We start from the raw sequence: 57671 nt of genomic DNA, 5'->3' as shown, positions 1-57671 counted from the left end.
AAGGCAAGCCGACTAAATTAATCGTCTGCATCAAACTATAATTCACCAGTATCTAATGCAAAATAGGTGGCTTATCACTTAGTTGATTTGATTGAATCTCTGGGTGGTTAAATTGGACTAAACGCAAAATCGAAGGTTCGATAGTCTCGCGCCAAAAATCAACTTCTTCATCAACCATTTTTTCGAGTTTTTCCCAGCCAGCTTCTGTGCCAAACATGCGTACTGGCGCAAGCACTTCGTTGTAAAAATCATGGTTACTTTCATCAAGACCCAGACCAGTAAGGCGCGCGCCTCGCATGAAGCCGACACACCACTCTTCGACTAAAAGTTGACTCTCTCCATTGTCTATTTCTTGTTCTAGGTAAACAGGATGCAGATCACCATGAATAATGGTGTTCATGGTCTCCATATAGACAATCAGTACTAGGCTAAGAAATTCGTCTTCTTCTTTTAAGGATGGCCATTTAGGCTGATCTTCCTCTGCCCCCCAAATAGCACTCAGCCAAAAATCAGGCGCAAACTCTTGAGCAGAGCAGCCTAGTGCGGTTAAAAAGCCATCTAATTCCGATACACAGAGAATAGAACGCTCGCTTCCAAACGTAGATAAATAGTGATCAAGCTGCTCGTAAAGAGCTTCTTCACTAATGACGTTAGGATCTTCATTGTCAGACATCAAATTGCATTCCACTTTATTACTGGTTTTCTAAGTGTAACCTGTCTTTAACAGATTTGCTGATGAAACCTCTAATTTTGATAAACAGAATACCGCAAGAAAAAAAGCCATTCTATTCAAAGTAAAAAAGTGTGTTCATCAACGATACGCGTTTAAAGATTAGCCTTCAATAATCGCTAGATTGCCATAAGTCTCTAGCCAATGCTTACGATCCCCAGCACGCTTTTTAGCAAGTAACTTATCCAATAATTCATCTGTACCGGATGGGTCTTCCATGGTCAACTGAATCAAACGTCGAGTATCTCGCGCCATGGTTGTTTCTCGTAGTTGCGATGGATTCATTTCACCCAATCCTTTGAATCGTTGAACGTTGGGCGTACCACGTTTCTTTTCCACTGCCATTTTATGCAAAATAATGTCTTTTTCTTCATCATCCAAGGCATAAGACACTTCCTTACCCAAATCAATACGATACAACGGCGGCATAGCAACAAACACATGCCCCGCCATAACCAGACTTGAAAAATGGCGAACAAACAAAGCACACAGCAAAGTGGCAATATGCAATCCATCGGAATCGGCATCAGCTAAGATGCACACTTTGCCATAGCGTAGGCCTGATAAATCGTCTTCACCTGGATCAACACCCAGTGCGACAGAAATATTGTAGATTTCTTGAGAACCAAGTACATGACTAGAATCGACTTCCCAAGCATTAAGGATTTTACCGCGCAACGGTAAAATTGCTTGAAAATCTTTATCACGAGCCTGCTTAGCAGAGCCACCAGCAGAATCCCCTTCCACTAAGAAAAGTTCACTTCGGGTGGAATCTTGACCGGAACAGTCAGCTAATTTACCCGGTAACGCAGGCCCTTGGGTGATTTTTTTACGAACTACCTTCTTGCTTGCTTTCAAGCGTTTCTGGGCGCTATTAATGACCAAGTCCGCAATTTTTTTACCCTCTTCAACGTGCGTATTTAGCCATAAGCTAAACGCATCTTTTGCCGTCGCTGAAATAAAGGGCACAATTTGACGAGATGATAAACGTTCTTTTGTTTGCCCAGAAAACTGAGGTTCTTGAATTTTTGCGGACAAAACATAACTACAGCGATCCCAAATATCCTCCGCCGTTAATTTCACGCCACGAGGTAACAAATTATGGAAATCACAAAATTCACGCATGGCTTCTAATAAGCCGGTACGTAAACCGTTAACATGCGTACCGCCTTGGGCAGTAGGAATCAAGTTTACATAACTTTCTGTGACTAACTCACCACCTTCTGGCAACCATTGAACCGACCAATCAACGCCTTGCGTCTTTTCAGTTAGGCCACCTAAGAAAGGTTCATCTGGAAGCAGTTCGAAACCTGCGTTCGCTTGAGCCAAGTAGTCTTTTAAACCGTCTTGGTAAAACCATTCTTCTCGTACTTCTTCCGTGCCACTTTGATCAATAAAAATGACATGTAAACCCGAACACAATACGGCTTTGGCTTTTAGTAAATGCTTGAGTCGAGAGACAGAATATTTAGGGCTATCAAAATATTTTCCGTCGGCCATGAATTTTACTTTTGTGCCGGTGTTTTTCTTACCAACCGTGCCAATTTCAGCCAATTCAGAGACTTTAAAGCCATCTGCGAAACCAATGTGATATTGCTTGCCATTACGTCTTACAAACACTTCTAACGAAGTTGATAAAGCATTAACAACCGATACACCAACACCGTGTAGGCCACCAGAAAATTGGTAACTATCACCAGAAAATTTACCACCGGCATGAAGCTTTGTAAGGATCAATTCAACCCCAGAAACACCTTCTTCGGGATGAATATCAACAGGCATACCGCGGCCATTATCTTCTACGCTCACGGCGCCATCTTTATAAAGAATCACTTCTATGCGATCAGCATGATCTGCTAACGCTTCATCCACTGAGTTATCAATGACTTCTTGTGCCAAGTGATTAGGTCGAGTGGTGTCCGTATACATTCCTGGACGTTTTTGAACTGGCTCTAGGCCGCTTAAAACTTCTATTGAGCCGGCGTTATATTCTTTAGCAGACATGCGTGTTTATTCTTCCAAATTGAAATTGCGATACCAAAGTAAAACACAGTATCGAACTAAGATGTAAATAAGATAGTGTAGAGTCTATCACTGGATATGAACCCTGTGAAATGATCAAGTTCTAAGCCAGCCAGATTAGGGGATGATTCCAGCGAAACGTAAAATATCATCGCCAAAACGTTCAAAACCAACAAAACGGTGATTCCCTTTTTCTTCATGGGTAAGTCGAATTGTTTTTGGAAACGCCTTTAGCGCCTCTCGGTAGTCTAATACGTCATCGCCTTCTTGGAGCATCAGCCAATACAGGTCTGGTGTCGGGCATTCCACTATCAATGCGGCTAATTCATCCATATGTGCGAGGGTTAATTCATACCGCTCATCAGTATAAGGATTGTGTTGCGGGCCGATATGATCAACCAATAAGCTTGAAGCTTGAACCGCAGGGTTCACCAAAATCGCTTTTATTTGAAATTTCTCGGCCAAATAACTGGCATAAAAGCCACCCAATGAACTCCCTATTAAAGTAATACTAGAGGCTCCTTCTGCTGATAAACGCGACGTTATAATATCTTCTAATAACGCAATTGCTTTAGCTGGTTGCCATGGTAATCGAGGAGATAGAAGCTCCCCACTCAGAGCATGCCTTTTCATCGCATCACTGAGAACTGAGGCTTTATGAGACTGTTCTGAACTATTAAAACCATGGATATACAGTAAGCTATTCAATGCAACGACCTCTAGTTCGAAGGGTTATGTTTTCGTTTATAACATTAGATTAGACCAGCGAAAGTCAGAGATTAATACGCTTTATTTACATAAAAAGTCTAGGCAAACTGGAAAAGTGGCGTCTCGTAAAGTCGATGTCCGTGCTTTAAACAGAGCTCTAATATATCCGACAATTGTTGATTCAATCGAAATTTTTCATCCCTATGGTACATATCATCATTAGGATAAGGGTAGCTGCCACTAAACTGCCGATGTCCATCGGTAATTTCGGCAATTTTCACATCATGATACAAACGAATATTCATCGACAGTTTGCTTTCAAAAAGGAGCTTGTTTTTACCTTCTGGGCCAAACTCTAAAGCCATCTCTGATGTGAAGCGACTTTCTTGACCAAGCACCAAACGTAATCTGCTTTCATGATCGCCGACACTGTGAATCGAAAAATCCCATACGCTTTCCTCTTCGTATCCACGCATCAGCTTAGCCACACGACGATAATTTAGCTCGCCGAGCAGCTGTAAGCTGGATAAATCAGGTACGTACTGTTTTGACATTTTTTGCATTACCTCGACCATTTTTGCGAAAAATATCCTTCTGTCAGTGTACTTTTCAACAATATTGCATTTGATTTCAATCGCATAAGAAAGATATTCATTGCCTTTATGGCACAATCATTTAGATACCTTTATCGTGTCAGTATAGGTTAAATCAAGTAGATCGCGGCTCTAAACTCTTTTTTTTACGGTAGAACGACCTCTGTCATTCCCAACGATGCACTAATTTAGCCTTGTTTAAGGCGAACCATTGCAGACCCATAATAGTGCTGGCGTTTTCTACATCATGATCAAGCAGTGCAACCGCTTCATCCGCACTCATAAGATGAAGCCGTATGTCTTCATTTTCTTCATCCAAACCGTGAGTACGGTTCACATCCACACGACTGGAATCAAATTCGCCTGCATACATACGCAGGTATTCTACTAATCCACCTGGAGAAGGAACAAACTTAAACATATATTCAAGCCGCTTTACCGTGACTCCCGCTTCTTCAAAAGATTCACGACGAGCAACGTCCTCATCGGCCTCCCCTTCTTCTACCATGCCAGCGACCAGCTCTATCAACCAAGGCGATTCACTTTTTGGTAAACTTGGGCGAAACTGCTCAATTAACAATATTTTATCTGCAACAGGATCAAATAATAAAACACAGACCGCATCACCACGCACCATCATTTCTCGTGTCATCGGCTGACTCCATTCGCCGTTAAATTTCTTGTGTCTTAGCGTCAGCTTATGCATTTCAAAAAAGCCTTTATAAACGCATTCATCTTGAATGACATCTACATCTTTCTGGCTATAAATTGGTTTAAAGCTCATTGTTCTTTCTCCTATTTATGAACGATTTAACCTCTCAGGTCACACTCAGCCACCTGGTACTCTGGATAAACGTAAAATCCAGATGACGCTATCAAATCAACAAGGTATGCTAATTTCCTTATTGAGGAGATAAGTTGATGGAAACCGTTCGCTGTGATTGGTGCCTAGGTTCACCAGAGTACATTCAATATCATGATAATGAATGGGGTAAAGCCGTCTATGATGACCAAAAATTATTTGAGTTTATTGTACTAGAAAGCGCCCAAGCAGGTCTAAGTTGGATAACTATTTTACGCAAGCGCGACGGCTATCGATCCGCCTTTCATAACTTCAACCCACAACAAGTCGCTAACATGACGACACAAGATGTGGATCGCCTGGTGCTAGACCCGACCATTGTTCGTCATCGTGCTAAAATCGAAGCCACCATTTCGAATGCCAAGGCGTTTTTAGAAATCATTAAAGAACATGGCTCTTTTAGTCAGTATTATTGGGCATTTAGCGGTAATAAAGTCATCGTAAATCAGGTACTTACAATGCAGGACATTCCTGCTATCACGCCTCTTTCAACACAGATAGCTAAGGACATGAAAAAACGTGGTTTTCGATTTTTCGGTCCCACAACCTGTTACGCCTTCATGCAAGCCACTGGCATGGTCAATGATCATCTAAAAAACTGCATCGCACGTTATTAACAAAACGACATTCCAGAGTCTTGATTTTATTAATGTTTTCCTTTGGCTTGCCGATAATATTTTAAACATTATGCTCGCTGCAAATAATACAAACACCATGTAGCAGACGACATTCACACTTGATTGGTTTGGTATTGATTCCATGTTTAACAACAAAAGTATTCTTATCACTGGCGGTACCGGCTCTTTTGGGCACCAGTACGTCAAAACACTGTTGGCGCTATACAATCCAAAGCGATTAATCATCTACTCGCGTGACGAGTTGAAACAATATGAAATGCAGCAAGTTTTCGATGCGCCTTGCATGCGTTATTTCATTGGGGATGTGCGTGATAAAGACCGTCTGACACAAGCCATGCGTGACGTAGATTATGTTATTCACGCAGCAGCACTCAAACAAGTACCGGCGGCTGAATACAATCCAATGGAATGCATTAAGACCAACATTCATGGTGCAGAAAATGTTATCGCCGCAGCCATTGCCAACGACGTCAATAAAGTCATTGCTCTTTCTACCGACAAAGCAGCCGCACCGATCAACCTCTACGGTGCAACCAAGCTGGCCTCAGATAAACTCTTTGTTGCGGCCAACAATATGGTCGGCCAAGGACGCACTCGCTTTTCAGTCGTTCGCTATGGCAATGTTGTCGGCTCTCGCGGTTCCGTCGTACCCTTTTTCCAAAAATTGGTTAACGAAGGGGCTGAGAGTATCCCTATAACTCATCCAGACATGACTCGATTCTGGATCACTTTGCCAATGGGCGTGGACTTTGTTTTAAACAATTTCACACGCATGCATGGCGGCGAAATTTTTATTCCCAAAATACCATCGGTACGCATTATGGACTTAGCGGCGGCGTATGCGCCCAAGGTACCAACCAAAGAAGTGGGCATTCGGCCTGGTGAAAAGCTGCATGAAGTCATGTGCCCTACTGACGATTCATTCCATACCTTTGAATTTACCGACCATTACGTAATTGCTCCCAGTATTAAGTTTTTCCAAAATGAAATTCGCTTTGATCGCAATAAAACAGGGGAACAAGGTGTATTAGTTACGCCAGGGTTCGAATACCAATCAGGCAGCAATCCTCACTTTTTAACCGTAGACGAGATCCGCACCTTCGATGAGTAATCCAGGTTTTATTCCCTATGGTCGACAATCCATCAGTGATGAAGACATTGCGGCCGTTGTTCATGTTCTAAAATCCGACTACCTTACCCAAGGCCCTGTAGTCAGTGCGTTTGAACAAGCCATTGCTGACAAAGTCTGTGCCCAATACGCTGTAGCGGCGAACAGCGCCACTTCAGCCCTGCATTTGGCTTGTCTCGCTTTAGGAGTAACCTCTGGAGATCGTGTTTGGACATCGCCAAATACCTTTATCGCTTCAGCCAATTGCGCCCGCTACTGTGGTGCAGATGTAGACTTTGTGGACATCGACCCTCAGACCTACAACCTTTGCCCAATACAACTCGCCGAGAAACTTAAACTGGCAAAAATCCAAAACACCTTGCCTAAGGTGGTTATTCCTGTTCATTTCGCGGGCCAATCTTGCGATATGCAAGCGATCCATACGCTCTCAAAGCAATATGGTTTTGCTATTCTCGAAGACGCGTCCCATGCTATTGGCGGAACCTATCAAGGCCAACCTATTGGCGATGGTCGCTTCAGTGATATTTGTGTGTTTAGCTTTCATCCCGTCAAAATAATTACGTCTGGTGAAGGAGGTATGGCCGTTACGAACACCCTTTCTCTTGCTAAACATATGCGAACTCATGCACAGCAAGGTATCACTAAATCATCCGAGGAACTCTCTCAAAATCCCGGCGACTGGTATTACGAGCAACAAACATTGGGCTTTAATTATCGTATGACAGAGCTCCAAGCCGCATTAGGGCTATCTCAACTGTCTCGCCTAGATGAATTTATTGAACGTCGCCATGATCAATTTCAGCATTATCAACAACTACTCAAAGATTACCCTATTACTTTGCCGTATCAGGCGGAAGGAAATTACTCATCTTTGCATTTGTTTCCAATACTGCTGCCCAACATCAGTAAAAATGCCAGGAAAATGGTCTTTGATATTTTACGACAAGCTGGCATCGGCACCCAAGTTCACTATATTCCAGTGCATACTCAACCTTATTATCAAGCTTTAGGTTTTAATGAAGGTGATTTCCCAATCGCCGAAAATTACTACGCCCGAACACTGAGTCTGCCCATTTTTGCAGAGCTCAGTAAAGAACAGCAAGAGCGAATCGCATTACTCTTGAAGCATGCATTAATTACCAGCCAAGTGATGCCGACATGAGTCAAAAAGCGGTTCCTTATCGCGTTGCTATTATTCCTGCTCGTGGCGGCTCTCAGCGTATTCCTCGTAAGAACATTCGCTTACTCAATGGCAAACCATTGATTGCTTATTCTATTGAAGCCGCCCAAGCGAGCCAGCTATTTGAACGTATTATTGTCTCGACGGATGATAAAGAAATTGCAGAAGTTGCACGCTACTATGGTGCTGAAACACCTTTTTTTCGCCCAGATGAGCTATCCGATGGTATTACTGGCACCACACCGGTAATGCAACACGCATTACGATTTTTAATCGAACAAAATCAGACACCAAGCGAAGCTTGTTTGATCTACGCTACCTGCCCACTTTTGCAGGCTAGTGACATTCAAAATGGTTTTCAGGCATTAGAAGACGCCAGTTTTTGTTTTTCTGCCACCACCTTTGATTTTCCTATTCAGCGTGCGTTGTGCTTGAACAGCAACGGTAAACTAGCCGAGCTATTTCCCGAACACATAAATAAACGCTCACAAGATTTAGTGGAAGCGATTCATGATGCTGGGCAATTTTATTGGGCAACAACAAAAGATTGGCTAGAAGATGGTCATATCTTTGGCGAAAAATCCAAACCCATTATGCTACCAAGACATCGAATTCAAGACCTGGATACAGAAGAAGATTGGCTGCGTTTAACTCAACTGATGACACTTTACTCTCAACAGACCAAATAGCGACGACAGAGACAAACTAGCCAACTAAGCCATTAGTAACTACATTGGCCACTCGATCAGCCCCGTTACTATCCACTAGCGACATAGCAACGCGCCTCGACTCTGTTAACCATGATAAATCAGACCATAGCTGTTGCGCCTGATATACCAATTTCTCGACCTGCTGTACACGCTGCGCACTAGACACATTATCCAACCTCACTGACTTACACCAACCCAGAGGGACATGCTGCTCTAAAGAACGCGTTTGATTGCCTGCCACTTGAGCAAAAATCGTTGGAACCCCCATCGATGCAAGCTCAAACAAGGTGCCTCCTGCCGCAGAGATCGCTAATTTGGCTTGGCCCATCAACGGCGTAACCTCTGCTAACCCTTGGCTTATATTGACCTTATGTTCCGCTGAAAACGCTTTCACCGCTTCTGCATTCGCAGCATTTTCACCTAACAAAACGTGTATTTTTTCTAGGGGGAATTCATGACGTTGTAAGCTTTTCAAAATCGGTAACGTCAGTGTTAAAGGGTCTGTTCCACCCAATGTAATAAGAAGCTTTTCTGGCTGATAGAGTGTTTGATCAAAAGTCGAAAATTCAGGCCTCAACAGTGCAAACCTAGGTCCTGTTAATGGCTCAAGTATAAGATTTGAGTATTCTTCATGTAGAGGATTTAAGACCCATCGAGCAGGGAAAACACCACGATCATTCATATCATCTAACACCAACAAGTTAGGCTGGTGTTGATACAACCTCTGAATGTCGCTTGCTTGATATTGATAATGATCTAGTACAACAAGATCGGCCTCAGCAGCCAAAGTAAGGAAGGCTTGCTCATCATCAATTTGCACATCATTCGACTCCGAAAAAGCACGACACGAACGATGAACAACAAATTGGCATTGCCAACCAAGAGCTTGAAATGCGGAAATAAGTGCCTGACAACGCACCCGATGCCCCATGCCAATTTGGACAGAAGCATCCGCACGTATCAGTGCCTTCATTCCATAAGATCCCAAAGTAATGGCTGACCTTTTTGTACATCGGATAAAAGAACTCTACCCAACACGTCAGGCCAATGCTTTGGCGCTAAGCCGAGCGACGGTCGAATAATTTTCAAATGCTGATCAGACAAAACCGTACCGGAAGGCAAGTCTTGCGTAATATAAATAGAACGGCGATATTTTTTAGCCATTTGCTCCGCATCTGACCCACCGTAAACCACGCTACCCAATGCCGCTTTCGCACTACGACATGCCTCAACCAAAGCCTTCATTTCACTAGGCTCCATAGAGAACGCCGCATCAACACCACCCGCATTACGATCAAGAACAAAGTGCTTTTCAATCACCGTTGCACCTAATGCCGTAGCAGCAACAGAAGCACCGATTCCCTGTGTATGATCAGACAAGCCAACCAAACAGCCCGTACGCTGTGCTAAATCCGCCATAGTCGCTAAGTTAGAGTCCTCTATTCTAGCGGGGTAAGTACTGGTGCATTTTAGTAAAGTAAGAGGGTTATTTCCGATGGCACGAATTGCCGTAATAGCCTCTTCTATCTCTTCAAAGCTGGCCATGCCAGTAGACATAATAATCGGTTTGCCCGTTTTGGCGACGGCTTGAATCAAGGGAATGTCTGTCATTTCAAACGAAGCGATTTTGTACAAAGGCACATTAAGTGTTTCTAGGAAATCCACTGCGCTCAGATCAAAAGGAGAGCTAAATGCCACTAAACCTAATGAGTTAGCATAATCAAATAAAGGCTTATGCCACTCCCAAGGTGTCGAAGCCTTAGCGTATAAATCATATAGGTTTGAGCCATGCCACAAGCTATCACTCTCAGAGACCATAAACTCATCACGACGAACATCTAACGTCATAGTATCTGGCGTATAAGTTTGCAACTTAATCGCGTCGACACCAGCTTCTGCAGCGGCTTCGATCATGGACTTTGCTAAATCAAGATTCTGATCATGATTGCCAGACAATTCAGCAATAATAAAAGGAGTGTTTTCAAACATGAGTAGAGTTAACCATTGTAAAAAGTAATAAGATGATCGTTTCCCTGATCAACAAAATCAGAAGCTTGCTGCACGAGACTCGGCATTTCTTCTAGAAACTCGCACCAAACAGAAAATATATTTTGTGCTCGACGTACCGCTTCTGCCTCATCGTCATACTCAAAAATAAATTTAATTATTAAAAAAGCGGAATAAGTAAATGAACCAATCAGTAAGTCTTGTAAATGTTGGTGTACGCTAGCCTTTAAGAACAAAATAGATCGATGATGAGACCACAGCAAATCACACACCGCTTTTCGTGTCGTGACATTTTCATCCCAACCTTGTTGCAATAATTGAGTGACCTTACGAAAATCATCCACTGAAAGGAGCATTTCTGGGGATTGATTTAAAATGCTATCAGGCGGTGTTGTAAAAAAAGCTTCATCCAATAAATCAATAACATGCTTATGATCAATTTTAGGGTCGCAAATCATCACATCGTCCGCTTTCAACGGCTCAACACCTTCAATTTTAGCGCCATCAGACAAATTATAGCTAGTAAAGCCACGACGTTTATTAAGCTGTCGAGTTAACGATTCTAATTGAACTCGTGAGGTTTCCATTATATTCGTGGCATAAATAACACCCCCGAAATTCCCCTCTCGCTCAATTAACGTAGCGTCTTTAAAGGTTTGAAAACCAGACTCTTTCCCATCTTTATAATAACCACTGTGGATAGAGTGATGGCTGCCTTTATCCTTAAAACCATTATCCACCCCCAGATAATAGACATGGTTAAAACCAAATAATTGAGTGTAAGACAAGGCTAAATTTGCAACGACTGGGTTACAAAAATTAAGCTGTACATACTCTTTAGTATCACCTTGAGCGCGAGCTTGATTCAGAATAAGTGAGGTAATGGCCTCGCCTGGCTTCATCCCCATGCCTGAACGCTTAAAGTACTGAAAGTACTCAGGATGCATCACATCAACAGACAATCCCCAAATTTGATCAAGGTATTCTTGATCTAAAAATAAGAACTTATCAACGGTTTGCTTCATACGCTCAATATCCACATGAATATCTGGCGTAATACCTAATTTACTTAACGTATTAATCGTTGAGCCACAGCTAATCAGTAAAACTTGATCTCGAACCTCTTTAACTAGCTCTATACCTTGGTCCAATGAGGGTCCGTTCCCTAAAATAAAAACCGGGATATCAGCTACCCATTTAGGCAAAGCATCACGACCTTTAAATTCAGCTAATCGTGTATTCGGCAAGGAACGTAGCCCTTGAGCAATACCAATTAGAGCATCATCAAAAAAACCCCATCCCATCACTTGGCGAGCATAATGTTTTTGAAAGTAGGAAATAGCTTGATCATTTTCTGGGCTACTGTAAGCCACATGCAAAAACGTTTCAGGGGCCATAAAATAACCATTTTCAGCCAACTGAAGAATGTATTTTTCAGTAAACTCTTCCGGCTCTACACCAAGAAAAAAGTGAATTGTACGGCCATCGCCATTGAAGTTTTCTAATATTGGCTGCCAATCAATGGCAAATAAAGAATAGTAAAAATAGTCTAAATCACACTCATACAAGTATAGGTGCTTTATTTCTCGTTTCGCCAAAAAGGCTTCAAGTTGATAGCCCAGTTCTATACCGAAAAAAATAGCAGAACCAACAAACGAAGATAATCCCTTTTGCTTCTCTAAACCTTGTTTTTGCTGTTCGATAACATCCATCATTTTGTTGCTATAAAATACATGACGGCTTGGATGACTATCGGTTTTATCAAGGGTCAGAAATGTTTTATTAGGCGATTGAAGTGAAGATAGTATTTTACGCTCAGATTGCGCTCTTGGCTCTTGAGAAAAAAGCGGGGAAGACACATCTTCTCGAAACAAATTTAAATCACCACACGCTTCCATGTAGATATGCTTTTTTTTCGGTCGATAGTTTATGAATTCTTCGTAAATATGAGGCATGACATTAGCAAACAACGTCATGTTCTTTAGATAGCGCTCAGTGAGAACCTGATCATGCTTTTTAATACGCTCTAAACCTTGTGAAAAAAGCGCAATGAACTCTTCAGTTTGTTCAATTGAAACCGGTGTATCCTCATTTAGCATGCTTTACGCCTTCATACTGGCTAACACCTTTACGTGTTTTTGTTGACTGGAAAAGTTGCTCTTGCATGGTTGCATGCACAGCTTGAACGAGATCAATGGCTTGTTGATGAAGGGTAATAAAACGTTTGATGTATAAATCGTTTTTCTCATCACCTGATAGCTCAATAGTACGAATTAATGCATCATTTTCCTCACAAAAGCGCAGCACTTCTTCTATCTCTTTGTCAGTAACACTTCTCTCTAGCTTATCTGCCAATGCATGTAGGCAAGCTATATCTAGCATTAAACAGTACCCATCCGAACTTGGTTTTTTTCTTCATAAGCTCGCTGTTTATCCGCATCAGAAATCTGATCCCAGGCCCCTTTAATTTGTAAAATAAGACCAATTACTTCATCAAGAAGAGAGACATTTTTAGTCACGCTCGCTTCATTGATTTGAACAGTCATATAGTCATAGAGAGATTCTAAATTATCAACAAGTTCTGGGTTTACCGAGCGATCTAAAGAATCTCGTAAGCTATTAATAATTTCAACGGCATTGGTTAATGCTGCCGCTTTTCCTTCCCAATCAGACCGTTCGATGCAACCTTTTCCAAGCGCTAATCGCTCTAATGCACCTTGCATTAATAGCTGAATGACTCGATGAGGATCTGCCGACGCCAAATCAGACTTTAAAGAGTCCTTTTTATAAGCATGAATCCCTTTTTTCTCGTACATACACAAACCTCATTTTTACGGCTTAAACGCTTATTTCATTTGACCTAACATAGTATTCAAATAGTTTCCTTGGGCTTTCATATTAGAAAGTTGAGAATCTAGATGAGAAAATTTATCACGTAAAGAGTCTTCATATTTTTTCATACGCCCTTCATAGGCTTGTAATGTTTCTTCCGTATTATCTTTTGACTTCTGAATGGAATCTTTGAGCGCACGGCTCATTCCCTCTCTGCCGGTATAGCTATTCAGTAATCTTTCCAAAGAAGAGGCTAGGCCACCAGATCCAGTAAATAATTTAGGCAACTCATCATAATTAGTACTAACTGCTTTATCGAGTTTCGCTTCATTCAAGCTTAACGTTCCATCACGGCCCATTTTCAGGCCTAGATCAAAGACAGTACTCAGTTTTCCCGTATCAGAATGGCTCAACATAAAGCTACTCGACATAGATGATTGCAAATTACGAACCATGCTATTGCCATTAAGAACAGAACCTTTAGCGGCACTCTTTCCTAAAACGCCAACGAGATCGTTATAAGAAGAGACAAAACTTTTAATCGTCTCTTTGACCGTTTTCTCGTCATAGCTAACTTCCACCTTAGTTGGCTTAGTGGTAAGCGCTAACGCATCAATAGACAAACCTGATACAGCTTTATCAAACGTATTACTGTTATTACTGATTTGGATACCATCGACAGTAATAATTGCATCTCGCGCATTATCATTAGGCGCCATCACCATACCCGCTGACAAACCTTCAGTAGATACGCTATCTAAGGATAAACCACTGCTATTTAGTGGTGCTTTTTCCACGGCATCTTTTTCATCTGCGGTTAACGTATCTGAGATTGGTAATTTAGCGAGAGGGTCTGGAGTATTCGAGATTTTTAAAGAGTTTCCATCCCCTTCTTTCGTTGAAGTAATGGTAAAAAACAAACTTCCTTTGCCATTATCAACCAAGTTTGCTGACACTCCAAAATTATTTTCGGAACTGTTAATTTGTTTTCTTAGTTGAGATAACGTTGTACCAGGAGACACATTAATCGTAAAAGAGTCATCTCCTGCACTCAATTTTAGCTTTCCACCGCGCGCAGTTATTACCTCGTCGCTTGAGCTAAATAATCCTGGTGCGGATAAAATACGACTACCTTTTGCGGTTTGATTCACTGCAATTTCATAGGAGCCATTTGAAGAGTTACGATCCGCAGTGACATCAAGAGATTTTTTATCATCAGGTTGATCGATCAAAGCATTGCGTCCAGAAAAGAGCTTGCTGTCGTTAAGTTTTTCCACAGAAGATTTAAAAGTGTCGATTGCTGATCCAACAGATCCTAAAGCAGATAGCTTAGAATCATAACCATGAATTTTATCTTGATACAGCTTAACTTTGCTATCTCGCTGAGCGCTCACCATTTTTTTTACGAGTGAATCTAAATCAATCCCAGATCCAACACCCAATGAGCCAACCGGCATAACTACTCTCCTGATATTTCAAATCATTACTTAAACCGACAAATCAAACCTTACTGTTTACCAAGGTACCCTTAAAATCACTTAACTGATTCATAATATCATCGATTCGGTCAGACATTTTTAAAAAATCTTCTGTCGGGATTTGGCGGACAACATCTCCGGTTGATTGATCGACAACCTTAACAATATTTTTCTTGCCATCTTCCGTTGTTTCAAACGACAAATGAACATTTAGTTGAGCCATTTTTTTATTCATTTCTTCAACATGGCTAGGTTCAATTTTGACAGACTCTTTTTGACCTTGAGAAGTATTACTATCCATCTTATTGGTATCGGATAAAGTTTGGATAACTTTAGATTCGGTTTGCTGACGAGTACGGAAGTTATCTGATGTTCGTTGTTCTTGCCTAATAGGCACATTATTAAAAGCTTGTTTAGAAATATCACTAGAACTAATTGACATACTTCAAGTCTCCTATAAACATACAAAGCTGAGGCATCACCTCAGCTTCGTATCTATGCCAAAACTATTTCAGTAAAGACAACGCTGTTTGAGGGCGCTGATTCGCTTGCGACAAAATAGACGAACTAGCTTGTTGCAAGATCTGTGCACTTGTTAATGAAGCCGTTTCTTTAGCGAAATCTGCATCTTTTACTCGTGAACGAGCGGCTGATACATTTTCCGTAATGTTGCTCAAGTTATTGATTGTTGAGCCAAAACGGTTTTGGATCGCACCCAATTCAGCACGCTTACTATCAACTGCTGAAATCATGCTATCCAGAACGCCGATCATGCTTTGAGCATTCGCCATTGAGGTAACAGATGCAGTAGATACGCTTACCTGAGAGGTTGCTTGGCTAGACAAACCAGACATTGTAAAACCACTGTTACCAGCGAAATCAATAGAACCTGTTGCGCCGGCTGTTTTCATGTTGAAGCTGATTGTTTGGTTCGCATCCGCTCCTACTTGGAATACACCATCGTAAGTACCATCCAACAAGTTACGACCACCGAAAGTAGTGTCTGACGCTACACGGTTAATCTCTTTAGACAGCTGACCTATCTCTTGCTGCATTGCTGTACGGTCTTTATCTGAGTTAGAACCGTTAGCAGATTGCAAAGACAAAGTACGCATACGCTGTAGCATATTCGTTGTTTCGTCCAATGCACCTTCCGCAGTTTGTGACAAAGAAATACCATCGTTCGCGTTACGAACAGATTGATTCAAGCCATTAACCTGAGAAGTCAAACGATCCGAGATTTGCAAACCTGCAGCATCATCGGCAGCACTGTTAATGCGCTGACCAGAAGACAAACGCTGGTAAGCCGTGTCTAACGTTTTTCCTGAGTTCATCAATTGACGCTGAGCGTTAAGTGATGAGGTATTCGTATTTACGTAAAGAGCCATATATAGCCTCCAAAGGTTTCAGCAATTCCTGCAAAAAAGCAGTACTCGTCCTTCATATCGACGAACATCTGAAAGTCTTTAGCATTTTATGGCAAATATTTACCTTAAGCTGGCAATAAACTGCCAGAAAAAGGGATGAAAATCACCTAAAACATTGAAAAGCATGAACTTTATTTTATTTTTTAATGTTTTATTATTGTGTAATCTCATGAATTTTAGGTATAAAAAAACCAGACGATAAATACCTCATCTGGTTTAAGGCTACCTCTAGGAGAGAGAAGTAGCTAAGTCTCAAAATAACATTCGAAACAAGCAAATAGAGCAACACAAAGCATGCCGCTCTAGTTAAATTTAATTAGTTACCCAACAGTGATAAAGCCGCTTGAGGACGTTTATTCGCTTGAGCAAGAATACTACTGCTTGCTTGCTGAAGAATTTGGGCACTGGTTAGTGATGCTGTTTCTTTTGCAAAGTCTGTATCTTTGACTCGAGAACGAGCCGCTGACACGTTTTCTGTTATATTACTCAAGTTATTAATTGTAGAGCTAAAACGGTTCTGCACCGCACCTAACTCAGCACGCTTAGAATCTACCGCTGCAATCATAGTATCCAACACTGAGATCATACTCTGAGCATTGTTTACACTTGAGACAGATGCGGTTGAAACAGACACTTGAGCTGTTGATGCATTTGCAGACAAACCCGACATAGTAAAACCGTTATTTGTCGAGAAATCGATAGAGTTGGCCTTACCACCAGACTCCATAGTAAAGCTAATTGTTTGATTGGCATCGGCACCCACTTGGAAGACACCTTGATAAGTACCATCCAGTAAATTACGGCCACCAAACGTAGTAGTATCCGCGACACGGTTTATCTCTTTAGATAACTGAGACATCTCTTGTTGAAGCGCTGAACGATCTTTATCTGAGTTAGATCCGTTTGCAGATTGAATAGATAAAGTACGCATACGCTGTAACATGTTGGTTGTTTCGTCCAACGCACCTTCTGCTGTTTGCGCGAGAGAAATACCATCGTTTGCATTTCGTACAGACTGGTTTAAGCCATTAACTTGTGATGTCAAACGATCACTGATTTGTAAACCTGCTGCGTCATCCGCCGCACTATTGATACGGTGACCAGATGATAAACGCTGATAAGCTGTGTCTAATGTTTTACCAGATTGCATCAACTGACGTTGAGCATTCAAAGAAGATACATTTGTGTTTACGTATAAAGCCATTTTTTCTCTCCTAAACAATAAAAATTTGGAAAACAACCATTTGATTTAATTAGTTATTTGGTTGCTTTGCCTCTATGATTAATTTATCGGCACAGCCTCTGACAGCTTTAATTTTTTTTGAAATTATTTTGATTTTTTACAACAACAAGAAAGGCAGCAAAGAAAAATAGAAGAAGAATGAAAAAACGATAAAGAAAAATTCTTTATTAAACAAGGTGATTGATAAACTGTAACCCAAACGCTTGGGCATCGACCTCTTTTTCAACAACAACACTCACACTCGCTTTAGAAACATCAATATCTGTAGATGCAATAAAAGCTTTGTTATTTAGACTGTATACTTGACGTATTAATGCAGGCTGAAAGTCGCCATTAAGCGTCAAAACGAAACCAACCCGCCCATTAGATAAAGCGACGCAGGAACCAACAGGAATCTTGCCAAGACTTTTCAAAAAAACGGCCAGTAAATTTTTATCAAACGCCAAACCTGCCTCCTTTATGAGCTGACGCCTCGCTTTAATAGGGCCCATGGATCCTTTATGCACCTGTTCAGAGGTCATTGCATCATAAGCATCTATAATAGCTGCAACCTTACCATAGGTCGAAATTTCATCACCCTGTTTACCTTTAGGATAACCAGCGCCATCCACTCGTTCATGGTGATCTAACAACATATGATAAATAACTTTAGGAATATCATTCGAACGCCTAATTATTTGCTCACCCAATTGGATATGCTTACGAAATAAATCAAATTCGCCGGATGTCATTTTTGATGTTTTATTAATAAGGGGGGTAGGCAGACGAAAGCGACCTAAATCAAATATCAAAGCACCTAGTGCAATCACTGCTATATAAGAATCAGATAATTTCATAGCTTTGGCAAAATGCAAACCAAGCACAGCCATTCCCATCGAATGCTGCTCTAAATAAGAAGAAGCGTCCTTAATATGCCGAATAGCCATCAAGGCGTGAGGATTTCTTGTATAGGATTCAACAAGGAGAGTACAGAATCTTGTTAATCCTACGATATCAAGCGCATCTCCTTGCTTAAAACGCACAACTTGCTCAAGCAGTAACAAATGCCCTTCTTCAAATAATCTAAGAGCGGTTAATACTTCATCATTAAATGAGACCGGCTCCTTATTTATATCTAATATAGGCTTATTCTTAGCCGCTCCTTTGGCAGAAATAGAGTGCGCAATAGATTGCCTCTCTACATTTTCAGATGACGAATTAGCGGGTGCTTTTTCTATATTTCCAAGCTCAAATTGTTCCATCTTCGCTTTATAAGACAAAATATAGTCTCGAGTATTGTCGTTTAACTCTTGTCTAAAATATTGAAATAAATTTTGCCCACTAATCGACTTTTCTCGCCACTCCTTGGAAGTAAGCCCTTTGTGCAATGCCTTTAAGCTGCGAACAGGCTTGCCAGCGGCAATAGAAAAACACAACAAAAGAAAACGCTCTTGAGCATCGTACAAACGTTCATGCCGAGTATTTAATAGTTGATCATCATTGAAATAAGGATCGAATGGAAGCATTTCACTTTCAAGGACGGTACGCACTTCATCAAGCGCTAGCTGACGTAAGGCGATACCAACAATACGTTCTTTTCTACCGTAATTACGAATAAGTTTTTTAGCACGTGGGTGATCAATAACGACGTCTTTTATCTTGAAGCTTTCGAGTATTTCATCTATATCAAAATACCCTGAGCTAATATTAACGCCAAAACATGATTCTATTTGAAATGATGACATTTCTGATCACCTTGAGAGTTCAGCATTAGATTTTATTAAACAAAGATAAATTACTAACCCGAGTAAAAAGTTTTTGCGAAGAAGTTAACGCCGTTTCTGCCATTGAAAGCTTAGTGGCCGCTGACCCCATATCCAATCCAGCCACTCTATCCTGGGCCATTACATTAGATAATTGATTTGCAGAACTAAATTCGCCTCGTTCAGACAAGGTATTTAATCGCGACCCAACCTCAGAACGCCCTTCACCGATAGATGTTTGAGTATTAACAATACTCACTTGAGCATTATGAAAGGCCGCTTCTTTTTCATCTGCTGTCGTCGATTTGTCACGCAACACAGAAATAGCATCTTTAAGTTGGTTTAATACGTTGTCTCTTTTAGGTGGGTTTAAAGACACACCTATTGTAGCGCCTGGCGCACCCTTAATAACAAATGACATGCCATCGACGATCAACGGCTGCCCTGGATCATAAGAACCTGAAGCAATCACCTTACCTGACGTGTCGATTAACGAATACTTTCCTGGAGGACCAGAATAAAATGGTATTTTAGAATCACCTTCTAAATTCTTTTCTATCGTTGCTTGCGGATCCGTTGTCCCCGTTAAAGGCGTGGTAGTTAGGACGAAATTATTAGCAACACCGTTTGTCGCGCTGTAATTTTTACTCAGAAAATCAGTAAAATCTCCCTCGTCATGCACTTTTGCACTTAAAGAAACATTCCCAGTCAACAAGGTCGCTTTAAAATTATTACGAGCCCAAACATCTTGAAAAAGATGTTTGCCGGTATCGTTTATTGGGATTTTTCTATTCTCTGAAATTTGAGAAAATTTCTGCCCTTCATTCCCCGTCCAATCGTAATGTCCATCAGGCTTTAACGTAAACGCAGGATTTTTAATATCTGTTCCCGCAAAAATATAACTACCATCAGCACTTTTTGAATTCATCAAATCAGCCATTGAATCCACCATTTTTGACACCTGTTCGGTGATGGCATTCAAATCTTCTTGCGTATTGGCCGTATTTTCTGCCTGGATAAACAACGTTCTAGTGTCATCCAACAATCCATTTAAGCTGTCTAAGGCGACTTCCTCATACTCAAGATGACTTTTGGCCATTTTCATATTGCCATCGTATTGCTTAAGCTGACTATTGCTATTCTCATACTGTAAAACCTGCCCAGTACCTACTGGATTATCGCTAGGCTTTACAATACTTGTCTGCTCAGAAATTTTGTTCTGAATATCAAGATAACGATCATTCGCTTTTGAAATCGCTCTACTAGACTGTCCATAAATTAAGTTATTTGTGACTCTCATAAACCTACCTCACAGCCCCTAACAATGTATCGAAGGTTGTTCTTGCTGCTGTAATAACTTGTGCTGCTGCAGAATAAGATTGCTGGTATTTCAATAAGTTCACCGCTTCCTCATCTAAACTCACACCCGATATTTCATCACGTCTTGCAACACTCTGATTCATGACAACTTCGCTAGATTTTTTATTCGTGTCCAGAGTCGCTGTCTTACTACCAACAGAGGTAACTAGGTCAGAAAAAGACTCCGCTAGAGTAGATTTACCACCCACTAAAGAGCGATTTTGCAAATCAGCCAACTGCAAACCATTAAAGTTGTCAGCAGACCCAAGATCTCCCATACTCATACTAAATTCATCACCTGCTTTAGGAGCAGATGCAATAGAGACATCAAAACCTGCTTCTTTTGCTAGGCCAGCCTTCCCTAACAGATCTTTGAAATCTTGCGCACCATTAACCGAAGAAAGCACGTTACCTTGACCATCACGCACTTCGTAAGCATCATCGGATGTAAAATAAATACTATGAGGAGCAATCGGATAGAGTTCACCGTTTCCTGAAAAAGCAGAGCTATTTGGGTCCGTATTTGTAACCGATGTAACACTCAATGTGGCATTCGATAAATTACTTGGGTTCGTTTTAACGCCCACCGGAGCACTCAACGCAATACCATCACCATTTTTAGCTGCAAGTTTTAAACTGCCAGCAGCGCCATCCGTTGGTGAGAAGCGATAAACATCCTGTAACTTATAATCGCTTAAATCCCCCAACCGAACACTCATGCCAAGGCCGTCGAGCTGAAAATAACCATTTTTATCTGGTTGAGCAGTACTGGTATCTAAAATAGCAGACTTACTAGTCAGCTTTCCGTTCAAGTCAAATACCTTTACCATAAAATGGTTATCATCCGTTTTAGATAACTCATAATCCCCTAAAGAGAGATCTGCAGACTCACCGCTTGTGACGCGGACAGCAATGCTACTGGCCTTACCGACATTTTCAGAACCTGCATGAACCTTAATTTCACCAAGCTGAAATAAATCTTTACCAAAACTGCCATTAGCATCCAAACCCAATGAATTTTGTTTATTCATTGCATCAGCAATCGAAATAGCGCTCTGCCCTAAAGTCCGATCACTTTTTTTCGCAAACTCTGACTGATAATCAACCAAGCCACCAATAGATCCACCTAAATGTTCGGTTTTAACGCCGACAGTGTACTTTCCAAAATCAATAAAAAGTTTTTTCTGATTTGGGTCATTCGGATCTGGAATTGTTTTTAGCACAGTCGATGTTTTGTCCATAACAAGCGGCTGACCATTCGCTAAATGAACCGTCATGACACCGTTATCTGCATACTGAACTTTAACATTCACATAACTTGAAATTTTCTTTGCTAAGACTTCTTGCTGATCTCGTAACTCACTCGCTGGTGAGTTTGAGCCGGCTTCTTCCTGAAGGATGTCATCATTCATACTAGCAACTTGAGAAGTCAAATTATTCAACTCACCAAGCGACGTTTCCATCTTCTTATCTGCAATGGTTTTTTGATCACCCACTAATTTTGCCAACGTATGATAATGACTAGTAAGGCTTTTTAGGCTTGAGTGAGCCAGCTCTCTCAATGATGAGGATGTAGGGTCATTGTTGACATCTTGCAATGCTTTAAAGGTTTTATTTAGATAGCTATTTAGAGAGACACTACTCTCACCTAACAAGCCATCAGAAACAGACATCATTGAATGATAAGTATCGTAATAAGAGTGATCTGAAGTGTCCGTTCTCACTTGATCGTTAACAAATTTGTCTACGATACGTGATGTGTCTTTAACGCGAACAGCGCCAGTTGGAGAGCTAACCGTCGTAGTTCTTTGACGACTATAACCTTCAGTATCCACATTGGCTGTGTTTTGACCAGTCGTGTTGATACGAGCATTACTGCTTTGCAACCCTGACAAACCAATTGAATATAAACCTGAGCCCATTGCTCACACCTCTAAATCATGAAAAAGCATTTTACTTAGAAGACTATCGGCAATTAATGCAAATACTTTACCAAGCCGAAGAACCAAAGCAGACAAGAACTATAAAGACTTAAACCATTTGCTAGAAAGAATATGATTAATTTTATCCGAATAGTCTGGATCCGTCGCATAGCCTCCCTTTTGCAGCAAAGAAGCAAACATTGATGGGTCATCTCCTGAATTCAAGGCATCCTTGTAGCGTTCACTAGAATGTAGAAAGTCAGCATAATCGTTAAAACTTTGTGAAAATGAATCATAGGCACGAAAAGCCGCTTTTTCACGCTTAGCAATCCCACCTCGATACTCTAATGTATTAACAACAGCACGATCACCTTGCCAGCGACTATCCGCTTTAATACCAAATAAATTAAAGCTCGCCGAACCATCTTCTTTAGCAATGGGATATTTTCCCCACCCCGTCTCTAATGCCGCTTGAGCCAAAATAGCTTTAGGATTAACGCCTAATTTCTCAGCGGCCTCTTTTGCGTGCGGCCATAATGCTTTTACAAAAGATGCTGGCGAGTCAAAAGCCACAGAAAGAGCGGATGGTTTAGCCACACTCTCAGATGCAGACATATCACCTGCTAAATTATTTTTAGCAGAATTAACCGCCGCTTTTTCAGCCACTTCTTTTTGTACCGCTTGCACAAACTCAGTAGACGCTTTATGCGCTAATGCCTGAACTCTGACCAAATCTTGATGAGAAACTTTCTGCAGTAAATCAGCATCACTAGACTCTTTCGAAGAGTGACTTCCTTTTCCCTGATATTCTCTCATCAGCGCATTAGCAATCCCAAAACTCCCCGATTTCGAGAGAGACTGAGACATCTGAGTATCCATCATGCCTTGATATTGCTTAGTCTGAGAACTGGAGAAAAGCCCACCACCAATAGACTCACTGCTTGTTCTCATGTTTTTAAGCAACATATTGATAAAAATGGCTTCAAATTTTTGAGCCACTTCTTTTAACGCAGCATCAGGATCTTTCTGTGCTTTTGTTTTCAAAGCCGAAAGCGCAGAAAAGTTACCAAAAAAATCTTGAGAAGAAACAGTGTTCATAAAGTCACCTATATCACGACAAAATCAGCATTGATCGCGCCGGCTTCTTTAAGCCCTTCTAAAATAGCCATAACATCACCAGGCGCCGCGCCTACTTGATTTACAGCTCGAACAATATCATTGAGCGAAGTACCTGGATCAAAAACAAACATATGTCCGCTATTTTTATCCACCTGAACACCGTTATTTCTTGGTGACAGAATTGTCTTACCGCCGGTTAAAGTGCCATCTTGCCCAGCGATAGGAGGGGCTGCTGTTATAGTGACCGTAAGGCTGCCATGAGTAATGGCAGCAGGCGAGACTTTTACATGCTGACCAATAACTATCGTACCAGTTCGAGAATTAATCACTACACGAGCCCTTTCTTCGCCTACTTTAACGTCAAGATTCTCTAGAATAGACAAAAAGGTGACTCGCTGACTTGAGTCTCGCGGCGCAGTAACACGAATTGACGTAGCATCTAATGTTTTTGCAACACCTGGACCGAGCAAGCCATTAATCTTATCCGTTACCTGTCTTGCCGTTGTAAAGTCAGGGCGATTTAAATTAAAAGTGAGTGTGTCACCATTATCAAAGCTATTAGGTACCGAGCGCTCAACACTGGCACCATTAGGAATAAGCCCTACTGTTGGTATACTCAATGAATTACGGGAACCATCAACGCCACCGGTCCCTAATCCACCGACAATAAGATTACCTTGGGCAACCGCATACACCTGACCATCAGCACCTTTGAGTGTGGAGAGCAGTAATGTACCGCCTCGCAAGGAAGCAGCATTGCCAATAGAAGAGGCCGTAATGTCAATTTTTTGGCCAGGCTTTGAGAACGGAGGCAAAGTCGCTGTTAACGAAACTGCGGCAACATTTTTAGATGTCGCGGTCACCCCTGCCGGCAAGGTAACGCCAAAACGTGACAACATACTGGCAAAACTTTGGTTGGTAAAAGGGGTGCTATCTCCTGTGCCATTTAATCCAATGATCAAACCATAACCAAATAATTGGTTATCTCGCACACCTTGAACGCTGGAAATGTCTTTCAAACGATCAGCTTGCACCCCAAACGAGACACAAAACATCAAGATTAATGCTACATACTTCATGCTTACCATCCATATTGAAACAAAGAGTTCCAATCGTTATCTGCCTAATTAATTTGGCATTTCTCTAGAGTTTAATAGTCGACTAACCCAACCTTGCTCACTTCCAGAAGCCACTTCTCCTGTTCCAGAGTAAGTAATACGGGCATCAGCAATACGTGCAGACTCAACCGTATTATCCGGCGAAATGTCACGCTTTCTAACCACACCAGAGAAACGTAAATATTCGTTCCCTTGATTTAATTTAAGCCACTTCTCACCACGTACAGCAAGTAGACCATTTGGATATACTTTATATACGGTTACTGTGATTGTGCCTGCCAAACTGTTGTTCTGATTTGCTGAGGCATTGCCTGTGAAGTTTGTTGTTTGTGCTGGCACATCCGTATCCATATTCAACGTCTGTCCTAGCACTTTTGGATTAGGGATAGATGCCGAAGAAGTTTTTGATATGGCGGCGGTATTTGCCTTCGTTGATGTGGTATTTTCATTAAGATTAATCGTTAATACATCACCCACTTTACTCGCGGTTTGATCTCCAAAAAACACATCCCCCATACTGGTCTTATAAATACCACCTGTTGGCGCTTGGGAAGGCTTAATGCCATCAGGATAAACAGGTGCGTAAGCAGGATCATCAGATTGAATATGCTCAGACACTCTTGGCCCAGACATTGGGTTATCAGGATCAGGTACATAGCCTTTACGAGGCGCCTCCTTCTTCGGAGCATCATCGGCAGGCTTATCGGCAGCTTTACCATCATCTGTCACCGCATCTGCAACAGCATTTACCGCCGCTGCGCCAGCTGCGGCGCCCGCGCCAGCCGCCGCCGCATTAGCGACAGCCTGTTTATCGATATCCCAAGACAAACAGCCGCTTAAACAGGTTGTTAATAACACCAAAAGCGCTAACTTAATATTCATACCTATTTACCAATCCTAGAGCTGCTGTATCGCAAAACTCATCATACCATCAGCGGAAGCAATCACTTTAGAGTTCATTTCATAAGCCCGTTGAGTCGTGATCATGTTCACTAATTCTTCAATGGAATTAACATTCGAAGCCTCTAGCATGCCTTGACCAAGTGTACCGAGAGAATCTGTTCCTGGCGCGCCAACTATTGGTGGCCCACTGGCATTTGTCTCTGTGTATAAATTTGCACCGATAGAGTCAAGGCCTGTTGGGTTAACAAATCCTGCAAGACTGATAGCCCCCACTTGCTGCATATCTGTTTGCCCTGCCTTCTTAACAGAAACCACGCCATCTTGCGCAATATCGATCGATGTTACATCCGGGTCAATTTGAATCGCTGGGTTAATCAATAAGCCATTCGAAGTAACAAGATTACCGTCACTGTTTAGCTGCAAGCTGCCATTTCGAGTGTAAGCCATAGTACCGTCCGGCTGAATAACTTGCAGAAAGCCCTTACCTTGAATAGCGACATCTAATTTTCGGTCTGTTACATTAAAATCACCGTCAGAAAAATCTTTCTGCGTTGCTCCGACCTTAACACCTGTACCCAACTGTAAACCTGAAGGTAATTCGGCATTTTGGGCACTAAGAGCACCTGGCGCGCGAACGGTCTTATACATAAGATCTTCAAACACTGCTCGATCTTTTTTGAAGGCCGTTGTTGATACGTTTGCCAAGTTATTGGCTACAACGTTAAGCTGTTTATCCATGGCGCTTAAACCAGTTTTACTTACCCAAAGCGCTGAATTCATAAAAGCCTCTATCGTAATAAATACTAAAAAAATTAATGTTTAAAAAATCATGCCACTTACAAATGGCTATTAACCATTACGCTGTAAAATTCTAGCCGATGCGGCGCTGTCTTCGCGTATTGTGTCCATCATTTTAATGTTCATTTCAAAGCGTCTAGAAAGGTCCATAATGTGGGTCATTTCCTCTACTGCGTTAACATTACTGCCTTCAATATAACCTGATGCTAGTTGAACGTTTTGATTTGCTCCAAGCACTTGCCCTGCCGTCTTAGAATGAATTAAACCGTCTTCTCCTTTGCGAATTGAATCAGTATCTGGATCAACCAACTTAATTTGATCAATAACCGCCACTTCATTAGCCGCACCACCTTGAGGAACAATAGAAATAGAGCCATCAGAAGTAATGGTAATACTTTGTAAAGGAGGTAAAAAAATCGGACCGTTATTTCCGGCTACCGGTAACCCTCTGCCTGTCACTAGTTGACCTGCTGCGTTGATCTGGAGATCTCCTGCACGGGTATAAGCTTCCTGACCTTCGCTATCATAAACGGCAATAAAACCTTTTCCTTTTACCGCAACATCTAAATTTCTACCGGTTTGGATCATATCTCCCTGAGAGTATCGCGTTGCTGGATTCTCCGTCATGGCATAGACACGGCTAGGGTAGTAATCACCGTTCACCTGCATGGAACGAGCTTGCTCAAAATCTGCTCTAAAGCCAGTTGTATTAACGTTCGCTAAATTATTGGCATGTATCGTCTGAGCATTCATTGTTTGAACACCCCCACTCATTGCAAGATATAAAGCTCTATCCATTACCGTTTCCTTCAAAAATAGCTAACTATATATTCCTCTATCAAGAACCGTACCAACTAAGAAAAAATCACTCTAGCAAAGAATTTAAGGCAAAAAAAAGCTGAAACACATTGAGTGTCCCAGCCTTTTTTACAGAAAAGAAACGAAATTAACGCAAATTAATGATTGTCTGCGTAACGGTATTCTCTGTTTCTAATGTTTTACTGTTTGCTTGATAGTTACGTTGTGCCTCGATTAATGCGACTAGCTCTGATGTCAGGTCAACATTAGACTCTTCCAACGCCCCGCCCTGAATACTGCCTAATGTACCACTATTTGGTCGACCCACATTCGCAGCGCCAGAATCTTTACCTGCAACCCAAGCCGTATCACCATCAGGAACTAAACCGTCGGTATTATCGAAAGTGGCCAACGCCAACTGGCCAAGTGTTGCCGTTTGTTGGTTGGTATAAGTGGCAATTAGATTACCATCTTCATCAAAAGACACACCTTGAAGTTCGCCGGCCGCAAAACCATCTTGTTTTAGCTCATCCGTACTACTCAAAGCAAACTGAGTTGAACCAGTCAAATCTACTGGAATAATAGCGTTTCGGTTGGTTGGATCAAAACCTTGAATTTGCAATTGAATAGGCTGAGACGACTCAAATGGTGGAATCCCTTTATAGGTACCAGATAAATTACCTGCTGGATCAAAAGTTACCACAGTTCCTTTATCTAAATAACGCTTATCTTCCCCTGTTGTGGGATCAATATAAGATTCCTTCCCATCAACAGTCGCACGTAGCTCATAAGTATTATCTTCGCCTTGCTGAATAAAGTAATAACCTAACGTATGTGTTTCACCCAACGCATCATAAACATTCTTAGTGTTGCCGTAACTATAAGAAGTAGGATCTTTAGGATCAAATGCTGGGCGCGCAATATTATCAGGTGTACGGACATTAGCCGGATCTAGAGTGCCCGCAATCGCGACACCACCTAACGTACCACCCGCCGCAATAGGCGCTTTTGTTAAGTTAGCGATGTCCGTAACCGTTGGCTCAGTCGCTCCCGAATATAAAAGCGCAAATGGCGGCTCATCAGTACCATCCGCATTATAGTCTTTTGCTTCAGGGCCGTTAAAAGTCGCGTAAGTCGGCTGCATAAAAGCGGCACCAGTATCATCAGTAGATTTACCATCAACTGTTGCATAAACTTCATAGGTGTTTGGCATCTTACTTTTAGCATAATAATAACTAATAAGATGATTGTTACCGTTGCCATCCGCTACCGTTTGAGTTTGGGTATAGTCATAGGTATCAGGGTTTGCTGGATCAAAGTCGGCGCGGATATAAGGAGGTACATCTTCACCCTCAGAATTGAGGTTCACCTTCAAATCAACACTGGAAGTTGCTTTAGGAGGTATACGAGCAGTAGGCACCACCATATCTTCCAAATTCCCGCCAATAATACCATCCACGGCATTATAGCCTTGGACCTTAGATCCTGAATTAGTAACTAGATTCCCCGATGCATCCAGCTTAAATTCACCCGCACGAGTAAATGCTTGGGTACCCGCACCCGCATCAAGAACAAAGAAACCAGAACCATTAACAGCCAAATCTAAATTATTATCGGTATAAGCCAAGTTGCCAGATGAAAACTCTTGTGCCACATTCGCCACACTAACACCAGAACCGATGACGTTACTGCTTCCTGCACCTAGCACATTACTATTGTAGAGATCGTTAAACTCAATCCGAGACTTTTTAAAGCCAGTGGTGTCCGCGTTAGCAATGTTATTACCTGTCACACTTAAATAATCCGCAGACGCTTTAATACCTGATAATGCTGTATTGAATCCCATATTTCGCTCCAGTTACCCTAATATTTCTAATTCATTCGTTAGCTTGACCTTGCCGTGATTTTCCACGTTCAAAACCGTACCGTCTGCACCGTTAATTGTGACACCCTGAATACGACTAGGCAGCTGCGTTGGTAATGCAGACACTTCGCCCTTGTCATTTACCGTAGTAGCGGCAAAGTGATATTCACCAGGCGGCAAAACCTTTCCTGCTTCATCTTTCTTATCCCAATCATAGCTACCATCTTCAAGCTTAGCCGTACGCACCAATTGATTATTAGCATCATAGATTTTCAACGTAGCTGAATGAGAGTCTTTAGGAATCACTGTTTTCAATGCAACATCTTCTTGAGAAGCCGTTACCATTGTCTTATCAGCTTTCATCATTAAAGACTTGCCAACCAAGCTAGAAGCACTCACCGCTTGATTCGAAGTCAAAGACGTCGTCATATTTTTCAGCTCATCAGAAATACCCGATAGCTTCTCAAGGGAGCTAAATTGAGACATTTGAGCAACCATGTCATTCGTATCTTGAGGCGCGGTTGGATCTTGGTTTTTAAGCTGCTGAATGTACAACTTTAGAAATACATTTTTATCAGCTAAACCTTTTGACGGATCTTTTTTAGGATCAGGCACACCGTTCGCACCAACAGCCGCCGGAGAAACCGCTCCATCTTTCTCAGCAGACTTTTTCAAACCTGCTTTGGCACCATCGGTACCATACTGAGATATCAAGCTTTTTAAGCCATTATTATCAGATATATTTGCCATATCTCACCTCTACGACTGACCTAGCGTAAGCATCTTTTGCATCATGCTTTTCGCAGAATTCATAATCTCTACGTTTGTTTGAAATGATCGAGAAGCTGACATCATATCGGCCATTTCTTCGATTGGATTTACATTAGGGTAATAAACATAACCATCTTCATTCGCCATCGGATTGCCAGGCTCATACCGCGGTTTTAACGGCGCATCAGACTCAACAATGCCATCTACTTTCACACCGATTCCTGCCCCCGTCTCATCGACACCCGATCCATTCCAGCCGTTTTTTTGCATCTCACTATTCATCATTTGAGAAAAAACCGGCTTACGAGCTCGGTAAGTCTGATCAGCAGAACTTGCAACGCTGTCCACGTTTGCCATGTTACTTGCAATAGTATTTAAACGAATGGTTTGAGCACTCATTGCAGAACCGGAAATTGTAAAAATATTACTTAAAGACATAACGGTTAATTCCCTGTCAGCGCTTTTTTCAAGCCACTAATTTTTCTGTCTAAAAACATAAAACTTGTATCGAATTGCATTGAGTTCTGAGCATATTCTGCCTGCTCTCGCTGCATATCCACTGTATTGCCGTCCAATGACGGTTGGCTTGGATTACGGAATAACAACCCACTGTCGTCATCAGCAGCACTGCCACCTTGGATATGACGATCATTATCACTTGCCAAACGCAACTTGCTTTTTGCCTCATTAAACATTGAGCCAAACGTGATATCTCTAGCCTTATAATTTGGCGTATCTGCATTAGCAATATTGTTAGCCAGCACAGAAGCGCGAGCACTTCTGAATTCCAGCATTTTGTCATGTCCTGCAAACGCTTGATTAAATGATATGGCCACGCTATCTCCTAACGACAAATACTTTAAACTTAGTTTTATTTAAGCAATATCAATGCCAAATAAAAAAGCCTTTTATTTCAACAACATAGATAAATCACATTTCAAATCGGCAAAAGTCGGCAACAAGCAACTTACCGCCCTATAAATACCAACAAAAAAGCCCGCATATTGAACAAGCAATATGCGGGCCTTCGATAAAAATTTTTTCCTACTGCGGCTTGGCTTTATAAACAATACCAGGATGACACTGAACGATCTCAAACAAAGAAGACAAACCACTCAATGCTTCAGATCCTCCCAAAAATAAATATCCACCAGGATTAAGCGAATCATGCATGCGCCGTAAAATATCCAACTTAAGCTCAGCGTTAAAATAAATAAGAACATTACGACAAAATATAATGTCAAACTTCCCCAATGAAGAAAATGAGTCAATCAAATTCAAATATCTAAAATCCACTCGAGCGCTTATATGCGACTTCACCTTCCACGTAGAGTCATCAACTTTATCGAAATACTTGCGCTGCATATCAGCGCCTAACCCGCGGGCAATCGCTAAACTATCATATTCACCCTGCTTTGCATGTTGAAGAATATTAGTGCAAATGTCCGTTGCAATAATTCTTTCACCTGCTTTAAGCACACCCGGCCTAAGCGCTTTAAACTCATCAATAACCATACTAATTGAATAAGCTTCTTGACCTGTAGAAGACGCTGACGACCATATTTTTAATGGTGTATTGACCATTTCTGGTAATATTTTAGTTTTTAATATCGTAAATGGATGAGAGTCACGAAACCATAACGTTTCATTCGTTGTCATCGCATTAATTACTTCTTCTTTTAACTTAGCACTCCTGGCACTTTCCAAAGCATCAACCAGCTGCTCAATTTGAGTAAAACCCTCTCTCTCCAGGGTTTTACCTAAGCGGCTGGCAACAAGATATTGTTTATTATCACTAAGTGATATACCACAAGCCTTCTGTAGAAAATTTCTAAACCTAAGATAACCATTAGGTGTAATTCCATTTGCACTACTGAGCATTAAAACTCCTAAAAAAGCAGGTTCGAAGCATTATTTGGGAGTAATCCGATAATATCGTATTAATCCTCCTGTACCTGAACCGTTTCAATGGCCAACCGAGCCAATTCGTCAGGTTGAAACTTAGCCAAAAAACCATCCGCGCCAACTTTCTTCACCATGGCCTCATTAAAAACGCCACTTAATGAAGTATGAAGTAAAATAAACAAATCTTGTAAACGACTGTCATTACGAATGGCTGTTGTTAGCGTATAACCATCCATTTCTGGCATTTCGATATCAGAAATCACCATAGCAAACTCTTTGGTTACATCGGCACCATCAGCCACCATACCCTGAAGGTACTCTAATGCTTCACGCCCATCATTCAGCACCGTGGTAGCAAACCCCACTTGCTCCATGCAACGTTTAATTTGCTTACGCGCAACCGATGAATCATCCACAATAAGAATGTGATGCTTCTTAGCATTATGATGTACACCTTCACTGACAATACCATCTGAAATATCCTGACGCATCGGAGCAACTTCAGAAAGAATTTGCTCTACATCAATAATTTCAACCATCTCTTTATCAACCTGACAAACAGCGGTTAAATAATTGTCATTTAAAAGCCCTCTTGGCGGTGGCTGAATATCACTCCAATTCATATTGACAATTCGCTCAACACCGCGCACCAAAAAGCCCTGCACTCGGCGATTGTATTCTGTGATAATCACAAAACACTGAGAGATATTTTCCATTGGCGTTGCCCCCGTCGCCAAGCCAAGATCTAAAATGGGGATGGTACCGCCACGAATATGAGCAACTCCACGCACAACCGGACTACTTCGCGGTATTGTTGTCAGTTTAGGGCACTGCAACACTTCCTTTACTTTAAAAACGTTGATCCCATATATCTGCTTACCATTTAAGCGAAAAAGCAGTAACTCCAGGCGGTTCTCCCCAACTAACTGGGTACGCTGATTAACGCTATCGAGAACACTAGCCATAAATATCTCCTAAAGAGGTATATGTAAATTGAGTATTAAGTCAGACTCAGTAATATTAAAATATAAAGCTCATGATAAAGTGATTTTTGCTATTTTACTAATAACTTAACCATTAGAGAGAGTGTAAACCATGACCTTAATAAGGCTACTAATAGCCTTTGCTTGCCTTCAAGCTTGTTATAGCTACGCCTCTTCAATTACGGAGCAAATTCATAACTACATTGACCGTGTTGAAATTCCGAGACTCTCCGACATTTATCCCGCAGCAGACATTGAAATCTCACTAAATAACCAAGCAGCTTTAAGCTATTTACCAACCTGCCAAAACCCAGCAATCAGCATTGAAAACCAAAGACCTAATGCAACTAAACGTACAACCTACGCAATAAGCTGCACATCACCTGAGTGGAAATCTTTTGTCCCTGTTACGCAGTCCATACTAATTTCTGCGATAAAAGTAGTTTCTCCTATAAATAGAGGACAGACTATCAACCAAAATAACACTGGAATTGGTCAAGTTGATATCACAAGCTTGAGAGGCCAGGTATTCACAAAAAAAAATCCGCCATATGGACTCGTTGCCTCACGCAATCTACGCATCAATACATTCCTCACTGATAACCTCACCAAGCAACCTACTTTAGTAAAAAAAGGAAACCAAATCTTAATCACAGCAAGAACAGGTAACATCATTGTAAAAATGAATGGCAAAGCATTAGAAGATGGCGTCAAAGGACAACAAATACGAGTAAAAAATACCAGTTCTGGTCGAATTATCTACGCCAAAGTTGTAACGGACAGTGAGGTTCTTGTAAACTACTGAATAATACTAGGTGGCAGTATATAAATATCGATTTTTCTACTAAAGTTCTCGTAGAAGAAGCCGTTAATGAAAGTAGGCAAAACATTCGAGGCGGAATAACCCAATGGCAATAAACTTCACAGGGATCTTAAATCAGAGCAACGTAGCTAAAAATAGCCGCGCTCTCAAAGAAGATACCAACACACCAAATGATGCTGTAGGCAATAATCAGTCTAACAGCGGTGGCACTATGGCTGAAGATACCGTTAAGCTAAGTGGAGCCGCCCAAACATTGCAAAATCACGAGTCTAAAATCAATGGTCTATCTGATATTGATCAGAAGAAAGTTGACCAAATTAAACAAGCTATTGCATCAGGCAACTACAAAATTGACTCGCAAAAACTGGCCAATAATATGGCTTCTATAGATTCATTATTCTAGACTGAGATACTCACCATCTTAATTGGTTTGCCCTATGCTCCCCATTGCGTCAGTATTTTCAAGAAGCAAAGAAATACTTTGCCAACTTTCATCCCTTCTTGATAGTGAAAGAATCGCACTTGGTGAATTGAATAGTGAAAACATCATCAATATCGCTTCCCAAAAAAGCACGCTTCTTGATGAAATGAACCTCCTTAATGAGCGAAGAGTTAATTTACTCATTAAATTCAATATTGTTGACCCTAAAAAACCATCCGAAGACGCTTTCAAAGCATGGCTTTTAGAACAAGACAGCTCAATGGATGAAACCCGCCAACTAATGACAGAATGCGAAGCCCTCCTAACTGTCTGTAAAACAAAAAATACTACTAACGCCCATATTCTTAGTACACTTCAAAAACGCAACAAGCATCTTTTTGAGTTATTACAAGGGCACAATGATAAAAGCAAAGTCTATACAGCCAGAGGCGCCACACGCCCGATAAGCAGCAAACACACATTAGGAAGAGCTTAAAATCCTCATATAAATCAATTATTTCAACATTCAAAATTTGAGTTGATCGACGAAATCAGGTATAAACTCTCCTATTAATTGTCCCCTTAGTTCAGCCGGATAGAACAAGGACCTCCTAAGTCTTAGACGTGAGTTCGAATCTCGCAGGGGACACCACTTTTTACAGCGCAAAAAAAAAGAGCCTAATGGCTCTTTTCTAGTGTTACGCAAAAAATCATTCCACTTCTATCACTTCGAAACTGTGAACAATATTTACGCCACCTCGCTCAAGCATCAACGAGGCAGAGCAATACTCTTCTGCAGACAGTTTAACAGCACGTTCGACAATCTTATCTTTCAAGCCTCGCCCTGTTACTACAAAATGAATTCGAATTTCAGTAAACACAGCCGGAACAGCATCAGCACGATCCGCATCAATTTTAGCCACACAAGACACAACGTCTTGACGAGACTTCTTCAGAATATTAACCACATCATAAGAAGCACAACCGCCTAAGCCAGCTAAGAGCAATTCCATAGGTCGTGAGCCAACACGCTGATTACCATCAATTTCAATTTTGAAACCTGATCCCGTTTCAGCAGTGAAATGAACATCCTCTTGCCACGTTACATCTGTTTTCATGATTCAATCCTCTCTAGACTTTTAGTCAAAAAGCTCAGCTAATTTCTCACCAGGGTTCTGCGCTTTCATAAAAGCTTCCCCAACAAGAAAGGCATTTATATTGTTTTGACGCATAAGAGCAACATCATCACGAGAATGTATACCACTTTCGGTCACAATAAGACGATTATCAGGGACACCTTTCATTAACTCGAAGGTATGATCCAAACTTAAATCGAACGTATGTAAATCTCGATTATTAATCCCTAATAGCTCTGTGTCGGTATTTTCTAAAGCAAGGTCTAGCTCTGCTTTATTATGAACTTCTACCAGTACATCCATTCCTAGATCACGCGCTAGAGCATCAAATTTTCTCAGCTGCAGGCCATCTAAACAAGCCGCTATTAGCAGTATGCAATCAGCCCCAATAGCTCGAGCTTCCATAATTTGATATTCATCAACCATGAAATCCTTGCGAATGACAGGTAACTTGCACGCATTACGAGCTTCGACTAAATAGTCTTCATGACCCATAAAAAAATCTTGATCCGTCAATACCGATAAACAAGCGGCACCATGCTGCTCGTAAGATCTGGCTATCTGAGCAGGCGAAAAACTTTCGCGTAAAATACCCTTACTAGGCGACGCTTTTTTGACTTCAGCAATCACTCCAGACTTTCCCAGAGCAATTTTATTTCGTAAAGCTTGAGCAAAACCTCTTGGCGCGTTGTGTACATTCGCCACAGTAACGGCAACTTCTAAATTCGCGTAAGAATTCTTCGTTTTGCGCTCTTCTATTTCTTCAAATTTTCGCGCTACGATTTTTTTTAAAATTGTTGGAATTTCTACTTGCATAACAACGATGTCCTTCGCTTTGCTTACTCAGCGTTTTTATAGTAACGAGTGAAGCTCGCTAATTCAGAAAGCTTCACTTTCGCCAACCCACTGCCAATCATATCTTCTGCCATTTCCACACCCTGTTTTAGAGTGTCTGCAATTCCGCAAACATAAATGGCCGCACCAGCATTCAGAGCAACAATATCACGAGCTGGATTATCAACCCCTTTCCCCTCAAGCGCCTTTTTAACCAGCGCTAGGCTATCGGTCGCATCCTTCGCTTGAATCAACTCAAGTGACTGAAGAGGAATACCAAAATCTTCTGGAGAGACGGTATATTCTGTAATTTCACCGTTCTTCAACTCAGCAACATAGGTCAGTGCACCGATACTAATTTCATCCAAGCCGTCTTTAGAATGCACAACCATAACGTGCTCACTACCTAAGGCTTTAAGAACCTCAGCAATAGGACGAACCCATTCTTTTGAAAACACGCCCATCACTTGGCTTTTTGCATTTGCAGGATTGGTTAACGGACCAAGCAAATTGAAAATAGTCCGTGTTGCCATCTCTTTTCGAGGCCCCACAGCGTACTTCATTGCCGAGTGATGATGAGGCGCAAACATAAAACCTAAGCCAATTTCTTCGACACAACGACAAACTTGCTCAGCGCTTAGATCAAGAAAAATACCAGCTTCTTCCAATACATCTGCACTTCCTGACTTTGACGATACTGAACGACCACCGTGCTTAGCCACTTTACCGCCAGCTGCGGCAACGACAAACGCCGCCGCTGTTGAGACATTAAATAAGTTACCGCCATCGCCTCCTGTACCACAAGTGTCAACCACATGATCTAATGACAATTCTACTTTCATAGACAACTCACGCATTACCTGCGCTGCTGCTGTGATTTCATCTACGGTTTCGCCTTTCATTCTTAGGCCAATTAAAAAACCGCCAATTTGAGCAGGAGTGGCTTTTCCCGTCATTATATCGCTCATCACAAGGCGCATTTGATCACTTGTCAAATCTTGGCGATCAGCTACAGCCGCAATTGCTTGTTGGATATCCACCCTTTTCTCCTATCGCGTCAAAAAATTTGCTAACAAGGCATGTCCCGCCTCAGTTAAAATAGATTCGGGGTGAAATTGCACCCCTTCTATGGGTAAGGACCTATGTCGCATCCCCATAATTTCATCTCGTTTACCATCTTGGCTCTTTGTCCAAGCCGTCACTTCAAAACAATCCGGCAATGTCGCTTCAGCAACAACGAGAGAATGATAACGAGTCGCTCGATGAGGGTTTGGCACCCCTTGAAACACAGACGTCTCATTATGATAAATAAGAGAGGTTTTTCCATGCATGACATTTTTAGCACGAATTACATCCCCACCAAAGACTTGCCCAATACTTTGATGACCTAAGCAAATACCTAGAATAGGAATTCTTCCTGCAAATACGCGAATCGCATCCATTGAAATACCAGCCTCATTGGGTGTGCAAGGGCCGGGAGAAATAACCAAATGAGAAGGCGCAAGTCGCTCAATGTCCTCAATGGTGATTTTATCATTTCGATAGACGCTAACGTCTGCGCCTAATTCGCGAAAATATTGCACCAAGTTATAAGTAAAAGAGTCGTAGTTATCGATCATTAACAGCATATTATGTCTAACTCTTTGATACTCATATAATTATTAATCGATAGTAAATACAACGCATCCTCGTTAACGCCCACCTCACTTAAAGGTACACGAGAAGCAACAGACAAGGGACGATTTTAAAGGATTTAAGTAACGAAGACTAATACCTTTGATTGGTTTTGAACCTATTGCTTATTTATACAAATAAAAACGTAATACCATGTTATGAAAAGTAAAGATTACTTTATTTTTTGATCAAAAACATCGTAAAAACAAAGCCTTGTTTGAAACTGTTACCGTTATACTTCAAACTAACAACTCGCCACTATTCTCTCTATTTTTCGGTTGTAAAGGATATCCTGTGCATAGCCAAGTTGCAGACCTTATTGAAGCGTTAATTCAAGATGAGCACTCTTCTGAGTCCATCAGCAAAGCCATGTCCGAATTGACTCCTGACGATGTCGCTCTTGCATTAGAATCAATCCCTCTCGTACAACGAACAAAAGCTTGGCAAAACATCAAACAAGCCAATCGTCTCGATATTTTGGTTGAAATGCGTGGCGAATCTAGGCGACTTTTATTAAAAGAACTCGATGAGTCTGATATAGAAGCCTTGTTTGCCGATGTAGAGGCAGAAGATCTACTGGAAATAGCCGATTCATTACCAGATAAAATGGTTGATCTCGCTCTTAACCAAATGGATCACAAGCAACGTGAATATTACCAAAAAGGCATTATCTACGATGATGATTTAGTTGGTCGCTGGATGGATCACGAGCTATTAATTACGTCGCAAAGCATTCGCGCATCGGAAGCGTTACGCCTGCTTAAAAAAAACACACCGAGCTACACAGACATGATCTATCTGGTAAATCGTACCGGACGATGGGTTGGTTGTGTAAAATTCGACGCACTGTTTAAAGTTCAAGACCACGATCCCATTTCTAGCCTAATCGATGAGGATTGCCCTTTTATTTTGGCGACGACAGAACTCACGAAAGCAGCGGAACAACTTGAGAGGGCGGAACTATCTGCTCTTCCGGTCGTTGATGAAAATCACATTTTACTAGGCCGTTTTCATGCTGGCCTAGCCCTAGAGAGTCTTCGCTTAGCGAATGAAACTCAACAAATGTCAACAGCAGGTTTAAATGAAGAATCCGACTTATTTGCGCCGGTAAAACGCAGTGCGGCAACTCGAGGAATTTGGCTTGGCATCAACCTTTTAACGGCCTTTCTTGCCTCTTCTTTCATAGGCCTTTTTGAAGCAACATTACAGCAAGTTGTTGCCTTGGCCGTATTGATGCCCATTGTCGCTTCTATGGGAGGGATAGCAGGCAGTCAAACTCTGACTCTTATTGTACGCGGCTTAGCACTCGGACAAATCACCCGTAGCAACCTAAAATCTTTACTTAAAAAAGAGTTAAAAGTGGGGATTTTAAACGGCATTTTATGGGCTATTGTTATCGGAGTTGTCACCCTATGGTGGTTTGACAGCCCAATGCTAGGTGCCGTAATTGCAATGGCGATTATTGTCAATATCATTATGGCGGCCTTCTCTGGCGTCATTATTCCAGTAATATTAGACAAACTAAAAATAGACCCAGCTTTATCTGGCTCTGTTATTTTAACGACAGTCACTGACATTGCAGGCTTTGTTGCCTTTTTGGGATTAGGCACTCTCTTTCTTCTTTAAACGATTTACTCTGATTTTTTTAGCAAAACACTAAAAAAAGGAAAAGATACATAATGACCTGGGAAACGATACAAACATACTTAGGATTAGGTGATTCAAAAATGCACTGGGTAGTACGTGTGTTTTTGACTGTACTACTGACACTCTTTATCAACTTTATCGTAATGAAAGTATTAGAGCGTATTAATCATCAGCTGGGTAAAACAAAAACACCTTGGGACAACATGCTTATTGAAGCCGCCCAAAAGCCCATTGGTATGTTTATTTGGTTAATTGGCATTACGATTGCGGCTGAAATTTCAGGAACAGAACTGGATCCTAAATTCATATCGTTAGTTAATGTTATTCGTGAAGTTGGCGTCATTGTCCTACTTGTTTGGTTCGTCCTTAGATGCATTAAAGAAGCCGAAAGAACACTAACTACATCTGAAAAAATAAAGACTAAGGTAGATTATACGACCGCCAGTGCAATCAGTAAGCTGCTAAGAGTGTCTGTCATTATCACTGCGTTGCTCGTTATTCTTCAAACCTTGGGCTACAGTATTTCCGGAGTTTTAGCGTTTGGCGGTGTAGGTGGCATTGCTGTGGGTTTTGCTGCTAAAGATCTATTGGCCAACTTTTTCGGCGGCTTGGTTGTCTATTTAGACAGACCGTTTGTGGTCGGCGACTGGATTCGTTCTCCAGACAAAAATATCGAAGGAACAGTAGAAAACATCGGCTGGCGTCAGACTCGAATTAGAACCTTCGACAAGCGTCCTTTATATGTCCCAAACTCTACCTTTTCAATAATTTCTGTCGAAAACCCTTCACGGATGAGCCACCGTCGCATCAGTGAGACAATCGGTGTTCGTTATGATGACTTTAGCAAACTTCCCGACATAATTGCCGAAGTGAAAAATATGATTGCAGCCCATGAAGACTTAGATACGGATCAAACTTACATGGTGAATTTCACCCAGTTTGGCCCTTCTTCATTAGACTTTTTTATCTATACTTTCACCAAAACGGTCGACTGGGGAACCTTCCATAACGTCAAGCAAGACGTACTATTCAAAATTATGACTATTATCGAATCGCATGGCGCTGAAGTGGCCTTCCCAACTCATACTGTCCACATGGCACCCGACAGTCAAATTCAATTAAATAGTAGAAAGACATAATTCAACGGCGATAGAAAAAGGGAATTTAACCGTGTCCTTTTAACGTAATAACAAAGTCTATTGTCTCGCCCTAAAATACATTAACGATTTTAAGGCGAGACAAATAATGGCCCACTCATAATGACTAAATCAATAACTCGGCTAAATCATCCATCACAGCATCGGCACCAAGAGACAGTAGATCCACCCCTTGATTGTAACCGTAGGTCACAAGAGCACATTTAAAGCCCGCGTTATTCGCGGCACGAAAATCTGTGATTGAATCACCGATCATCAAGCATTTTTCTGGTTCCGCTTCAATCGCCTCACTGCAGTGCAACAACGGAAGAGCGGACGGCTTCCTCTCTTCAAGAGTATCAGCCCCTAAAAACCAACCAAAGTGTTCGGTAATCTCAAAATGATCTAAAATAGGCTTAATAAAAACACTTGGCTTATTGGTAATCAAAGCAACAGGAACACCTTGGTGCTTAAACGCTTTTAATAACTCTTTTACGTTAGGGTACAGCGTCGTTCTATCAGAGAGGTGTTCAAAGTAATATTTCAAGAAGGTTCGATAGCACTCTTCGTGTTTATTTGGGTCAATATTTGCCCACGCCATTGCCTGTTCAATCAACTTAGCTGAACCAAAACCAACCCAGCTCCGCACCAACACTTCACCCGCTAATGGAGCACCCTGCTCAGCAAGAAAAGCATCCACTGATAACGCGATATCTGGAACGCTATCCACCAAGGTGCCGTCTAAATCGAAACAAACGAGTTCAGGCCAACCATCAAACCATTTTTTAAAATGTCGTGGTGTTTTCATTAGCGCACACTCGCTAATTCTTGGCGCATCATGTCAATCACCGCTTTATAGTCTTTTTTACCAAAGATAGCCGAGCCCGCAACAAAAGTGTCCGCTCCGGCTCTCGCTACATCAGCGATATTTTTCTCACTGACACCGCCATCAACTTCTAAGCGAATATTACGGCCAGTAGAATCAATCAACTCTCTTGCTTCACGTAATTTATCAAGGGTTTTTGAAATAAAAGTTTGCCCACCAAAGCCAGGGTTCACAGACATTAGCAACACCATGTCGATCTTATCTAAGACATATTTCAAATGATGCAGTGTTGTCGCTGGGTTAAAAACCAAACCAGCTCGACATCCACCATCCTTTATCATCTGCAACGATCTATCTATGTGCTCACTCGCTTCAGGGTGAAAAGTAATACTTGTTGCACCCGCATCAATAAACTCGCTTATCATACGATCTACTGGCTTTACCATAAGGTGAACATCAATATCTGCTGTCACACCATGTTTACGTAATGCTTTACAGACCATAGGCCCTATCGTTAGATTAGGGACATAGTGATTATCCATGACATCGAAGTGAATCATGTCGGCTCCCGCTTCCAAGACCTTATCGACTTCTTCCCCTAATCGGGCAAAATCCGCAGAAAGAATCGAAGGGGCGATAATAAAATTATTCATATCTGGCTCCAGCAGTGACAAAATAGAAAATATCGTGGCATTTCGTCCATTTTAACAAGGCACACTTAATAAGTATTGGTAACAATGAAGAAAAATAACGAACCATTTATTAATGCCATTATCTTCGGCTTTGCGCTGGTAATGTCACCGCACGCCATCTCTGCCGATGACGAAGTAGCGCCCACACAAGCCGCGAACACCACGACGAGTGCACCATCCACAACAGAAAACAAAGCTGCCGAAAAACAAAACAACAAACGAGTTATCCCAACACCTCAAAAAACACGTTTACAAGCATTAGAAACAAACTTAAAACAAAACCACCTAGATTATCAAATCAAGATCCTTCAAGCAGAAGGATCCGATTTCCTAACCCTGCATAGGAAAGCATTAACGGGGGATCAACAAGGTTGCGCGATCCTTCTTCACTCTGATAATGAACACCCTAACTGGCCAACAGTCATTTCTCCTTTACGAAATGCGCTTCCAAAATACAGTTGGTGCACTCTGTCGATTGAAATCCCTGATATTACAAAACGCGCTAAAGCGGTAGAAACGCCCTCAGCCAATAGCACAGCACCGACACAAACAGAGCCATTGCTGCCCAATCAAAACGTCGTTTTTGCTCGCATACAAGCCACGATTTCAAGCGCTAAAGCTGAAGGTAATAAACAATTTGTTTTTATCGGTTACGGCACTGGCGCTGCTTACGCAATGCATTTTCTCGCACAGAATAAAACGATGGGAGACGCTCTCATCTTAATTGACATAAAATCTCCACGCACAGTCAGTGACTATTTTTTAGCGCAAGATCTCTCGTTAATAGAACAACCGGTATTAGATACTTATTTTGACCGCTCTGCTGAAGCCCATCGATTTTCTGTGTGGCGTAAACAAGCCGCCAATCAACGTAAAGGCGATACAGGGGAATTTATTCAACTAGATACCACTGGAAGCGGAGCGGAGAGTAAACAACAAAACATTCAACTAGTTCGTGGGTTCTTAAAACAAAATACCACTCAAATTGATCAACTAAAATCTCTCCCTGAATATAAAAAAGGGCTTTTCTATAAAAGCCCTTAATCATAACGCGACGAAAAACACTCTTTTTATTTACGAGATTTTTTGATCATCTCATACGCCGACTGTATTTCTTGAGTACGCTCTTTTGCGTGCTCAATCATTTCATCTGGCAAACCTTTTGCACTAAGTTTATCAGGGTGATGTTGGCTCATTAATTTACGGTACGCTTTCTTAATATCACCATCACTCATATCAGAACTCACGCCAAGCGCATCGTATGCCGCTTTCAACAGGTCCTTTGAATCCGCACTGTTAGGAGATGACTGATACCCTTGTCTAAAATGTGCCTGTTGTTTAATTTGCACATGAAGACTTTCAAACTCGGCAACAGAAACACCCAAGTAAGCACAAACTTGTGAAACTAAAGATTTCTCTTCAACGCTGAAGTGGCCATCGGCATAAGCAGATACCAATAGTATTTCAAGCAAAGTGCGCGTTAAATCTCCGGGCCCCACTACCTCTTTAAACTGACTTAATACAGTAACAAGATCGAAATTAGCCGACTTACCTTCATTAAATAACTGGCGCGCTTGTTGCTGAGCCGCTGGCGAAAGACGCAATCGCTGCATGACCGCTTCAGCTAATTGGATCTCTGCAGCCGATACTTGGCCATCAGACTTGGCTAAACGCCCCATTAATAAAAATAATGTACGGAAAAAAGTTTCCTGTTGTTGACGTACATTTGCGCGTCCACGTAGACCGACAAAAGCACCACCACGCTGCGCATTATCTAGCATAGAGCCGATAAATAAGCCTAGTAGTCCTCCCCAGAACCCCATCAAGATGGTGCCTAAAATTGCACCAATCAACTTCCACATAAAGATATTTCTCCAGAATCGGTAGCCCGTAGTGGCCTGCTTAGATTATCATTTGTCTCACACAAGGACCCAACTAGGGGCAGAGTCCAATTTGGGACAATCATCATTTGGCGACAAGTATACCCTGCATGGTTAAGCATTCACGCATTTACGCTTTAATTTTTCAAAGTCTTTTCATCATACCTTTGGCTCATGCGAATCAATGGGATTGGGTTCCGAGAGAATCTTTACCTGCCGATCAGCAAGCTCAACTTGGACGATACTGCCGTGGGTCTTATATAGATCAGTGGAAAAGCCCTAATTCACAAGATACCAACCTCAAGGCAGATCTAATTTATCGAGACAAAGAAGGTGTCGTTCACCTCAATGGAGCCGCTGAAATTATTCAACCTAACTCTACTTTACAAGCAGATAAGATTGAAGGCGTTCCTGACAAGTATTATAAAACTGATGGCAATGTTGTTCTAAGACAAAAAGGTCAAATGATTCGTGGTTCCAGTGGCTACCTCTCAAGCACTGATGACTCACCTACAGAGTTTGTAGACGCGAAATTTGTCAGCCTAGATACCGGCGCTCGTGGTGCTGCCAAATCGTTACTTCGCAGTAAAAACGGCATTATCTTCATTCATCAAGGGTACTACACGACTTGTGAGCCAACAGAAGAAAGCTGGCAGCTTTATGGTACCGCTATTGAGCTTAATCCTAGCGAAGGTTTTGGTACCGCTGAAAATGTCCAAATCCGGATTCATGATGTGCCTGTTTTTTACTTTCCTTGGCTAAGATTCCCGTTAAATAACGCTCGCCAAACTGGTTTTCTATTCCCTAGCTTTGGCATATCTGGCAGTAAGGGATTAAGTGTTTCCGCGCCTTTCTATTGGAATATTGCTCCTAATTACGATGCAACAATCACCCCCAATTACGTCCAACAAGAAGGGGCAGGCTTTGACCTTGAGCTTAGACATTTAGGTAAATATGGCCAAACAACCTACGAACAATCTACCTTTGATGATAATGCTGAAGGTGAGCAAACGCTGAGAAAACTAAAAACAGATCAGCAACTGAATAAATATTTCTCCACTGGATTGTTATTAGAAGACAATCCAACTGAAGACAAATTTCCTGATACCAATACTACGTCTTTAGGCGAACAAGATAATTATGAAAGGAGCGGATACCTTTCTTTTAATAATGGAAATTTTAGCAGTACAGCAAAAGTTCGGCGCTATCAAACACCAGACCCTTCAAACGACAAACCTTTTGATTGGTTACCTCGTCTTGATGCCTCTTATCGGTATGCGACTGATCTTATAGATTATAGTATAGAAGGCCAATACACTGACTTTTACGATCCTGACGAAAATGATTTTGATGGTCAGCGTACTGTGGCTAACCAGGATATAAAACTCAATTTAAGTAACGCGTGGGGCAGTTTTACTCCAGGTATTTTACTGCAAAATCGTCAGTATTCTATTCATAAATACACCACAAACTCAGATTACGATACAAGCCTTAACCATGTATCTACATACTTTGATTCAAGTGCTACTTTTGAACGCAGCATCTTGAACAATGACAAAACATGGCGTCAAACACTGACTCCAAAATTAAGCTTCCTAAACTCACCTTATGAAGATCAAAGCCTTATTCCTGATTTTGATGCCAGTACACCGGTTCTAAACTATTCGCAGGCATTCAGTCATGAGAGGTTAAGCGGCAATGATCGCGTCGGTGATACACAACAGTTTACCTTAGGGATTGAAAGTCGTTTATATGATGAGAACAACAACGAACGCTGGGCCTTTAAACTGGGACAAATCCAATACCTAAAAGATCGTTTCGTTTCTGTCAGTGGTACCACTAGCAGCAACACCCCAATAGCAGATTCAAGCACAAGCCCATTACTGGCATCCGTAACCTACACAGGTAGCGATCGATTCAGCCTAACGGCTAATGCTAACTATGACATAGGGGATGGTAATTCGACCCTTACTCAAGTTATTGTAAAATTGAAACCAGTTGACGAAGTTAAGATTGATTTAAGTTATCTTTATACCATTGATAACGAAGATTCTGATGACGACGCCAACCAGACAAATATCGGAACTATATTCCCACTTAATCAAAACTGGTCAATGTTTTTACAACACACCTATGACTTTATGGGAAATAGAACCACGAAAGAAGTCGCAGGCTTAGGCTACGAAAACTGCTGTCTAAAAGTCTCTGCAAGCTATCAACGCTGGCTTAATGACGACAGCGTCTTTGAAAACGGCTTCTTCCTACAATTTAGTTTACGCAGCTTAAGCAGTGTTGGTGCTAAAGATAATAGTACTTCTAGCATCGCTGACGATTATTGGAACAAAGGGAAAACTGGATACTAATGATGAAAATCTTTTCTTTAATATTAAGCTTGGCTCTACTTATAGCGCCTTTTCAAAGCCTACAAGCAGCACCTCAAAAACTGGACGGCATTGCTGCTATCGTTGACTCTCAACCTATTTTAGACAGCGATATTCAAGCGCGATTTAATGTTGTGAAAAGTCGAATTCCAGGTGGTCAAATGACACCTAATATTCACCGTCAAATATTAAACCAACTTATTGATGAAACCCTAGAAGCCAATTATGCCCGCAGTGTTGGTATGCAAATTTCTAGCGACACGGTTGATAAAGCAATTCTAGGCGTTGCTCAACGAATGAATCTTGATCTTAATGGACTAAAGCAAGTTCTTGCTAAACAAGGTGTCGATTACAGTCGCTATCGTGATCAGATTGAAAAAGAAATCCTCATTAGCAACATTAAAAAAGAAATTATTAACAAACGAATTTCTATTAGTCAGCAAGAAATTAATGACTACTTAAGTTCTGATACCAGCTTGAGTAAGGACAAAGATGAAGTCCATTTAAGGCATCTTCTGATTCGCTCTAGCAACCCTGATGAAGCTAAAGCCAAAATTGAAGCCATCGCTAAAAAAATCCATAGCGAAGATGACTTTATAAACCAAGCCATTGCCAATTCAGATGGCCAATTCGCTATTGAAGGCGGAGATTTAGGCTGGCGCCCATTAAATCAACTTCCTCCACTATTTGTTAGAGCACTTGATGACAGCAAAACAGGCGCCCTAGTAGGCCCGATACAGAGTAATGCTGGTTTTCACTTACTATGGTTAATTGCTAAACGTTCACCGTCTACAACGATCCAACAGCAAACCAAAGCTCGACATATTTTAGTTCGACCAAACGAAATTCGAGATATGCAACAAACCAAAGCGCTCGCTGAAAATATCTATCAGCAACTAAAGAAAGGCGCAAACTTTGGTGATTTAGCAAGAAAATACAGTGAAGATCAAGGCTCTACTTTACAAGGTGGAGAGCTAGGTTGGACATCACCTGGAACCATGGTTCCAGAATTTGAAAAAGTGATGGATGAAACACCGATAGGCGGCTTCAGCCAACCATTCCAAACGAAATTTGGCTGGCACATCGTTGAAGTAGAAGGTCGTCGCAAAGCAGATATTAGTAAAAAGGTTCAAGATGCTAAAGCCGAGCAAGCCTTAGTGGCACAGAAAAAAGACGTGGTACTAAGTAACTGGTTAGGCGAATTGAAAGCGGATGCTTTTATCGATATAAAGGAATAAGTACGTAGATGATGCAACAAGACGAGAAGAAAGAAATGCCTATTATTGCCATTACCTCCGGTGAACCTGCCGGCATTGGCCCTGATATTATCCTCAGCGCATTGATGACTACATCATTCGATGCTCGTCTTGTTGTTCTCGCAGACCCGACACTACTGAAAGCAAGAGCAAAGTGCTTAAATCTTGAGCCTACTCTGATAACAATCGATTCTCCCGAACAAGTAATAGCACATCAGAAAGGGGCGATTTACATACTTCCCGTTGAATTAAACAAGCCAAGCCAGGCGGGACTTCTTGATGTTACCAATGCGCCCTATGTTCTAAAAACACTAGAAATCGCAGGACAAGGCTGCCTAGAGGGAAGGTTTGACGCCGTCGTCACCCCACCCGTTCATAAAGGCATCTTGTGCGAAACCGGAACACATTTCTCTGGACATACTGAGTTTTTTCAACACCTCTGCCACTCTAAACACGTTGTTATGATGCTCGCCACTGATGCAATGAAGGTCGCATTAGCCACCACACATTTGCCATTAAAGAATGTCTCAGAAGCCATTACCGACGAAACCCTAACGCTGGTCATTCATGCTCTTAATCACGACCTTAAGACAAAATTTGGTATCGAGTCTCCCAGCATTCTCGTCTGCGGCTTAAACCCGCATGCTGGTGAAGATGGACATCTAGGCATGGAAGAAATAGATGTCATCATCCCAACGCTCTCGCGATTAAGAAATGAAGGCCTAAATTTAATTGGTCCATTACCTGCTGACACTCTTTTCACACCTAAATACTTAGATCAAGCTGACTGCGTTTTAGCTATGTATCACGATCAAGGCTTACCTGTGTTAAAATACTCAGGATTTGGTAATGCCGTAAATATTACGTTAGGCTTACCCATTATTCGAACCTCGGTGGATCATGGCACAGCCATTGATTTAGCAGGAACAGGCGCAGCCAATGACGGCAGTTTAAAAGTCGCCATTCAACACGCCATCAATATGGCCAATAACGCGAAAAAACATTCCTAATGAGCAAACCACAATCCCATAAAGCACGTAAACGCTTCGGCCAGAACTTCTTGCACGACCACGGTGTGATCCGTCGTATTGTTGCTTGTATTGGCCCTAGAAAAGGCCAAAAAATTGTTGAAATTGGCCCCGGTAAAGGTGCCTTAACAGAAGGCATTATCAGCGTTACCGAACGCATGGACGTTGTCGAGTTAGACCGCGACCTAATCCCTATACTAAAAGTAAATTTGTTTCGATTTCCTGAATTGACCGTTCATGAAGCAGACGCAATGAAATTCGATTTTGCTTCACTTGCGACAGAACAACGAATTCGTGTCGTTGGTAATTTACCTTATAACATTTCAACACCGCTTATTTTCCATTTACTAAGCCAAGCAAGCGCAATTGAAGACATGCACTTCATGCTACAAAAAGAAGTAGTAGATCGCCTAGCCGCTCGCCCTGGTGACAGTTTATATGGCCGCTTAAGCGTCATGGCACAATATTACTGCGATGTGGAATCACTCTTTATTGTTGGCCCAGAATCCTTTGATCCAGCACCAAAAGTAGACTCTGCCATTGTTCGAATGACACCTCATAAAATCCTTCCGTTTCCTGTCGTAGATATTAAAACACTTGAGGATACGGTCAGAATTGGCTTTCATCAACGTCGAAAAACGTTACGTAATAACTATAAAGGCGTATTGGATAACGAAGATTTTGAGTTGCTAGAAATAGACCCTAGCCTGCGCCCAGAAAGATTAGATGTTGCAGACTTTGTACGCATTGCTAACCTCGTTCATAACAAGGAAGCCTAGATGTTAAAGCACGATGTTGCCATCTCAGTGCAAACAGAATATCTAGCACAGCAATCAACCCCCTCTGAATCCAGGTTTGTATTCGCTTATCACATTACCATCACAAACTGTGGCACCGAGTCAGCAAAGCTTGAATCCAGACATTGGGTAATTACCAATGGCAACGAAAAAGTTCAGGAAATCAAAGGTAGCGGCGTGGTGGGAGAATACCCTCACCTAGCCGCTGGCGAGTCATTTCAATACACCAGCGGAACGGTTATGGATACCGTTGTTGGCTGCATGCATGGCAGCTATCGTTTTATCGCGGATGATGGCACTGAGTTCGATGCGCCAGTTCGTCCATTCACTCTGTCTGTTCCGAATAAGGTACACTGAGGTTTTATTATGGCAACGTATGCCATTGGCGACTTACAAGGCTGTTTGACGCCTCTCTTTGATTTGCTTGAAAAAATCAACTACAAACAAGATCAAGACCAACTATGGTTTGCCGGCGATCTCATTAATCGCGGTCCTGAATCGCTTGAAACATTGCGTTTCATAAAGTCACTTGGTGATAACGCCAAAGTCATTCTTGGCAATCACGATCTCCACTTAATCGCGGTAGCACACGGCCATAGCACGCTAAAACGAAACGATACCCTATTTAATATTCTGACAGCGAGTGATCGAGACGAGTTAATTTCATGGTTAAAACAACAACCACTTTGCCACTATGATGCGTCATTAAATACCATAATGACACATGCAGGCATACCACCTTGTTGGACACTCACGCAGACTCAAAGACTAGCCAAAGAAGTAGAAAATCAACTTAATGGGGATCAAATAGATGACTTCCTCGCCGTTATGTATGGTAATAAACCCAGATTATGGGACGAAAATTTAGTAGGTATGGATAGACTCAGAGCCATTACTAATTATTTAACACGAATGCGCTTTTGTGATGAAAACAGTAAGCTTGATCTTAAAAGTAAAGAAGGTCCCGCGACCGCGCAGAAAGGCTACGCTCCATGGTTTACCTACCCCAACAAACTACCTGAAGATTGCCATATTGTGTTCGGCCATTGGGCGGCGCTAGAAGGCATTACAAATATAGACAGAATACATGCTTTAGACACTGGCTGTGTCTGGGGCGGAAGCTTAACAGCCCTTCGCTTAGAAGATAAACAAAGCTTTAGTACCCCTTGTTCAACAAACCGGAAAACAATATGACCTATACCTGCATTGACGTCTCTGACGCGCTTCCAATCATAGAAAACGATGCTCTCATTGTGGATATCCGCGACGCAACTAGCTATCAAAATAGCCACATTATTAATGCGGTTAGCCTCGACAATGACAATGTACAAACCTTCATCGAAACCAATAATAAATCTCGTCCAATCATTGTTTGCTGTTATCACGGCAATAGCAGTAAAGGGGCAGCTGAATACCTTGCAGCCCAAGGTTTTAGTGAAGTGTACTCACTAAACGGCGGCTATAGCCAATGGAGCGCAATGTTTCCAGAACAATGCGAATTAGGTAATTAATTAAAACATGGCTCAGTATCAGGTATATCTAGTTGGTGGCGCAGTTCGAGATAAATTACTTGGGCTAGACGTTAAAGATCGTGATTGGGTCGTGACTGGCGCAACCCCTGAGGAGCTAGAAAAGCAAGGTTATCAACAAGTTGGCAAACAATTCCCTGTTTTCTTGCACCCAAGAAACAAAGAAGAATACGCGCTGGCACGCAAAGAGAAAAAACAAGGTCAAGGCTACACAGGCTTCATATGTGACTTCTCACCAGATATCACATTAGAAGAGGATTTAGAACGCCGCGACCTCACCATCAACGCCATTGCCCAAGATACAGACGGAAAACTAATCGACCCTTTCCATGGTCAAGAAGACATTAAAAAACGCCTTTTTCGACATGTTTCTAGTGCTTTTATCGAAGACCCATTGCGAGTATTGCGCATCGCACGTTTTGCCGCACGCTTTGCCGACTTTGACTTTAATATTGCCCCAGAAACACTCAGCTTAATGCAGACGATCAGCTTATCAGGAGAGCTTTCTAGCCTAAGTCCTGAGCGCGTATGGAAGGAACTAGAAAAGTCGCTTTCAACCCCTAATGCTTATGTTTTTTTTGATGTTCTTGAAAAAGCAAACGCATTAGATGCCTTGTTTCCAGGTTTTTTTTGGCAACCCAGCCAGCGTATTCGATGCCAACTAGAACAAGCCCATTTAACCGCACCACAACGGTGGTCGTTACTGTGCCAACACACTCAAATAAGCGCACTAGAAAGCCTGCAAAAACAACTAAAATGCCCAAATCAATTCAAAGTGTTAGCAGAGCAAGTTCGCCATTTTAGAGAAAATCAAAAAATCCCAATGCCTGCCGAGCAATGGGAAAGCTGGCTAACCAGTGTCAGCGCCATAAAAAAACCTCAACCATACCAACGCCTGATTGAGGTTTTAAGCCTACTAACGAATACTCACCAAGATCAATGGCTAGATTTGCGCAACAGCATCGCCAAAATAAATGCAGCAAGTTTAATGAAACAAGGGTTTAGTGGCGCTGAGCTTGGCCTAGCACTCAAAGCAACCAGAATAACCACACTAAATGAACAAGCTAACTCTTTTATCGAGCATACCGATCAGTAAGCGCTTACTTTTTTTCTCGCTATTTTAACGCCAACAGCCTTCGCCGCTTTTACCGCACCCGGTTTACGTAACGTCATAACCAACGCATTCATCTGAAAAGTTTTAATCAGCTCATCACTCAAATGCTCAGCTAAGGTTTCAATTAGCTCAAAACGGCGTTCAGCACAAAATGCGATAATGAAATTTGAAATAGCCTCATAATCAAGCGTTTTAGATAAATCATCGGCTTGTGCAGGATCTCGGTTGTCATGCTCCATTTCAAGATCGAACACCAACTCTTGCTCAATGGTTTTTTCCCAATCATATACACCGATAACAGCCTTAACATTCAGACCTTCAATAAAAACGATATCATTCATAACTAGCACTCCTCAATAGGGGGCAATTCAGATAATGGCCATCTAGCTCTTATAGAAAGATTAAGCGGAGAAGACTGCCCATTGACCAAACGTTGCGCACCAGCGTAAGCAATCATGGCCCCATTATCTGTACAAAACTCAGGGCGAGCATAGAAAACACTCGCTTTAACTTTTTTAAGTTGTGATTCCAACTGTTCTCTTAAGCGCTGATTTGCGCTCACACCGCCGGCAATAATTAATTGTTTCAAGCCTTCCGCTTCAAGTGCACGACGACACTTAATAACCAAGGTATCGACCACGGCCACTTCAAATGCCAAAGCTGCATCTGCTTTAAATTGCTCATCACAACGGTCGTCATCTAACGCACTATGAATAGCGGTTAAAAACGCCGTTTTCAAACCACTAAAACTAAAATCCAATCCCGGACGATCGGTCATAGGCCGTGGGAATTTAAGCCCACTATTAGGATTTCCTTGCTTCGCCAACGCTGCGATTTGAGGGCCGCCAGGATAAGGTAGGCCAATCATTTTAGCCGCTTTATCAAAGGCCTCCCCCGCCGCATCATCTAAAGATTGACCAAGTAGACGATACTTACCTATGCCATCGACTCGAACCAATTGTGTGTGCCCACCTGAGACAAGCAGGGCAATAAAAGGCATAGAAGGTTGGCTTTCTTCCAACATTGGCGCTAACAAGTGCCCCTCCATGTGATGCACGCCTAGTGCCGGAATATTCAGTGCAAAAGCCAAAGAACGTCCAATCGTCGCCCCAGCCATCAATGCACCGACCAAACCTGGACCACTGGTATAAGCGATAGCATCCAACTCTTTTTTCGTCATGCCAGCTTCAAGCAATACCTCATCGATCAATGGTAAGGTTTTACGCACATGATCACGAGACGCCAATTCAGGCACCACACCACCGTATTCCGCATGCTGCGCAATTTGAGAGTAAATTTTATGAGCTAATAAACCACTCTCTGTGTCATAAATAGCAATGCCAGTCTCATCACAGGACGTTTCTAAACCCAGTACTTTCATCTACACCATCTCATTAATCTGTTTGTCCATATTGTAACTCATCTAGTCTGAAGGCGGCAGACTGTAAAACAGATTAGACAGGCGCAGTCAAAACATTTACAATATGCGCGTTTTCAATGTTTAAATTAAAAGGCAGGTGATTTTTCTCGTTTGGCACATAGCTTCAAAGCAAGCAATATGGCGGACCAAACACAACTCTTGGTAAAAAATTAACAGTTACAGACGCGACATCAGTCTGCTCAGAGTTAGAAAAATCGATCATCTTGATGGATGGTCTGCTCTGTTCAACAAAAGCGCGCTTTGAAAGCCCATTAAATACGGGTATGATTCACGCCGTTTTTGTGAATACTTAAACTTAAAAAACATTATTAAAGGTAAAAACATGCCAGCAGTAAAAGTAAAAGATAACGAACCATTTGACATCGCTCTACGTCGCTTCAAACGCTCTTGTGAAAAAGCAGGTGTTTTGGCAGAAGTTCGTCGTCGTGAATGCTACGAAAAACCAACAACTCTTCGCAAACGTGCTGCAGCAGCTGCTGTAAAACGTCACGCTAAGAAAGTTTCTCGTGAGCAGAAAAAATTCCAACGTTTGTACTAGGCCTCTATGCCGTTTGGCAATTTGCTTAAAACAAATGTTTACCTAGACGCTTCTTGCATTTAGGTTTATAAAAAAACGGCTAGTTAACAAACTAGCCGTTTTTTTTGCGTATATATTTGCCTACTAGAAAGTAAAGAGGAACTCATGTCAGCATTAAAAAAATTCATATCAGAAACCATTAAAGATGCCATGCGCGCTAAAGATAAACTGCGCGTCACAACCATCCGAACTATTCTTTCTGAGTGTAAAAAAATTGAAATTGACGAACGTATAGAGCTAGACGATGCTCGAGTCCTAGCCGTTCTAGATAAAATGAACAAGCAGCGTAAAGATTCTCACCAACAGTTTTTAGCTGCTGGCCGCGAAGATCTAGCTGAAATAGAGCATAACGAAATTAAAATCATCAGCGAGTTTTTACCAGCTCCACTAACTGACAACGAAGTTGGTGAAATAGTAAAAGCAGCTATCGCAGAAACTGGCGCTAGCTCAATGCAGCAAATGGGCGCAGTAATGGCCATTGTAAAACCGCAAGTGCAAGGCCGCGCAGACATGGCAACCATTAGTAAACAAGTAAAAGCACAACTAGGTTAATTCTATGGCGGGACGCATACCAGATCAGTTTATTGACGAGTTACTCGCTCGAACCGACTTAACCGATGTCGTTGCGTCCCGTATTAGCCTAAAAAAAACAGGGCAAAATTACAGCGCCCTCTGCCCTTTTCATAACGAGAAAAGCCCTTCATTTAGCCTCAATCCAAATAAACAATTTTATTATTGCTTTGGCTGTGGAGCAGGCGGCAACGCCATTTCCTTCGTAATGGAACACGATCACCTAGATTTTGTTGACGCTATTGAAATGCTAGCTAAAGATGCCGGCATGGAAGTACCACGAGATCAAGGCGCCCCAGATCGCTATGAGCAAAATGCCGAACTCCTTAAGCGCCTTTCTGAAAGCTCGCAATTCTACCAAGAGCAGCTAACTCAGAGCACGGAAAAGAAAAAGGCGACAGACTACTTATCAAAAGACAGAGGACTATCAGGGCAAATAGCCAAAATATTTGGCTTAGGTTTTGCCCCTCCTGGATGGGACAACTTACTTAAACGCATCGGAACTCGAGCCGAAAGCCAAGAGCAACTTCTCCACGGCGGCATGCTAATCGAGAAAAAAGACCAACCAGGTCACTATTATGACCGTTTTCGTGATCGCATTATTTTTCCCATTCGAGACTCTCGAGGCCGCGTCATTGCATTCGGTGGACGAGCTTTTGGTGACGAGAAACCGAAATATTTAAATTCCCCAGAAACCCCTGTTTTTCAAAAAAGCCAAGAACTCTATGGGCTTTTTGAGGCGAAACAAAATACCCCCATACTTGATCAAATCATCGTTGTAGAAGGTTACATGGACGTTATCGTCCTTGCTCAGCACGGTATCACCAATGCCGTTGCGACCTTAGGTACGTCTGTTAATAGCCAACATATCCGCAAACTTTTTAAGTTAGTTAGCAAAGTAGTGCTCTGCTTTGATGGCGATAAAGCTGGACGTGCCGCAGCAATACGAGGCCTAGAAGCCGCCTTACCAGTCATGCAGGATGAAAAACAAATTCGCTTTCTTTTTTTACCCGAAGGTGAAGACCCTGACTCACTAGTAAGAAAAGAAGGCAAAGAAGCATTTAACAACCGGCTTACCGATGCGTCCTCACTTTCTCATGTACTTTTTGATCATGCGAGAAATCAAGTGACTCTAGGTGACGAAGAAGGTGAAGCACAATTCACACGCAATGCCATGGGCCTAATCCAGCAAATACCCAAAGAATTAACCTTTCGCTCCGTACTCATTCGCCAACTTAGCGAACAATCTGGTATCGACAGCGAGACTTTAAGCAATACGAGTATAAAAACTAGACCCCACAGCGCAGCGTACTCCAACACCACACCAGTCAGCACAAACAATACAAATGCGTCAGCTCCTGAACCTTATAGCTACGATACCGACACTCCAGATTTAAGCCATTATGATATGGCTCCACCATTCAATGAATATGATGGATATCAACATTCTGAACCCCAAACAGACTATGGCAGCGAAAGAAAATCTACATTTAAGAAACCCTTTAAAAAAGGTAAGTTTCAAAAAGATGAACCTAACCTGCCACCCGCACCACCTAGCCTAAACAGCCTATCTAAGGCCTCCCTGTGTCTTTTATTACACCCACACATTGCTAAAGAAATCGACATCCCAGATCCCATTGTGAATAGAGCAGAAGGCGACTTACAGGTGTTATGCAAGATCTGGCGCTATTTCTACAAACAGCCAAGTAAAAATATTGGACACTTCTTAATTGACTTAAATGACCCCGCAATATCATCGGCCATTTATCGCCTGCTCAACCATAAAGATGCCCCTATTCAGCTCAAATTACCTCACCCGCAACAAGAGGTAATTGATGTTATTACCAAGCTTGAAAAAAATCTTGGTATGGAGTCCTTGAAAAATACAACAAGTGATTCCATAAATACAGAACAAGACAAGCAAGATTGGCGAAATCGAATAGAGCAAATACGACGTAAAAAGTCGTAACTATTACCCAAAATTCGTTCAAAAAAAGACGAATATCTGGATAAAAGCGATTGATTTTGTTATAATCCGCTGCTTGAAAACTCCCAAACGAATTTCTAACGATAGGTTGTCGAATGCCAGACACTCAACAGTCGCGTCTCAAAGAGCTGATCGCTAAAGGTAAAGAACAAGGTTACTTAACCTTTGCAGAAGTAAACGATCACCTTCCTGATGACCTTTCTGACCCAGAGCAAGTAGAAGAAATCATCGCCATGATCAATGACATGGGGATCACAGTTTCGGAAGTTGCTCCAGATAAAGATAGCCTTCTGATGGAAGAAGGCGATTCGACCGATGAAGCCGCCGCTGAAGAAGCTGCGGCAGCATTGGCCGCTGTAGAAGGCGATGTCACTCGCACTACAGATCCTGTCCGAATGTATATGCGCGAAATGGGAACAGTTGAACTACTGACCCGCGCAGGTGAAATCGCCATAGCAAAACGTATCGAAGAAGGTACGCGCGAAGTCATGTCTGCAATTTCTTATTTCCCTGGTGCTGTCGATGTATTACTCGACACCTACGCCAGAGTGAAAGAAGAAGAAGGACGTTTAAGCGATATCTTTAGTGGCTTCATTGATGGGGATGGCGAAGAGCCTGTCTTCGAAGAATTACTCGAAGAAGCGCCTGTCGAAGAAGAAAAAGATAACGCTGATGATGATTCTGACGATGACTCTGACGACGAGGAAGAAGAAGAAACGGATAACGGCCCAGATCCAGAAGAAACGGCGCTTCGTTTTAACGACATCTCTCGTATTTATGAAGAATTAAAAGTATTGCTTGAAACTCGCGACAGACATGATCCTGTTGTAAAAAGCAAGCAAGAAGAACTCAGCATTAGTTTTGCGCCAATCAAACTGGTTCCAAAAATATTCGATGAGTTGGTTAATCGCGTTCGATCTCGCATGGATAAAGTACGCGATCAAGAACGATTAATTATGCAAGTGTGTGTCCGTAAAGCCGGCATGCCTCGAACTGAGTTCTTGAAACGCTTCCCAAGTAATGAAACCAACCCTACTTGGTTACAAGAGCAAATTGACTCAGGTGCAGGATACGCTGCAGG

Annotated in this window: 59 protein-coding genes and 1 tRNA gene (1 of these 60 only partly in view); 23 read left to right on the top strand and 37 right to left on the bottom strand. The window is 41.8% G+C overall.

Translation table 11 applies throughout. The annotated features are described in order from the left end of the window. Window positions 1–52: 52 nt before the first annotated feature. From E0D70_RS12990 to E0D70_RS12970, 5 genes are all read right to left on the bottom strand, one after another. The gene (locus E0D70_RS12990; protein ID WP_133012718.1) at window positions 53–673 is read right to left on the bottom strand and encodes a UPF0149 family protein; all 621 of its coding nucleotides are present in this window, start codon (window positions 671–673) and stop codon (window positions 53–55) included. Between the two features lie 159 nt (window positions 674–832). Next, window positions 833–2734, bottom strand: coding sequence for a DNA topoisomerase IV subunit B (parE, locus tag E0D70_RS12985; protein WP_133012717.1), 1902 nt, complete (start codon window positions 2732–2734; stop codon window positions 833–835). Window positions 2735–2869: 135 nt separating this feature from the next. Then, complete coding sequence (locus tag E0D70_RS12980) at window positions 2870–3460, bottom strand: YqiA/YcfP family alpha/beta fold hydrolase (protein ID WP_133012716.1); 591 nt, start codon at window positions 3458–3460, stop codon at window positions 2870–2872. Between the two features lie 98 nt (window positions 3461–3558). Next, window positions 3559–4014: a DUF1249 domain-containing protein gene (locus E0D70_RS12975; protein WP_240537119.1), complete on the bottom strand. Its 456-nt coding sequence runs from the start codon at window positions 4012–4014 to the stop codon at window positions 3559–3561. A gap of 205 nt (window positions 4015–4219) precedes the next feature. Continuing rightward, a complete protein-coding gene (locus E0D70_RS12970) occupies window positions 4220–4837 on the bottom strand; it encodes an NUDIX domain-containing protein (protein ID WP_133012714.1) in 618 nt (205 codons plus the stop codon). 137 nt (window positions 4838–4974) lie between these two features. On the opposite strand from E0D70_RS12970, the gene E0D70_RS12965 reads away from it, so the two are divergent. From E0D70_RS12965 to pseF, 4 genes are all read left to right on the top strand, one after another. Further along, window positions 4975–5532, top strand: coding sequence for a DNA-3-methyladenine glycosylase I (locus E0D70_RS12965; protein WP_133012713.1), 558 nt, complete (start codon window positions 4975–4977; stop codon window positions 5530–5532). A gap of 142 nt (window positions 5533–5674) precedes the next feature. Beyond that, window positions 5675–6664, top strand: a complete 990-nt coding sequence (gene pseB / locus E0D70_RS12960) for a UDP-N-acetylglucosamine 4,6-dehydratase (inverting) (protein ID WP_133012712.1) — start codon at window positions 5675–5677, stop codon at window positions 6662–6664. After that, window positions 6657–7844, top strand: a complete 1188-nt coding sequence (gene pseC / locus E0D70_RS12955; RefSeq protein ID WP_133012711.1) for a UDP-4-amino-4,6-dideoxy-N-acetyl-beta-L-altrosamine transaminase — start codon at window positions 6657–6659, stop codon at window positions 7842–7844. Before pseB ends, pseC begins: the two co-directional genes overlap by 8 nt. After that, window positions 7841–8551 carry a pseudaminic acid cytidylyltransferase gene (pseF, locus tag E0D70_RS12950; protein ID WP_133012710.1) on the top strand — a complete coding sequence of 237 codons (711 nt, stop codon included), beginning with the start codon at window positions 7841–7843 and terminating at the stop codon, window positions 8549–8551. Before pseC ends, pseF begins: the two co-directional genes overlap by 4 nt. Window positions 8552–8567: 16 nt before the next feature. On the opposite strand, the gene pseG is transcribed toward pseF, so the two are convergent. The 23 genes from pseG to E0D70_RS12835 all read right to left on the bottom strand — a co-directional run bounded on the left by pseG (window position 8568) and on the right by E0D70_RS12835 (window position 32823). Next, window positions 8568–9545: a UDP-2,4-diacetamido-2,4,6-trideoxy-beta-L-altropyranose hydrolase gene (pseG, locus tag E0D70_RS12945; protein ID WP_133012709.1), complete on the bottom strand. Its 978-nt coding sequence runs from the start codon at window positions 9543–9545 to the stop codon at window positions 8568–8570. Then, window positions 9542–10561: a pseudaminic acid synthase gene (gene pseI, locus E0D70_RS12940; RefSeq protein ID WP_133012708.1), complete on the bottom strand. Its 1020-nt coding sequence runs from the start codon at window positions 10559–10561 to the stop codon at window positions 9542–9544. The genes pseG and pseI overlap by 4 nt, the downstream gene beginning before the upstream one ends. A gap of 8 nt (window positions 10562–10569) precedes the next feature. Continuing rightward, window positions 10570–12678 carry a motility associated factor glycosyltransferase family protein gene (locus E0D70_RS12935; RefSeq protein ID WP_133012707.1) on the bottom strand — a complete coding sequence of 703 codons (2109 nt, stop codon included), beginning with the start codon at window positions 12676–12678 and terminating at the stop codon, window positions 10570–10572. Continuing rightward, window positions 12668–12961, bottom strand: a complete 294-nt coding sequence (locus tag E0D70_RS12930; protein WP_133012706.1) for a hypothetical protein — start codon at window positions 12959–12961, stop codon at window positions 12668–12670. The genes E0D70_RS12935 and E0D70_RS12930 overlap by 11 nt, the downstream gene beginning before the upstream one ends. Then, window positions 12961–13395 (bottom strand): flagellar export chaperone FliS, encoded by a 435-nt coding sequence (gene fliS, locus E0D70_RS12925; RefSeq protein ID WP_133012705.1) that lies wholly within the window; start codon window positions 13393–13395, stop codon window positions 12961–12963. The genes E0D70_RS12930 and fliS overlap by 1 nt, the downstream gene beginning before the upstream one ends. 30 nt (window positions 13396–13425) lie before the next feature. Further along, window positions 13426–14868, bottom strand: coding sequence for a flagellar filament capping protein FliD (gene fliD, locus E0D70_RS12920; protein ID WP_133012704.1), 1443 nt, complete (start codon window positions 14866–14868; stop codon window positions 13426–13428). A gap of 43 nt (window positions 14869–14911) precedes the next feature. Beyond that, window positions 14912–15331: a flagellar protein FlaG gene (locus tag E0D70_RS12915; protein WP_133012703.1), complete on the bottom strand. Its 420-nt coding sequence runs from the start codon at window positions 15329–15331 to the stop codon at window positions 14912–14914. Between the two features lie 64 nt (window positions 15332–15395). Further along, window positions 15396–16277, bottom strand: a complete 882-nt coding sequence (locus E0D70_RS12910) for a flagellin N-terminal helical domain-containing protein (RefSeq protein ID WP_133012702.1) — start codon at window positions 16275–16277, stop codon at window positions 15396–15398. 355 nt (window positions 16278–16632) lie between these two features. Beyond that, entirely contained in the window at window positions 16633–17520 is an 888-nt protein-coding gene (locus tag E0D70_RS12905; protein WP_133012701.1) for a flagellin N-terminal helical domain-containing protein, read from the bottom strand. 206 nt (window positions 17521–17726) lie between these two features. Then, window positions 17727–19283, bottom strand: a complete 1557-nt coding sequence (locus E0D70_RS12900) for an HD-GYP domain-containing protein (RefSeq protein WP_133012700.1) — start codon at window positions 19281–19283, stop codon at window positions 17727–17729. A gap of 25 nt (window positions 19284–19308) precedes the next feature. Continuing rightward, window positions 19309–20601: a flagellar hook-associated protein FlgL gene (gene flgL / locus E0D70_RS12895; protein WP_133012699.1), complete on the bottom strand. Its 1293-nt coding sequence runs from the start codon at window positions 20599–20601 to the stop codon at window positions 19309–19311. Between the two features lie 4 nt (window positions 20602–20605). Further along, window positions 20606–22582 (bottom strand): flagellar hook-associated protein FlgK, encoded by a 1977-nt coding sequence (gene flgK / locus E0D70_RS12890; RefSeq protein ID WP_133012698.1) that lies wholly within the window; start codon window positions 22580–22582, stop codon window positions 20606–20608. A gap of 99 nt (window positions 22583–22681) precedes the next feature. Next, entirely contained in the window at window positions 22682–23680 is a 999-nt protein-coding gene (gene flgJ, locus E0D70_RS12885) for a flagellar assembly peptidoglycan hydrolase FlgJ (protein ID WP_133012697.1), read from the bottom strand. Window positions 23681–23688: 8 nt separating this feature from the next. Next, complete coding sequence (locus E0D70_RS12880) at window positions 23689–24780, bottom strand: flagellar basal body P-ring protein FlgI (protein ID WP_133012696.1); 1092 nt, start codon at window positions 24778–24780, stop codon at window positions 23689–23691. A gap of 48 nt (window positions 24781–24828) precedes the next feature. Beyond that, window positions 24829–25701: a flagellar basal body L-ring protein FlgH gene (locus E0D70_RS12875; protein WP_133012695.1), complete on the bottom strand. Its 873-nt coding sequence runs from the start codon at window positions 25699–25701 to the stop codon at window positions 24829–24831. Window positions 25702–25716: 15 nt separating this feature from the next. Further along, a complete protein-coding gene (gene flgG / locus E0D70_RS12870; RefSeq protein WP_133012694.1) occupies window positions 25717–26502 on the bottom strand; it encodes a flagellar basal-body rod protein FlgG in 786 nt (261 codons plus the stop codon). 69 nt (window positions 26503–26571) lie between these two features. Continuing rightward, complete coding sequence (gene flgF / locus E0D70_RS12865; RefSeq protein WP_133012693.1) at window positions 26572–27318, bottom strand: flagellar basal-body rod protein FlgF; 747 nt, start codon at window positions 27316–27318, stop codon at window positions 26572–26574. Window positions 27319–27466: 148 nt separating this feature from the next. After that, window positions 27467–29164 (bottom strand): flagellar hook-basal body complex protein, encoded by a 1698-nt coding sequence (locus tag E0D70_RS12860; protein ID WP_133012692.1) that lies wholly within the window; start codon window positions 29162–29164, stop codon window positions 27467–27469. A gap of 12 nt (window positions 29165–29176) precedes the next feature. Next, window positions 29177–29932 carry a flagellar hook assembly protein FlgD gene (locus E0D70_RS12855; RefSeq protein ID WP_133012691.1) on the bottom strand — a complete coding sequence of 252 codons (756 nt, stop codon included), beginning with the start codon at window positions 29930–29932 and terminating at the stop codon, window positions 29177–29179. A 9-nt stretch (window positions 29933–29941) separates the two neighbouring features. Next, window positions 29942–30391 (bottom strand): flagellar basal body rod protein FlgC, encoded by a 450-nt coding sequence (gene flgC / locus E0D70_RS12850; protein WP_133012690.1) that lies wholly within the window; start codon window positions 30389–30391, stop codon window positions 29942–29944. A gap of 5 nt (window positions 30392–30396) precedes the next feature. Next, a complete protein-coding gene (gene flgB / locus E0D70_RS12845) occupies window positions 30397–30789 on the bottom strand; it encodes a flagellar basal body rod protein FlgB (protein WP_133012689.1) in 393 nt (130 codons plus the stop codon). 208 nt (window positions 30790–30997) lie between these two features. Continuing rightward, a complete protein-coding gene (locus E0D70_RS12840) occupies window positions 30998–31834 on the bottom strand; it encodes a CheR family methyltransferase (protein WP_133012688.1) in 837 nt (278 codons plus the stop codon). A 59-nt stretch (window positions 31835–31893) separates the two neighbouring features. Next, a complete protein-coding gene (locus E0D70_RS12835; RefSeq protein ID WP_133012687.1) occupies window positions 31894–32823 on the bottom strand; it encodes a chemotaxis protein CheV in 930 nt (309 codons plus the stop codon). A 130-nt stretch (window positions 32824–32953) separates the two neighbouring features. On the opposite strand from E0D70_RS12835, the gene flgA reads away from it, so the two are divergent. The 4 genes from flgA (at window position 32954) to E0D70_RS12815 (ending at window position 34737) form a co-directional block, all read left to right on the top strand. Next, a complete protein-coding gene (gene flgA / locus E0D70_RS12830) occupies window positions 32954–33646 on the top strand; it encodes a flagellar basal body P-ring formation chaperone FlgA (protein ID WP_133012686.1) in 693 nt (230 codons plus the stop codon). A gap of 103 nt (window positions 33647–33749) precedes the next feature. Then, entirely contained in the window at window positions 33750–34067 is a 318-nt protein-coding gene (gene flgM / locus E0D70_RS12825) for a flagellar biosynthesis anti-sigma factor FlgM (RefSeq protein ID WP_133012685.1), read from the top strand. 34 nt (window positions 34068–34101) lie between these two features. Continuing rightward, window positions 34102–34581 (top strand): flagella synthesis protein FlgN, encoded by a 480-nt coding sequence (locus E0D70_RS12820; protein ID WP_133012684.1) that lies wholly within the window; start codon window positions 34102–34104, stop codon window positions 34579–34581. 80 nt (window positions 34582–34661) lie between these two features. Continuing rightward, window positions 34662–34737 (top strand) — tRNA-Arg (locus tag E0D70_RS12815). A 58-nt stretch (window positions 34738–34795) separates the two neighbouring features. Here E0D70_RS12815 and E0D70_RS12810 read toward each other — a convergent pair. The 4 genes from E0D70_RS12810 to E0D70_RS12795 are packed head-to-tail and all read right to left on the bottom strand — an operon-like array spanning window position 34796 to window position 37683. Then, entirely contained in the window at window positions 34796–35203 is a 408-nt protein-coding gene (locus E0D70_RS12810; RefSeq protein ID WP_133012683.1) for an OsmC family protein, read from the bottom strand. 21 nt (window positions 35204–35224) lie between these two features. Further along, window positions 35225–36037 (bottom strand): indole-3-glycerol phosphate synthase TrpC, encoded by an 813-nt coding sequence (trpC, locus tag E0D70_RS12805; RefSeq protein WP_133012682.1) that lies wholly within the window; start codon window positions 36035–36037, stop codon window positions 35225–35227. A gap of 23 nt (window positions 36038–36060) precedes the next feature. After that, window positions 36061–37095 (bottom strand): anthranilate phosphoribosyltransferase, encoded by a 1035-nt coding sequence (gene trpD / locus E0D70_RS12800; protein WP_133012681.1) that lies wholly within the window; start codon window positions 37093–37095, stop codon window positions 36061–36063. 9 nt (window positions 37096–37104) lie between these two features. After that, on the bottom strand, window positions 37105–37683 hold the full coding sequence (locus E0D70_RS12795) for an anthranilate synthase component II (protein ID WP_133012680.1): 579 nt from the start codon (window positions 37681–37683) through the stop codon (window positions 37105–37107). Between the two features lie 340 nt (window positions 37684–38023). Here E0D70_RS12795 and E0D70_RS12790 point away from each other — a divergent pair, with 340 nt between their 5' ends. Further along, window positions 38024–39355, top strand: a complete 1332-nt coding sequence (locus E0D70_RS12790) for a magnesium transporter (RefSeq protein WP_133012679.1) — start codon at window positions 38024–38026, stop codon at window positions 39353–39355. Window positions 39356–39408: 53 nt separating this feature from the next. After that, window positions 39409–40515: a mechanosensitive ion channel family protein gene (locus E0D70_RS12785; protein WP_133012678.1), complete on the top strand. Its 1107-nt coding sequence runs from the start codon at window positions 39409–39411 to the stop codon at window positions 40513–40515. Between the two features lie 124 nt (window positions 40516–40639). On the opposite strand, the gene E0D70_RS12780 is transcribed toward E0D70_RS12785, so the two are convergent. Then, complete coding sequence (locus tag E0D70_RS12780) at window positions 40640–41320, bottom strand: phosphoglycolate phosphatase (RefSeq protein ID WP_133012677.1); 681 nt, start codon at window positions 41318–41320, stop codon at window positions 40640–40642. After that, window positions 41320–41991: a ribulose-phosphate 3-epimerase gene (gene rpe, locus E0D70_RS12775; protein ID WP_133012676.1), complete on the bottom strand. Its 672-nt coding sequence runs from the start codon at window positions 41989–41991 to the stop codon at window positions 41320–41322. The genes E0D70_RS12780 and rpe overlap by 1 nt, the downstream gene beginning before the upstream one ends. Window positions 41992–42075: 84 nt before the next feature. On the opposite strand from rpe, the gene E0D70_RS12770 reads away from it, so the two are divergent. After that, a complete protein-coding gene (locus E0D70_RS12770) occupies window positions 42076–43074 on the top strand; it encodes a DUF3530 family protein (protein ID WP_133012675.1) in 999 nt (332 codons plus the stop codon). 26 nt (window positions 43075–43100) lie between these two features. Here the strand turns inward: E0D70_RS12770 and djlA are convergent, their stop codons facing one another. Continuing rightward, complete coding sequence (gene djlA / locus E0D70_RS12765; protein ID WP_133012674.1) at window positions 43101–43892, bottom strand: co-chaperone DjlA; 792 nt, start codon at window positions 43890–43892, stop codon at window positions 43101–43103. A gap of 128 nt (window positions 43893–44020) precedes the next feature. Between djlA and E0D70_RS12760 the strand changes: the two genes are divergently transcribed. The 8 genes from E0D70_RS12760 to E0D70_RS12725 are packed head-to-tail and all read left to right on the top strand — an operon-like array spanning window position 44021 to window position 51997. Continuing rightward, window positions 44021–46273, top strand: a complete 2253-nt coding sequence (locus tag E0D70_RS12760) for an LPS-assembly protein LptD (RefSeq protein ID WP_133012673.1) — start codon at window positions 44021–44023, stop codon at window positions 46271–46273. Next, on the top strand, window positions 46273–47529 hold the full coding sequence (locus tag E0D70_RS12755) for a peptidylprolyl isomerase (protein ID WP_133012672.1): 1257 nt from the start codon (window positions 46273–46275) through the stop codon (window positions 47527–47529). Before E0D70_RS12760 ends, E0D70_RS12755 begins: the two co-directional genes overlap by 1 nt. A gap of 11 nt (window positions 47530–47540) precedes the next feature. After that, window positions 47541–48557, top strand: coding sequence for a 4-hydroxythreonine-4-phosphate dehydrogenase PdxA (gene pdxA, locus E0D70_RS12750; RefSeq protein WP_207923265.1), 1017 nt, complete (start codon window positions 47541–47543; stop codon window positions 48555–48557). Beyond that, the gene (gene rsmA / locus E0D70_RS12745) at window positions 48557–49354 is read left to right on the top strand and encodes a 16S rRNA (adenine(1518)-N(6)/adenine(1519)-N(6))-dimethyltransferase RsmA (protein ID WP_133012671.1); all 798 of its coding nucleotides are present in this window, start codon (window positions 48557–48559) and stop codon (window positions 49352–49354) included. The genes pdxA and rsmA overlap by 1 nt, the downstream gene beginning before the upstream one ends. Further along, window positions 49355–49729, top strand: coding sequence for a Co2+/Mg2+ efflux protein ApaG (gene apaG / locus E0D70_RS12740; protein ID WP_133012670.1), 375 nt, complete (start codon window positions 49355–49357; stop codon window positions 49727–49729). A 9-nt stretch (window positions 49730–49738) separates the two neighbouring features. Further along, window positions 49739–50566 (top strand): symmetrical bis(5'-nucleosyl)-tetraphosphatase, encoded by an 828-nt coding sequence (locus E0D70_RS12735; protein ID WP_133012669.1) that lies wholly within the window; start codon window positions 49739–49741, stop codon window positions 50564–50566. Then, window positions 50563–50883, top strand: a complete 321-nt coding sequence (gene glpE, locus E0D70_RS12730; protein ID WP_133012668.1) for a thiosulfate sulfurtransferase GlpE — start codon at window positions 50563–50565, stop codon at window positions 50881–50883. The genes E0D70_RS12735 and glpE overlap by 4 nt, the downstream gene beginning before the upstream one ends. 7 nt (window positions 50884–50890) lie before the next feature. After that, entirely contained in the window at window positions 50891–51997 is a 1107-nt protein-coding gene (locus E0D70_RS12725; protein ID WP_133012667.1) for a tRNA nucleotidyltransferase/poly(A) polymerase-related protein, read from the top strand. On the opposite strand, the gene folB is transcribed toward E0D70_RS12725, so the two are convergent. Beyond that, the gene (gene folB, locus E0D70_RS12720; protein WP_133012666.1) at window positions 51991–52356 is read right to left on the bottom strand and encodes a dihydroneopterin aldolase; all 366 of its coding nucleotides are present in this window, start codon (window positions 52354–52356) and stop codon (window positions 51991–51993) included. The genes E0D70_RS12725 and folB overlap by 7 nt on opposite strands. A gap of 2 nt (window positions 52357–52358) precedes the next feature. Then, the gene (tsaD, locus tag E0D70_RS12715) at window positions 52359–53396 is read right to left on the bottom strand and encodes a tRNA (adenosine(37)-N6)-threonylcarbamoyltransferase complex transferase subunit TsaD (RefSeq protein ID WP_133012665.1); all 1038 of its coding nucleotides are present in this window, start codon (window positions 53394–53396) and stop codon (window positions 52359–52361) included. A gap of 382 nt (window positions 53397–53778) precedes the next feature. Between tsaD and rpsU the strand changes: the two genes are divergently transcribed. The 4 genes from rpsU to rpoD all read left to right on the top strand — a co-directional run. Then, window positions 53779–53994, top strand: a complete 216-nt coding sequence (gene rpsU, locus E0D70_RS12710; protein WP_009835737.1) for a 30S ribosomal protein S21 — start codon at window positions 53779–53781, stop codon at window positions 53992–53994. Window positions 53995–54138: 144 nt separating this feature from the next. Continuing rightward, window positions 54139–54585 (top strand): GatB/YqeY domain-containing protein, encoded by a 447-nt coding sequence (locus E0D70_RS12705; protein WP_133012664.1) that lies wholly within the window; start codon window positions 54139–54141, stop codon window positions 54583–54585. A gap of 4 nt (window positions 54586–54589) precedes the next feature. Next, entirely contained in the window at window positions 54590–56572 is a 1983-nt protein-coding gene (gene dnaG, locus E0D70_RS12700; RefSeq protein WP_133012663.1) for a DNA primase, read from the top strand. Between the two features lie 113 nt (window positions 56573–56685). Next, a protein-coding gene (gene rpoD / locus E0D70_RS12695) for an RNA polymerase sigma factor RpoD (protein WP_133012662.1) crosses the window boundary here: on the top strand, window positions 56686–57671 show its 5' portion. It continues 856 nt past the right edge of the window; the window shows 986 of its 1842 coding nt (coding positions 1–986); the start codon lies at window positions 56686–56688; its stop codon lies beyond the right edge, outside the window.

Source organism: Marinomonas flavescens (assembly GCF_004352835.1).
GTDB lineage: Bacteria > Pseudomonadota > Gammaproteobacteria > Pseudomonadales > Marinomonadaceae > Marinomonas > Marinomonas flavescens.
This window is presented reverse-complemented; position numbering and strand designations above follow the sequence as displayed.

Excerpts from the sequence above, each read along its gene's own strand:
- E0D70_RS12860 (WP_133012692.1), bottom strand. The coding sequence starts at position 29,164 with ATGGGATTCAATACAGCATTATCAGGTATTAAAGCGTCTGCGGATTAT.
- E0D70_RS12820 (WP_133012684.1), top strand. The coding sequence starts at position 34,102 with ATGCTCCCCATTGCGTCAGTATTTTCAAGAAGCAAAGAAATACTTTGC.
- pdxA (WP_207923265.1), top strand. The coding sequence starts at position 47,541 with ATGCAACAAGACGAGAAGAAAGAAATGCCTATTATTGCCATTACCTCC.
- E0D70_RS12795 (WP_133012680.1), bottom strand. The coding sequence starts at position 37,683 with ATGCTGTTAATGATCGATAACTACGACTCTTTTACTTATAACTTGGTG.
- E0D70_RS12910 (WP_133012702.1), bottom strand. The coding sequence starts at position 16,277 with ATGGCTCTTTACGTAAATACGAATACCTCATCACTTAACGCTCAGCGT.
- rpe (WP_133012676.1), bottom strand. The coding sequence starts at position 41,991 with ATGAATAATTTTATTATCGCCCCTTCGATTCTTTCTGCGGATTTTGCC.
- E0D70_RS12905 (WP_133012701.1), bottom strand. The coding sequence starts at position 17,520 with ATGGCTTTATACGTAAACACAAATGTATCTTCTTTGAATGCTCAACGT.
- trpC (WP_133012682.1), bottom strand. The coding sequence starts at position 36,037 with ATGCAAGTAGAAATTCCAACAATTTTAAAAAAAATCGTAGCGCGAAAA.
- rpsU (WP_009835737.1), top strand. The coding sequence starts at position 53,779 with ATGCCAGCAGTAAAAGTAAAAGATAACGAACCATTTGACATCGCTCTA.
- djlA (WP_133012674.1), bottom strand. The coding sequence starts at position 43,892 with ATGTGGAAGTTGATTGGTGCAATTTTAGGCACCATCTTGATGGGGTTC.
- E0D70_RS12755 (WP_133012672.1), top strand. The coding sequence starts at position 46,273 with ATGATGAAAATCTTTTCTTTAATATTAAGCTTGGCTCTACTTATAGCG.
- E0D70_RS12840 (WP_133012688.1), bottom strand. The coding sequence starts at position 31,834 with ATGCTCAGTAGTGCAAATGGAATTACACCTAATGGTTATCTTAGGTTT.
- E0D70_RS12915 (WP_133012703.1), bottom strand. The coding sequence starts at position 15,331 with ATGTCAATTAGTTCTAGTGATATTTCTAAACAAGCTTTTAATAATGTG.
- E0D70_RS12810 (WP_133012683.1), bottom strand. The coding sequence starts at position 35,203 with ATGAAAACAGATGTAACGTGGCAAGAGGATGTTCATTTCACTGCTGAA.
- E0D70_RS12965 (WP_133012713.1), top strand. The coding sequence starts at position 4,975 with ATGGAAACCGTTCGCTGTGATTGGTGCCTAGGTTCACCAGAGTACATT.
- pseG (WP_133012709.1), bottom strand. The coding sequence starts at position 9,545 with ATGAAGGCACTGATACGTGCGGATGCTTCTGTCCAAATTGGCATGGGG.
- pseB (WP_133012712.1), top strand. The coding sequence starts at position 5,675 with ATGTTTAACAACAAAAGTATTCTTATCACTGGCGGTACCGGCTCTTTT.
- folB (WP_133012666.1), bottom strand. The coding sequence starts at position 52,356 with ATGAATGATATCGTTTTTATTGAAGGTCTGAATGTTAAGGCTGTTATC.
- apaG (WP_133012670.1), top strand. The coding sequence starts at position 49,355 with ATGTTAAAGCACGATGTTGCCATCTCAGTGCAAACAGAATATCTAGCA.
- E0D70_RS12990 (WP_133012718.1), bottom strand. The coding sequence starts at position 673 with ATGTCTGACAATGAAGATCCTAACGTCATTAGTGAAGAAGCTCTTTAC.
- E0D70_RS12935 (WP_133012707.1), bottom strand. The coding sequence starts at position 12,678 with ATGCTAAATGAGGATACACCGGTTTCAATTGAACAAACTGAAGAGTTC.
- flgC (WP_133012690.1), bottom strand. The coding sequence starts at position 30,391 with ATGTCTTTAAGTAATATTTTTACAATTTCCGGTTCTGCAATGAGTGCT.
- pseC (WP_133012711.1), top strand. The coding sequence starts at position 6,657 with ATGAGTAATCCAGGTTTTATTCCCTATGGTCGACAATCCATCAGTGAT.
- E0D70_RS12770 (WP_133012675.1), top strand. The coding sequence starts at position 42,076 with ATGAAGAAAAATAACGAACCATTTATTAATGCCATTATCTTCGGCTTT.
- flgJ (WP_133012697.1), bottom strand. The coding sequence starts at position 23,680 with ATGAACACTGTTTCTTCTCAAGATTTTTTTGGTAACTTTTCTGCGCTT.
- E0D70_RS12975 (WP_240537119.1), bottom strand. The coding sequence starts at position 4,014 with ATGTCAAAACAGTACGTACCTGATTTATCCAGCTTACAGCTGCTCGGC.
- E0D70_RS12735 (WP_133012669.1), top strand. The coding sequence starts at position 49,739 with ATGGCAACGTATGCCATTGGCGACTTACAAGGCTGTTTGACGCCTCTC.
- fliS (WP_133012705.1), bottom strand. The coding sequence starts at position 13,395 with ATGTACGAGAAAAAAGGGATTCATGCTTATAAAAAGGACTCTTTAAAG.
- E0D70_RS12835 (WP_133012687.1), bottom strand. The coding sequence starts at position 32,823 with ATGGCTAGTGTTCTCGATAGCGTTAATCAGCGTACCCAGTTAGTTGGG.
- E0D70_RS12780 (WP_133012677.1), bottom strand. The coding sequence starts at position 41,320 with ATGAAAACACCACGACATTTTAAAAAATGGTTTGATGGTTGGCCTGAA.
- tsaD (WP_133012665.1), bottom strand. The coding sequence starts at position 53,396 with ATGAAAGTACTGGGTTTAGAAACGTCCTGTGATGAGACTGGCATTGCT.
- flgL (WP_133012699.1), bottom strand. The coding sequence starts at position 20,601 with ATGAGAGTCACAAATAACTTAATTTATGGACAGTCTAGTAGAGCGATT.
- E0D70_RS12705 (WP_133012664.1), top strand. The coding sequence starts at position 54,139 with ATGTCAGCATTAAAAAAATTCATATCAGAAACCATTAAAGATGCCATG.
- E0D70_RS12930 (WP_133012706.1), bottom strand. The coding sequence starts at position 12,961 with ATGCTAGATATAGCTTGCCTACATGCATTGGCAGATAAGCTAGAGAGA.
- flgA (WP_133012686.1), top strand. The coding sequence starts at position 32,954 with ATGACCTTAATAAGGCTACTAATAGCCTTTGCTTGCCTTCAAGCTTGT.
- glpE (WP_133012668.1), top strand. The coding sequence starts at position 50,563 with ATGACCTATACCTGCATTGACGTCTCTGACGCGCTTCCAATCATAGAA.
- flgK (WP_133012698.1), bottom strand. The coding sequence starts at position 22,582 with ATGGGCTCAGGTTTATATTCAATTGGTTTGTCAGGGTTGCAAAGCAGT.
- E0D70_RS12880 (WP_133012696.1), bottom strand. The coding sequence starts at position 24,780 with ATGAAGTATGTAGCATTAATCTTGATGTTTTGTGTCTCGTTTGGGGTG.
- parE (WP_133012717.1), bottom strand. The coding sequence starts at position 2,734 with ATGTCTGCTAAAGAATATAACGCCGGCTCAATAGAAGTTTTAAGCGGC.
- E0D70_RS12855 (WP_133012691.1), bottom strand. The coding sequence starts at position 29,932 with ATGGCAAATATATCTGATAATAATGGCTTAAAAAGCTTGATATCTCAG.
- fliD (WP_133012704.1), bottom strand. The coding sequence starts at position 14,868 with ATGCCGGTTGGCTCATTGGGTGTTGGATCTGGGATTGATTTAGATTCA.
- rsmA (WP_133012671.1), top strand. The coding sequence starts at position 48,557 with ATGAGCAAACCACAATCCCATAAAGCACGTAAACGCTTCGGCCAGAAC.
- E0D70_RS12725 (WP_133012667.1), top strand. The coding sequence starts at position 50,891 with ATGGCTCAGTATCAGGTATATCTAGTTGGTGGCGCAGTTCGAGATAAA.
- flgF (WP_133012693.1), bottom strand. The coding sequence starts at position 27,318 with ATGGATAGAGCTTTATATCTTGCAATGAGTGGGGGTGTTCAAACAATG.
- pseF (WP_133012710.1), top strand. The coding sequence starts at position 7,841 with ATGAGTCAAAAAGCGGTTCCTTATCGCGTTGCTATTATTCCTGCTCGT.
- flgG (WP_133012694.1), bottom strand. The coding sequence starts at position 26,502 with ATGAATTCAGCGCTTTGGGTAAGTAAAACTGGTTTAAGCGCCATGGAT.
- pseI (WP_133012708.1), bottom strand. The coding sequence starts at position 10,561 with ATGTTTGAAAACACTCCTTTTATTATTGCTGAATTGTCTGGCAATCAT.
- E0D70_RS12785 (WP_133012678.1), top strand. The coding sequence starts at position 39,409 with ATGACCTGGGAAACGATACAAACATACTTAGGATTAGGTGATTCAAAA.
- dnaG (WP_133012663.1), top strand. The coding sequence starts at position 54,590 with ATGGCGGGACGCATACCAGATCAGTTTATTGACGAGTTACTCGCTCGA.
- flgM (WP_133012685.1), top strand. The coding sequence starts at position 33,750 with ATGGCAATAAACTTCACAGGGATCTTAAATCAGAGCAACGTAGCTAAA.
- E0D70_RS12760 (WP_133012673.1), top strand. The coding sequence starts at position 44,021 with ATGGTTAAGCATTCACGCATTTACGCTTTAATTTTTCAAAGTCTTTTC.
- E0D70_RS12970 (WP_133012714.1), bottom strand. The coding sequence starts at position 4,837 with ATGAGCTTTAAACCAATTTATAGCCAGAAAGATGTAGATGTCATTCAA.
- E0D70_RS12875 (WP_133012695.1), bottom strand. The coding sequence starts at position 25,701 with ATGAATATTAAGTTAGCGCTTTTGGTGTTATTAACAACCTGTTTAAGC.
- E0D70_RS12900 (WP_133012700.1), bottom strand. The coding sequence starts at position 19,283 with ATGTCATCATTTCAAATAGAATCATGTTTTGGCGTTAATATTAGCTCA.